A 57,671-nucleotide genomic window follows, 5' to 3' on the forward strand; every position below is an offset into this window, starting at 1 on the left:
CCGTTGCAAAACGATATTTAGCAGAAATCAAAAATGATAAAATAGTGCTTCCATTTTGGGATTTATCTAATAATCACGTTTTCCATTTATTTGTTATTCGAACAGAAAATAGAGCGCATTTTCAAGAATATTTAGCTCAAAATAATATTCAAACGGTTATACATTATCCAATTCCTCCGCACAAACAAAAAGCTTTTTTGGATTGGAATAATTTATCATTTCCTATTACAGAGAAAATTCATCGGGAAGTTTTGAGTTTGCCGATGAGTCCGGTTTTAACGGAATCTGAAGTTGATTTTATTATCGAAACTATTAATCATTTTTAATGTCTGATAGTAAAGTTTCATATCGGCAAATTTTAAAATCCACTTCTATTTTTGGGAGTGTACAGTTTTTAACCATTTTATTTTCTGTTATCAGAACAAAACTAATTGCGGTTTTTGTTGGTGCAGAAGGAATGGGAATTATTGCAATGCTGAATTCGATATTGAATCTCATTGGCACGGCCACAGGTTTGGGAGTTGAAACAAGTGCCATAAAAAGTATTTCAGAAAATTATAAAGATGACGATGTTAGATCGGTTTCAAAGATTGCGACGATCATAAAACAAATAATGCTGTTTACAGGTGCTTTAGGCGCTGTTGTGACTATTCTTTTTTCAAAATGGATTAGTATTTTTAGTTTCGGAAATGATAGTCAAACTACTTCTCTTGTTTTTTTAGCTGTAACATTGGTTTTTAAACAATTAACATCAAGTCAGTTGGTTGTTCTTCAAGGATTGCGAAAATTGAATTTACTAGCAAAAGCCAATCTATACGGAAATCTCTTCGGATTACTATTCTCTATTCCGCTTTATTACTATTTAAAAATTGATGCCATTGTTCCGACTATTATTTTAAGTTTTTTTGGAGCGCTCATTTTTTCATTTTATTATGCATCAAAAGTAAAATTGCAAAAAGTAAATATTTGCAAACAGGAACTTTTAAGTGAAGGAAAAAGCATCGTAAAGCTTGGGGTAATGCTAACCGTAAGCTCATTATTGACTTTTCTTTCCGCGTATTTTACCCAAATTTATATCAGCAATGCAGGAAATACCGAGCAAGTCGGACTCTATAGTGCAGGTTTTACGCTGTTGAATTCGTACGTCGGATTAATCTTTACGGTTATGAGCACAGATTATTATCCGAGATTAGCGGCAATAAACGCAGACAATGCTAGAGTAAGAATCAGTGTTTTGCAGCAATCTTATATTTCAATATTAATCATCACGCCAATAATAGTCTTATTTCTAACGTTCATACCAATTATAATTAAAGTGCTCTATACTTCTAAATTTTTAGAAGTAATTCCGATGGTTTGTTTTGGAATTATTGGAATGCTTTTTAAAGCGGCCTCATTCTCGATGGGCTATATTTTAATTGCTAAAGGAGATTCTAAAATCTTTACAAAAACAGCTATAATATTTAATATTTTAGCCATTTTGCTGAATATTACTGGGTATTATTTTTATGGTTTAGAAGGGCTTGGAATTAGCTTTTTGATTTATTCTATCATTCATTTTTTTGCAATGAAAGTAATTACCAAAAAACGATATAATTTTTATTTTGATAGAAAAGTCTACATAACTTTTTCGACATCTTTTTTATTATGTATGGTGAGTTTTTTCTTTAGATATATTGAATTAGAGATAGTAAGATCTATATTGATGGGATTGCTTTGCGTGCTGTCAATTGCTTATTTTTTGTATGAAATTAATCGAGAAATAAACTTGAAAGAAATTGTAATTTCGACGTTCAGAAACAACAAAAATTAATTATGAAAGCCAGATTGAGATTTTTGTATAATCAATTGAAATTCTATTATTCAGTAAACTGGATTAAAACTTTATATTTTAATTTCAAGAAATTCCCATTTCAGACTGCAAAAAAGCTTCCTGTTTTCTTTTATGGGCCAGTTAAATTTGGCTCTTTATCAGGTCAAATCTTGATTAATGCACCTATTCGTAAAGCTATGATCGGCTTTGGACAACCTTATGAAATGAATACCGTTCATAAAGGAATTGCAGAAATTAATTTATCGGGAACATTGGCTTTTAATGGCCACGTGCAATTCGGAAAAGATTATTTTGTTTATATAAAAGAAGGTGCATTTTGTGAATTCGGGCATATGGCATCTTTAGCATCCAATGGAAAAGTAATTTGTGTAGAAAAAATAAGCCTTGGAAATTATGCCAGATTAGGTTCTGAGTGCCAGATAATAGATACCAATTTTCATACAATGATTGATACTGAAAATGGTAAGAGTTTTAAAATGACTGCGCCGATCCAAATAGGAAATTACAACTTTATAAGCAATAGGGTTTCGATCATGAAAGGAACTGTAACGCCAGATTATTGTACAATTGCTTCCAATAGTTTGTGTACTAAAAATTATTCTTCTTTAGGAGAAAATGTTCTGATTGGCGGAATACCAGCCAAATTGCTTAAGAACAATATTTCGAGAGATTGGAAAGGAGAAATGGAAAATATGGACAAATGGTTAATAATTTAATTGCTTAATTTTCATTCCATTTCTGAATATACTTTTCTGCAATTTTTATATAATGATGATGTTCTTCAATAAAAGCTCGTGCACGTTTTCCGATTGCCGTAATTTCATTTGGATTTTCAATTAAAAAAGACAGTTCATTTACCAGATAATCAACGTTTGGAATGGCGTTTATGCAGCCTTTTTCAGTGAGATTATAATAATCTGTAAATTCTGTTTCGGCACCTGTAAAAACTACTTTTCCTTTAGCCATTGCTTCCAGAGCGTTGTAACCTTGATCGTAGGCATAAACCATATCCAGCAAAATATGACAGCTGTTGTACAAATTGATGTATTCAGCATAAGGAACGCTGCGAACCGTTATTATTTCAATTTTTGAAGCATATTTTTTCTCAATTATTTCTAAAGCTTTTTCAAAATAATCATTTCCTTTTTTAAAATAATTATCATTGTTGATGCCATGAAAAATGATGATTTTATCGGTAATATCTATCGGCTGAAAAGGAAGTTTTTCAATATTAATCGGATTTGGAATCAAGCCTAAATATTTTTCATTTCCTTGCAGCGGAAGGTGATAATCCAAATCGGAAGCAATTATCCCTCTACTATTTTTATAAATAAATTGATGTAATTTGAAAAACGATTTTTCTTGAAATTTCAAAACATTTCCTAATGACTTTTTGTCAATTTTATGATTTAGATATAACGGAAAAACCGATTTAAAAGAGCGATTTTCAAGACAATATTTCACATTTAAATAATCGTAGCCACAACTCAATAAATAAAGCTTCTGATTGTTCTTTAAAAGATGCGAAATAATCTTTTTTTCGAAGTAAGGCTGACATTCAAAACTGTTTTCGTTGATCAATTGTACAACATCAAAACCAGAACATTGTTTTTTGAATTTTGAAAACTGGCGATACGTTAAAAATGAACTAACGTCAAATCCTGATAATTTATAGATGGCGACTTTTATTTTTTTAAGTAAACCCGAATCCCATTTTTTTTGGATAGGAAAATCAACAGGAAAATTTTTAAAGCCATCTTTTCGACCAACAATAAAAACTTCATGTCCTAAAGACTGTAAACCATCTTTTAAAGAATTGTGCAAATGGCTGTATTCGCCTACCAATAATACTTTCATTAATGTGTATATTTGACAAATATATTTACTTTTTTGGTTAAAACATGAGTAAAAAGAAAGTTGCTATTGTTTCACGTTCATTGGGCGAGGGAGGGGCAGAACGTTTTGGAGGTTTGCTTACTTTTATGCTAGAAGATTCTGGTTTTGAAGTTCATTCAATTATTGTCAATGATTGTGTAGATTATTCGTATACAGGAACTTTATTCAACTTAGAAAAAGAAAATTCAGGTTCGTTTTCTTTTTTTAGAAAACTGAAAAAAGGAAAATTATTGAGAAATTATCTGGTTCAAAATAATATAGAAATTGTTATCGATGGAAGAGCAAGAAATGTCTTATTGCGAGAATTAATTACCAGATTCATTTACCGTGATTTAAAAGTTTATTATATCGTTCACAGTTATAATTTTCAGATTTATTTTCCGTCTTCAAAGTTTTGGTCAAGAATGCTTTACAAGAATATTGAAGCTTTAATCTGTGTTTCAAAGGCTATTGAAGAAAAAGCGAAAAAGCTTTATGAATTCAAAAATACGATTACAATTTATAATCCTTTTTCCATTGCCGAAGAAGAATTAAAAAAAGAAGTTTTGGAAACCAAAAAAGTGATTTTATTTTTTGGAAGATTTGATGAAAAAGCAAAAAATTTCACCTTAATGTTAGAAGCTTTTTCACAATCTAAAATATATGAGAAAGGATATCATTTGCATTTGATGGGAGCAGGAAACGATTTAGATTTTATTAAGAAGAAAATTGCAACTTTAAATTTGAATGAATTTGTCGAAATTCTTCCTTTTCAAGAAAACCCTTTTGATGAGGTTCGAGAAGCAAAATTTACCGTTTTGACCAGTAATTATGAGGGTTTTCCGTTATCTATTGTAGAATCATTAGCTTTGGGAACACCTGTTATTGCTGTAGATTGTAATTCTGGACCGCGAGAAGTTATTCAAAATGAGTTCAATGGTTTATTGGTCGAAAATCGTAATACAAAAGCCTTTGCAGAAGCAATGAATCGATTTGCAGATGACAGCGAATTGTATAATTTTTGCAAAAGGAATGCTGCTGAAAGCGTAAAACATTTGTCTTTAAAAAATATTTCAGAACAATGGAAGAATCTTTTAAATCATCAATAATGGCGAATATTTCAGATATTCAACTCATTGAAATTCCTAAAATTCAGGATCGAAGAGGAAACCTTTCGGTTGTAGAAGGAGATACAATTCCATTTGCTTCTAAAAGAGTATATTATTTGTATGATATTCCAAGCGGAAGCAAAAGAGGAGGACATGCTCATGTTGAACAACAGGAATTTTTAATTGCTCTAAGTGGTAGCTTTGATGTGGTTTTGAAAGATGGAAAAAACATAAAAACAGTTACTCTGAATAAACCCAATATGGGACTGCTTATTGTTTCGGGAATTTGGCGAGAACTTAAAAACTTCTCTTCGGGAAGTGTTTGTCTGGTTTTGTCTTCGGGTGAATTCAGTGAAGAAGATTATATTCGAGAATATAAAAAATTCAGGCTATTTAAAGACCGATGAACCAATTCCTGAATTTGCTAAAAAGGTTTTAAAGGAAATTAAAAAACGCAATACAAATGCAGGAAGACGCAGTAAAAATCTTTTTTTCGGACTTAAATTTTCCAAATCTATTGCGTTGTAATAATTATAGAAAAGCGCGTTCTCGCCAGCTAATTTGCTTTTTATAGCAAGTGAAAACCGATTTAAATCTAAAATTTTTTTTAAATCTGAATTTGTCTTTTCTGCTGTTTCAAACTTCGAAAAATCTAATTTTTCTTTAATTAGTTTATTGTTTTTCGAAAGGCTTCTAGGATCGTAAACATAACGAGCCAATATTTTCCAAGAAAACACAACTGGATAAACAAGTCCGATTCTGATCCATAAATCGGTATCTTCATTACTTTTAAGTTTGGTGTCAAAATTTCCAATTTCTTCAAAAATCGACTTATGAAAAACGGCGCAAGATGTACAAATCGCAGATTCTTTTATACTCGATTTAAAATAATTTACAATTTCAAAATCCTCATTGGTTTTTGGAATAGAATATTCTGAGGGAATTGTCTTTCTTGAAGTCTCAAATTCAATCGCAGCCGAAAATACTTTTTGATTTGGAACTTTCGAAATATTCGTAAACATGGTTTCTAAAAACGTAGGATACCAATAATCGTCTGCATCAAGAAAAGTAATAAAATCGGCATTTGCTTTTTCTATTCCGTAATTTCTTGCTGCCGAAACCCCTTCATTTTTTTTATAGAAATAATGGATTCTAGAATCTTTAAACTGCAATAATTTCTCTTCGCTTTTATCTGTAGATCCGTCATTTATTACAATAATTTCAAAGTCCTTTAAAGTTTGATCCAAAACACTTTGCATCGTATTTTCGATAAAATTTTCTTTATTGTAAAGCGGAATTATGATAGAGAAAAAAGCCATTTATTTTGTTTTAAGAAAACAGTAATAACCCAAACGATACATATCAAAAAGAAGAAGAGAAGGTTTTTTACTTAGAAATTGTTTTATCATCAGCGGTTTTAAAATTTTGAATCCGAAAGCAGTGATTCCTTGCAAATGATACTTTTTTATAATCTGAAAATAGTGGGATAGCCTAGTATATTCTGAAGGAATCAAATTCGAATCGACTAAGTTTTTTAAGCTAAGAACGGCATCTTCAGATTTACGCAGAAAGGTTTTGCTGTCTTCCAGTCCCAAATGAAAAATAGGATTCTCAATGTGAACAACCTCAATTTGATTTTCTTTTAAATCAAATGAAAACAAGGTGTCTTCATGCCTTAAATTTGGTATATTTTCGTTAAATCTAACTTTAGAAAAAATACTTTTTTTAATCAGAAAGTTTAAAGTCAAAAAAGAAAGATGCGGATTTTTACTGCGTTCAGAAACTGGTAAAGCTTCTCTTTCTTTACCATAAATCCATCTTAAAAGCTCATTGTTTTTAGGTCTAGAACTTTCATACAAAATACCTCCATAAATTACTTTTTCATTATCGCTTATCTCTGTAATATAGGTAGAAAGGAAATTTGAACTAACAGGAATAGCATCCGCATCCAAAAACAGCAAATTTTCATAAACAGCTTTTTCAGCCAATAAATTTCTGACAGCGCTTCGCCCAATATTTTTTTCTAAAACAAGAAAAGAGCAATTTTGAAATTGATTAATCGTTTGATTTTCAGTTGTTAAAATATTTGAAGCATCATCAAAACAAACGATTTCAAAAATAATTCCACAAGAATTGCATTGCTTTAGGAGTTCGCTTACAAGCGGTAAAACATTGTAATTATAAACCGGAATTAAAATGGAAAGCATTACACGCTTCTTTGCACTACTTCGAAGATTCTTTCGTCTTCACATTTTAAAGTTTTAGAAGGGAATTTCATCAATAAGGCATAATCGTGAGTTGCCATAATGATAGTTTTACCTGCAGCATTGATTGCTTTTAAAACTTCTAAAACCTCAGAACTAGTTTGCGGATCAAGGTTTCCTGTTGGCTCATCGGCTAAGATAAATTCTGGGTCGTTTAGAAGTGCTCTTGCAATGGCAACACGCTGCTGTTCTCCCCCAGAAAGCTGGTGAGGCATTTTATTTACAAAGTCTTTCATGCCTACTTTATCCAAAACTTCATCAATTTTGTGATACATGGCATCTTTTTCGATCCATCCCGTTGCTCTTAAAACAAACAGCATATTGTCTTTGATTGAACGGTCTGGAAGCAGTTTAAAGTCTTGAAATACGATTCCGATTTTACGTCTTAAATACGGAATGTCTTTTTCTTTTAAATTTGCCAAATCAAATTCAACAATATGTCCTTCGCCTTCAACTAGCGGTAAATCAGCATATAAAGTTTTTAGAAAACTACTTTTTCCAGAACCAGTTTTCCCGATAATGTAAATAAACTCACCGTGATTAACATCTAGGTTAATGTGAGATATAATTTTTCTTCCTTCTTGATATATAGTGACTTCTTTAAGAGATAGTACGGTTTGTGACATAATAAAATTGGTTTGAATGGTAAAAGTAATAAGATAACGGTTGTATTCAAAATAAATTTCGCTGATTTCTGAATAAAATTGCTAAAAAAGACAATAATAAAAATAACCATTTAAGCAATATAACCGCATTTTTGCGGCATGTGTGAGAAGGTTCTTGCTTATAATAACTTACATGGCTAGAATGGTTTGAAATTATAAGTATTAGAAATTTTGAGAATCAATAAATTGAAGTTTTAGAAAGCGTAAAATAGTTGTAGTTTCATAATTTGTTCATAATAAAACGGCAAAACGTTTCGTTATAACCCTTATAAAATGATACATTTGAATACTAAATATTATTAAAATGCGTAAACTTTCCAGGTTCTTTTTATTCCAAATTTTCCTTGCTTCGTCTATAGCTTCAGCACAAAAATCGGCTATTTATACGTACGAATTAAAGGATTTTGACAAAGCACTGGCTTTATATAACGACAAACAATATGCTTCGGCACAATTGATTTTTGAAAAAGTAAAAAACAATACTACAAATGAAGAAGTGCAGTCTGACTGTGCTTTCTACATTGCAAATTCTGCCATTAGAACCAATAAAGCAAATGCCGATGCTTTGGTGGAGCAATTTGTGAATGATTATCCAACAAGTACTAAACAGAATCAAGCTTACATTGAAGCGGCGCAATTTTTCTTCGAACAAGGAAATTATCCAAAAGCTTTGCAATGGTTTGATAAAGTTGACGAAAGCTATATGAGTAAATCTGAGGCTGATAAGTTAAACTTCATGAAAGGCTACAGCTATTTTAATGCTAAAAAGAAAAAAGAAGCAACCAATTATTTTAACAAAGTGGTAAATTCTAAAGAATATGGTTCTCAAGCCAAATATTACTTAGGATTTATGGCTTATGAAGGCGACGATTATAAAGAAGCTACAAAGTATTTTGATGAGGTTTCGGGCGAAGAAAAATACAAAGAAAAACTGTCGTATTATCAAGCTGATATGAATTTCAAATTAGGAAACTTTCAAAAAGCGATTGATTTAGGGCAAGTCGCGATGAGTAAATCAAACGAAATTGAAAAATCGGAACTGAATAAAATTATTGGAGAAAGTTATTTTAACTTGAAGCAATACGGAAAAGCGATTCCGTATTTAGAGCAATATGCTGGTAAAAAAGGAAAATGGAATAACACCGATTTTTATCAGTTAGGTTATGCATATTATGAGCAAAAAGAGTACGAAAAAGCGATTTCTCAGTTCAATAAAATTATTGAAGGAAAAGATTTTGTGGCTCAAAATGCTTATTATCATTTAGGTTTAAGTTATTTAAACACAGGTAAAAAGCAAGAAGCTTTAAACGCTTTTAAGAATGCTTCTGAAATGGATTTTAATGCTCAGATTCAAGAAGATGCGGCTTTAAATTATGCTAAATTGAGTTACGATATCGGAAATGCTTATCAAGCTGTTCCTGGTATTTTATTGGATTTCCTTAAAAAATATCCAAACAATTCAAGCCGTGCAGAAGTAGAAAAACTTTTGGTTGATTCTTATATTTCTTCTAAAAACTACAAAGAAGCTTTAGTTTTATTAGAAAAAAATAGAACGGCTGAAAACAAAGCAGCTTACCAAAAAGTGCTTTTTTACCGCGGATTGGAATTGTACAATGAAAACAATTATCAAGAAGCAGGTAAAATGTTCAAAAGCGCTATCAGCGAACAAAAAACTCCTGAATTTACAGCGCGTGCAACTTTCTGGAAAGCAGAAACAGAATATTTGAATGATGATATGCAAAATGCGCTGCTGACTTACAAACAGTTTGCAGGAATGGCTGCGGCAAAGTCTACAGACGAATATAAAAACATTAATTATAATATTGGTTACACGTATTTTAAACTGAAAGATTATGATCAGGCGGCAAATTCTTTTCAAGCTCAGATTGATAATTCGCCTTCAGATAAAAACCGTTTAAACGATTCTTATTTGCGTTTGGGAGATTGCCGTTTTGTAACTTCAAAATATAGCGCAGCAAACGAAGCTTATGCAAAAGCAATTGCAGCAAAAGGGGTAGATGCAGATTATGCCCAATTTCAAAAAGCGCTTTCTTACGGATTCATGTCAAATAATGCTAAGAAAGTAGACGAGTTGAACAATTTCCTTCAGATGTATAAAAAGTCATCTTACCGTGATGATGCTTTGTTTGAATTAGGAAATACTTACGTTGCAGAAAAGAAAAATGATCAAGCGATTAAAACGTACGATCAATTGATTTCTGAATTTAATAACGGATCGTTTACTTCAAAAGCGATTTTAAAACAAGGTTTGATTTACTATAATTCAGATCGTGACCAACAAGCTTTAACGAAATTTAAAAAAGTAGCGGCTGAATTCCCGAAAACTCCAGAAGCTTTAGAAGCAGTTGCAACAGCAAGATTGATTTATGTAGACTCTGGAAAAGTAGACGAATATGCAACTTGGGTTCGTACGTTAGATTTCGTTGCCGTTACAGATGCAGAATTGGATAACGATACTTACGATGCGGCTTTCAAACAATACAGCCAAAACAATTCTAAGCAAGCGATTACGGGTTTTGCAGGTTACGTTTCTAAATTCCCTAACGGATTGCACGCTGTTGAAGCTAATTTCTATCTAGCGCAACTTACTTACGCAGATGGATCTGAAACAAAATCTATAGCAAATTATCAGTTTGTAATCGATCAGCCTAGAAATGAGTTTACAGAGCAAGCTTTAAACAGATTGGCTCAGATTTATTTGAAAACAAAAGATTGCGATAAAGCGATTCCTGTTCTAACAAGATTAGAAAGTGAAGCCGATTATCCGCAGAATAAAACTTTCGCGCAAGCCAACTTGATGAAATGTTATTACGACAAAAAAGATTATGACCGTTCTGTAGTGGCTGCTGAAAAAGTATTAGAAAATCCAAAATCAGACGCAGGTGTAAAAGCAGATGCACAGATTATTGTGGCACGCGCGGCTATGCAGACAGGAAATGAAGATAAAGCAAAAACAGCTTACGCAAAACTTTCAGCTACTTCAAAAGGAGAATTGGCGGCAGAAGCTTTGTATTATGATGCCTATTTTAAAACAAAAGAAGGAAAATTTGAGGCTTCGAATACTGCTGTTCAAAAACTAGCAAAAAGCTATTCTGCTTATAAATATTACGGAGCAAAAGGTTTAGTTTTAATGGCGAAAAACTTCTACGGATTGAAAGATAGCTATCAAGCAACTTATATTTTGGATAACGTAATTAACAATTTTACAGATTATCCAGATGTGGTTGAAGAAGCGAAAAAAGAATTAAGCGCTATCAAATCGGAAGAGTCAAAAACAAATTCGTCAATTAACCGATAAAGACAAAGTAGATGAAAGAAGCAAGAAGCAAGATTTCTTAGAAAGTCTTTTCTCTTGCTTCTTGCCTCTAAAAGAAAAAAGAAAGAAATGAGTTTACCTTTTTACATAGTTGATGTTTTTGCTGATAAAAAATATGCTGGAAATCAGCTGGCGGTTTTTTTAGATGCTGGAAATTTGAGTTCACAAGAAATGCAGCAAATAGCGCACGAGATTAATTTCTCAGAAAGCACATTTGTGACCAAACTAGATAAAGAAAATAATAAAGCGGAGATCAGAATTTTTACTCCGTCTCAAGAAATGCAGTTTGCGGGCCATCCGATTATTGGAACTTCTTGGGTTTTAATGAATAAAGTTTTTGATCATTCGCCAAGCGAAATAAAATTAGAAGTCCCGATTGGGCCAATCGCCATCAGTAAAACCGAAGATTTGATTTGGTTAAAAGCGGCTCAGCCAAAGTTTTGGGATACTTTTTCTAAAATAGATTTTACGTTTTTCAGCAATCTGCAAGTAAGCGATTTCGAAAATCAGTTTCCGATTCAGGAAGTGACAACAGGAAGCGCTTTTGTTATGGTGGGATTAAGTAGTAAAAGAGCTTTAGGAAATTTGGTTTTAGATAAAGATAAAACAGATGAATGGCTAAAGAATCATTGTAAAACAACTCACAGAGGTCTTTATTTTTATTATTTGGAAGGATCAAAATTGTTTAGCCGAATGTTGTGCATCGAACATAATCAATTGGTAGAAGATGCGGCGACAGGAAGCGCGAGCACTTGTTTGCAAGCCTTTTTATTAAAATATCATTTGCCTGAATTTGAACTAACGAATTATCAGGGAGATTATATTAATCGTCCATCTGAGATTTATTTCAAAGGAAAATTAACTGGAGAGCATTACGATATTAATATTGGAGGAAAAGCTCAGTTTGTAGCTAAAGGCGAGTGGGGAGCTTGATCGATTTTAGATTTTAGAATGTAGATTTTAGATTTAAGAAGGAACAAAGAAGAAAGAAGCGAGAGCCAAGAATAAAGAAGAAAGAGTTAGAATTTAAAAGAATAAAGAGTCAAAAAAAAAAGAGAAATAAAGAAGAAGAATAAGAGAGTCTTTTCTCTTGCTTCTTTCCTCTATTCTCTTAAAAAGAAAGAAATATGAAATTAAACTGCCGACATAAAATCATCATTTTGTTAGTATTATTTGCTGCTCAGTTTTCGTTTGCACAGAAGAAAAATGAAACTATCGGAACCGAGACAGTAAATGTTGTAAAACCGTATTCGCCAACTATTTCAGATGCTTTTAAAGTGAAAGAAACACCTTCGCTTGACGATAGCGGAAATCAGCCGAAAGAAGTAATTAAATTCAGTATTTTGTCTGTTCCTGTGGCATCGACTTTTACTCCTTCTAAAGGAAAAGCAGAAGGTGTGGAGAAAGCGAAAAAAGAAAGATTATTTAATAATTATGCGACTGTAGGTGTTGGTAATTACGGTACTTTAAATGGTGAATTATTTGTAAACCAAGATTTAGGAAATAACGATTATGTGGCAGGAATGTTTCGTCACCATTCTTCTCAAGGTGGAATTAAAGATGTAGAATTAAATGATGAATTCTACGATACTGCAATAAATGTTGGCTATGGTCAAAACAATAGAGATGCTACTTGGGGAGTAGATTTAGGATATCAAAATCAGATTTATAATTGGTACGGGCTTCCTTCGACTTTTGGTTCTACGATTCCAGATCAGCGTTATGATTTAGTGAATAGCATCAATCCAGATCATTCTTATAATACTATTTCGCTTGGCGGAAATGCAGAATTTAATGAAAGTATTTTTAGTAAACTTTCAGCAAGATTTACGCATTTTTCAGATAGTTATTCTTCATCAGAAAATAGATTTTATGTAAAGCCGACTTTTACCGTTGATGTAATGGATCAGGCAATTAAAACAAATGTTATTGTAGATCACGTAAGCGGTTCTTTCAAGAATAATTATTTGCAGGACAATACGGAAGCTTTAAAATATAGCTTCACAAATGTTGGAATCGAGCCAAGTTTTGTAATCAACGAAAATGATTGGACACTAGAATTAGGAGCTGGAATTTATTACAGTGGAGATTCTGAAAACAGCGGAAACAAATTTTATTTTTATCCAAAAGTAAATGCTTCTTATAAATTAGTCGGTGATTTAATGATTTTCTATACGGGAGTAAATGGAGCTTTAAATCAAAATTCTTATGCAGATTTTGTAACTGATAATCCGTTTTTATCTCCAACTTTAAACATGCGTCCGTCAAGCACGCAATACAATGTTTTTGCTGGTTTAAAAGGAAAATTGGCTAGTAATGTAAATTATAATTTGACCGCTTCTTATTTGAATGAAAAAGATAAGGCTTTGTTCAAAGCAAATGATTATACAGAAATTGTTACAAATGAAGATTATGCTTTCGGAAATTCATTTGGAGTGGTTTATGAAGATATTAGAACTTTCCGTTTCTACGGAGAATTAAAAGCGGATATCTCTCAAAATGTAACTTTCGGAATCAACGGAACTTTTAATAGTTATAATACGGATAATGATGTTCAAGCATGGAATTTGCCTTCAATGAAATTAAGTTCAACTTTAGACGTTAATATTACGAAGCAGTGGTATGCAGGTTTGAATGTATTTTATGTTGGCGAAAGAAAAGACATGCAGACCAATACTTCTTTAGGATTAAATCCTGAGACAATAACTTTAAAAAGTTATTTTGATGCCAATGCTCATTTAGGTTATAAATTCAGCGAACGTTTGACATTTTTCTTGAAATTGAATAATATTGGAAATCAAGCTTACGAAAAATGGTTGAATTATCCTGTACAAGGATTCCAAGTTTTAGGAGGCGCAAATTATAAATTTGATTTTTAAGGCTTAATGCCGAAAAGATACCAGGGCACTAAAACATTTTAAATGAATGTGCCTTTTTTTTCAGCCATGAACTCATGAATTTTTTGGAGTAGATTCGTGAATTCGTGGCTGTTTTTTTAAATAAAGAAAAAACCTTTGCATCTTTGCACCTTAGAACCTCAGTACCTCAAAAGAAATGACTTTTAAAGAAAAAATATACTCTCACTATACTCAAATGGTTCAAGACAGAATGGATGTTTTTAAAGACATGATTTCTGGATTGACCGAAGATTCAAAAAACGACGCCAAAGGTTCTGCTGGCGACAAACACGAAACTGCTTTGTCGATGATGCATATTGAGCAAGAAAAATTGACAAATAAACTCAAAGAAGCAATTGAGCAAAAAGGAATTTTGGATAAAATTGATCCGCTTAAAACGACTGAAAATATAGTTTTAGGAAGCTTAGTAAAAGCCAACGGAATTTATTTATATGTAAGTGTTGCGCTTCCAAAAATTGCTATAGACGGAATCAATATTATTGCACTTTCTCCGCAATCTCCTTTAGGAAACCATTTAATGGGAAATAAAGCTGGATTTCAATTTGAAATTAATAAAACGCATTATACTATAGAAAGTGTAGAGTAGTTTCTTCTACGCCATTAACTTTGTAAAAGTTTCAAAGTTTGACAAGTTAACACACAAAAAGCTATTCGCAATCTTGTAATCCTTGACGAAGTATATAGCTAACGATTATACAAAACACAATTCCAGAACAGCTTTTCCTCTGCTCTTTACGGATCTTTCATTTGTAATGGAAAAACTCAAAATTTAATTCAAAAAAGTAAATTAAAGTTTGAATTTTAAAGCGTTTTTGTGCTCAAAATTAAAAATTTCAAGTTTCAGACTTTTTTTGATATGAAATTTTTACAATTAGTATGTAAATTGTTTATTTTGGTTTATAATTGTAATTGATTTTGTGTAATGTGTTTTTCAATTGTAACTAATACTGCATCTTTGCCCTATCAAAATAAAATTTAAAACTTAAAATATAGAATTATGTGTGGAATTGTATGTGCCTTTGATCTTAAACAAAAAGCCGAAGCGTTAAGACCTCAAGTATTAGAAATGTCAAAAATCATTCGTCACCGTGGACCAGACTGGAGCGGAATTTTCAGCAATGATAAAGCGATTCTTTCTCATGAGCGTTTGGCAATTGTAGATCCAGCGTCAGGAAAACAACCTTTATTTACAGAAGATAAAAAATTGGTTTTGGCTGCAAATGGGGAAATTTACAATCACAGAGAGCTTCGTAAACAATTTGCTGGTAAATATAATTTTCAAACTGAAAGTGACTGTGAAGTTATTTTAGCTTTATATAAAGAAAAAGGAGTAAACTTCGTTGATGAATTAAACGGAATCTTCGGATTTGCAATCTACGATGTTGATAAAGATGAATATTTTGTTGCTCGTGACCATATGGGAATCATTCCATTGTATATTGGATGGGATCAACACGGAACTTTTTATGTTGCTTCTGAGTTAAAGGCTCTTGAAGGATATTGCACAAAAATTGAATTGTTTCCTCCAGGACACTATTTATCAAGCAAAGACGGAGAATTTGTGCAATGGTATAAAAGAGACTGGACTGATTATGATGCTGTTAAGGATAATGAAACAAGTATCCCAGAAATCAAAAAAGCGCTTGAAGCCGCGGTTCACAGACAATTAATGAGTGATGTTCCTTATGGAGTTTTACTTTCTGGAGGTTTAGATTCGTCTATTACTTCGGCTGTAGCCAAAAAATTTGCGCAAAAACGTATCGAATCTGATGATACTACAGATGCTTGGTATCCACAATTGCACTCGTTTTCAGTTGGTTTAGAAGGTTCGCCTGATTTAGCTGCTGCGCAAGTTGTTGCAAAACATATCGGAACAATTCACCACGAAATTAAATTTACAATCCAAGAAGGTTTAGATGCAGTTCGTGATGTGATTTACAACCTTGAGACTTATGATGTAACAACGGTAAGAGCTTCAACTCCAATGTGGTTAATGGCTAGAGTTATTAAATCAATGGGAATCAAAATGGTTCTTTCAGGTGAAGGTGCAGATGAGTTATTCGGAGGATATTTGTACTTCCACAAAGCGCCAAACGCAAGAGAATTCCACGAAGAAAACGTTCGTAAATTAAGTAAGCTTCACATGTATGACTGTTTACGTGCAAACAAAAGTTTGGCTGCGTGGGGAATCGAGGGTCGAGTACCATTCTTAGATAAAGAATTTATGGATGTTGCAATGCGCATCAACCCGCAAGATAAAATGATCAACAAAGAACATCCGATGGAAAAATGGGTTGTTCGTAAAGCTTTCGAAGACATGCTTCCGGAAAGCGTTGCATGGAGACAAAAAGAGCAATTTTCTGATGGAGTAGGATACAGCTGGATTGATACTTTGAAAGAAGTTGTGGCAAAAGAAGTTTCGGATGAGCAATTGGCAAATGCGAGATTTAAATTCCCATTGCAAACTCCAACTTCAAAAGAAGAATATTACTATCGTTCTATCTTTACAGAACATTTTCCAAGCGATGCAGCGGCGTTATGTGTGCCTCAAGAAGCAAGTGTGGCTTGTAGTACAAAAATCGCTTTGGAGTGGGATGAAGCCTTCAAAAACATGAACGATCCATCTGGTAGAGCAGTAGCAAGTGTTCACGATGATGCTTATGTTAAGGCATAATTAAGAGTTTAATTTTTAGAATTAGTATATATTTTTTAGGAAAAACGTTCTCAATCGAGAGCGTTTTTCTTGTCTAGACTTCTTTAATTCTCTAAATTTCTGATTCACTGTAGATAAGCAATGACGTTAATTGGTTTTCTTTTAATATATTTGACTTCTGCAGTATTAACGTTAAACACTAAATATTTTAACGGATTTAATAATGGAAAGCGAAAATTAATATTTAGTTTTGCTTTCAGTCAAAATTTTAATGATTTTTTAATGTTCGCTTCACCGCTGAGCAATACTGAAAAATAAAATAAAAAATAGAATATTATGTCTGGATTGTTAGCCGTAATTGGTAAAGGAAAAGACCCAAAGCTTGTAAAAGAACTTTCTGAAAGAATGTCACATCGTGGCCCTGATGAAAGTGATGTTCACATTATGGAAAATGGCAGTATACTTTGTCATGAAAGTTTGTCTATTATTGATCTTAATTCGGGTAGGCAGCCAATTCAAGGAACAGATAATGCGTGGATGGTGCATGACGGCGAAATCTACAATTATGAAGAGCTTAAAAATACAGTTTTAAAAAATCATGCTTTCAGAACCGAATCAGATTCAGAAGTGATTGTGCATCTTTACGAAGAATTTGGTTATGATTTTTGTAATAAACTAGACGGAGATTTTGCCTTTGTGGTTGTTGACGGCGATAAATATATTGCAGGCCGCGATCCGATTGGAGTAAAACCTTTATATTATGGTTTGGATGAAAGAGGGCGAATCTATTTTTCTTCAGAGATGAAATCTATTGCCGACCAATGCAAATCGTTTTCTACTTTTCCTCCTGGACATTATTATACTGCAAAAACAGGTTTTGTAAAATATTATCATCCAGAATACGAAGATCATAAAAATGCAACTCACGGATTAGATTTGCAATTAATTCGTGAAAGTCTAATTCAGGCTACACGCAAACGTTTATTGGCAGAAGTGCCTTTGGGAGTTGTGATGTCAGGAGGTTTGGATACTTCTTTGATTTCGGCTATCACTTCAAGATTATTAAAAGAAAAAGGAGAGAAACTGCATTCATTTTCTATCGGATTGGATGCTGATGCTCCAGATAATGTCGCGGCTAGAAAAGCTGCGGAATTTTTAGGAACAGAACATCACGAAATACACTTTTCTGTTGAAGAAGGAGTGAAAGTTTTAGAAAAAGTAATTTATCATATTGAAACGTACGATATTATTTCTGTACGTTCTGGCGTTCCAATGTATTTGCTTTCTAAAGCAATTGCAGATCAAGGCATAAAAGTAATTTTGTCGGGTGAAGGGGCAGATGAGGTTTTTGGAGGACATTTATATTTTAGAAATGCGCCTTCAGAAGAAGAATTTCAAGACGAAACAATAGAAAGGGTCCAGAAGCTATTTACGGCCGATTTGCTTCGCGCAGATAAAACGACAATGGCAAATGGTTTAGAAGTTCGAATTCCGTTTTTGGATACAGAATTTTTAGACGTTGCAATTCGAATTAAAACAGAAGAAAAACAGCCAAAAACCTATGAAGGCGTTGAAAAATATATTTTAAGAAAAGCGTTCGATACTCCGGAAGATCCTTATTTGCCTTCGGAAATTTTATGGAGACAGAAAGAACAATTTTCTGATGGAGTTGGGTACAATTGGGTGGACGAATTAATTGAATATTGTGCTTCGCAAGTGACAGACGAACAGTTGACAGGAGCAAGTGCAGAATTTCCGTATAATTCGCCAACGACAAAAGAAGCGTACCTATACAGATCGATTTTTCATAAATTCTATCCACAGGTCAGCGCGGCCCAAACTGTTCGTAAATGGATTCCGAAATGGCAAGAAAACCAAGATCCAAGCGGAAGAGCAAATGCGGCCCATTTAAATGGGAGTTTTCAAGCTGTAAAAACTACTGTTATTGCTTAAAAAAAATCCAATTATAGACAAATTCCAAATTCCAATTTGTTGGATCCCATATAGAAAACCGAAATGCATAAAATGTCATTTCGGTTTTTTTGATTTAATATATGTTCGAGTTTTGGAATTTAGAATTTTATAAAGAGTACATTTTTTACGTTATTTCCATTTTTTAGAATTTTGAATTAAAGAAAATTAGAAATTAAATTCATTTTTGGGTTTATTTTTTAGTTTTTCAGACAATTGTGTTGATAACTTAAGTGCTTTAAGTCGTATTTTACTGGGTATATAGCCCGCGTTTTTATATATTTGCGTGTTAGACATTAATTACATTTTTTTAGGATAAATTATATGAGCGAAGAAATCAAGAAGAACAATTATTCAGCAGATAGTATTCAGGCATTAGAAGGGATGGAGCACGTAAGAATGCGTCCGTCGATGTATATTGGTGATGTAGGAGTTCGAGGACTGCACCATTTAGTTTACGAGGTTGTTGATAACTCTATTGATGAGGCGATGGGAGGACATTGTGATACTATTGGTGTCTCAATAAACGAAGACGGTTCTGTGACAGTGGAGGATAATGGTCGTGGTATTCCAGTTGATTTACATAAAAAAGAGGGTGTTTCTGCACTTGAAGTTGTAATGACTAAAATTGGAGCCGGAGGTAAATTCGATAAAGACTCTTATAAAGTTTCTGGGGGACTTCACGGTGTTGGGGTTTCTGTAGTAAATGCACTTTCGGTTCATATGAAATCGACTGTTTTTAGAGAAGGAAAAATCTACGAGCAAGAATACGAAAGAGGAAAATCATTATATCCTGTTAAACAAATTGGAGAAACAGATAAAAGAGGTACTCGCCAAACTTTCTATCCTGATGATACAATCTTTACTCAGACTACTGAATTTTCATACGATACGCTTTCAGCACGTATGCGTGAACTTTCTTTCTTAAATAAAGGAATTACAATCACATTTACAGATAAGAGAGAGGTTGATGATAAAGGCGAATTCAGAAGTGAAGTTTTTCATTCTACTGAAGGATTAAAAGAATATATCCGTTACTTGGACGGAAACCGTGAGCCAATTGTTTCTCATGTAATCAGCATGGATCACGATAAAGGTGAAATTCCAGTTGAGGTTGCCTTGATTTACAATACAAGTTATACGGAGAATATTTTTTCTTACGTAAATAATATTAATACTCACGAAGGGGGAACGCACTTACAAGGTTTTAGAAGTGGTTTGACAAGAACGCTTAAAAAATATGCAGATGCTTCTGGTTTATTAGATAAATTAAAATTCGAAATTGCTGGAGATGACTTCCGTGAAGGATTAACAGCGATTATTTCGGTAAAAGTATCTGAGCCTCAATTCGAAGGACAGACAAAAACTAAACTTGGAAATAGAGAAGTAGTTTCTCCAGTTTCTCAAGCAGTTGGAGAAATGTTAGAGAATTATTTGGAAGAAAATCCAAATGATGCGAAATTGATTATCCAAAAAGTAATCCTAGCGGCTCAAGCACGTCACGCAGCGAAAAAAGCGCGTGAAATGGTACAGCGTAAAACCGTTATGGGCGGAGGTGGATTGCCAGGAAAATTATCTGACTGTTCTGAGCAAGATCCAGCAAGATGTGAGGTTTACCTTGTCGAGGGAGACTCGGCTGGTGGAACAGCAAAACAAGGACGTGATCGTAACTTTCAAGCGATTCTTCCATTACGTGGTAAGATCTTGAACGTTGAAAAAGCGATGCATCATAAAGTATTCGAAAACGAAGAGATTAGAAATATCTTTACTGCTCTTGGAGTAACAGTTGGAACTGCGGAAGATAGTAAAGCATTAAATCTTGAAAAATTAAGATATCATAAGGTAATCATCATGTGTGATGCCGATGTCGATGGTAGTCACATTTCTACCTTAATATTAACGTTCTTTTTCCGTTTCATGAAAGAGCTAATTGAAGAAGGTCACGTGTATATTGCAGCGCCGCCTTTATATATGGTCAAAAAAGGAAACAAAAAAGAATATGCTTGGAATGATGTTCAGCGTGATCAAGCTAACGAAAGAATGGGTGGAAGCGCTAATATTCAACGTTATAAAGGTCTTGGAGAGATGAACGCGGAGCAATTATGGGAAACTACAATGGATCCAAGTTTTAGAACTTTACGTCAAGTAAACATTGACAGTCTTGCAGAAGCAGATCAGGTTTTCTCTATGTTGATGGGTGATGAAGTACCGCCTCGTAGAGAGTTTATTGAGAAAAATGCAGTTTATGCAAATATTGACGCATAAAATGAAAAATTAATAATTTCAATTCGTTTAATTGTTTAAATTTACTAGACAATTAAACGAATTGTCTTTTTAAGGAATAGACAAATAAATTAATAACCGATAAAGTAAAAAATATGAAAGTTACCATTGTAGGAGCAGGAAATGTTGGAGCTACATGTGCAGATGTTATTTCTTATAGAGGAATTGCAAGCGAAGTAGTATTGTTGGATATTAAAGAAGGTTTTGCCGAAGGTAAGGCATTGGATATTATGCAATGTGCTACAAACACAGGTTTTAATACCAAAGTTTCTGGAGTTACCAACGATTATTCTAAAACTGCTGGAAGTGATGTAGTTGTGATTACATCAGGAATTCCGAGAAAACCAGGAATGACAAGAGAAGAATTAATCGGCATCAATGCGGGAATTGTTAAAACAGTTGCTGAAAATGTATTGAAATATTCTCCAGATACAATTATTGTGGTAGTTTCCAATCCAATGGATACTATGACGTATTTAGCTTTAAAAGCTACAGGTCTTCCAAAAAATAGAATTATAGGTATGGGTGGTGCTTTAGATAGTTCTCGTTTTAGAACATATCTTTCATTAGCATTAGATAAACCTGCAAATGATATTTCAGCAATGGTAATAGGGGGGCATGGAGATACAACTATGATTCCGTTAACTCGTTTGGCGTCTTATAACGGAATTCCAGTAAATCAATTCCTTTCAGAAGAAGTATTGCAGAAAGTTGCAGCAGATACGATGGTAGGAGGAGCGACGCTTACGGGGCTTCTTGGAACTTCAGCTTGGTATGCTCCAGGAGCTTCTGTAGCATATTTAGTAGACAGTATTTTGAATGATCAGAAGAAAATGATTGCTTGTTCTGTATTTGTGGAGGGCGAATATGGGCAGAACGATATCTGTATAGGTGTACCATGTATAATTGGAAAAAATGGAGTAGAAGAAATAGTTGATATTGACTTAAACGATCAGGAAAAAGTTTTATTTGCGAAAAGTGCAGATGCAGTTCGTAGTATGAATGATGCCCTAAAAGCTATTTTAGTATAATAAAAACGGCAAAAAATAAAAAAAGCTGCACTTTTGCAGCTTTTTTTTTAAGATTAATTAATAAATAAATTGGTTAATATTTTCGTTAATTATATATTTGCTCGGTTTAAAAAAAAATTGGTAATTCGTGATCTCGTATTTTTGTTTTAAAAAATCATGTCAGGGCTTATTTATGGGACTTTAAAACAAAATCAAAAATAAAACATAATTAATTTTTAGTAATAATGCAGAATAAAGGACTTATTAAATTTTTCGCAATTCTATTTGCATTGGTAAGTATTTACCAACTATCATTCACTTTTGTGGCAAATAGCGTCAAAAGTGAAGCTAAAGCTTTCGCAGGTGATAATCCTGATAAAGAGCTGAAATATTTAGATTCTATTGGTAAAGAAAAAGTATTAAATCTTGGTTTTACTAATTTCACTTACAATGAAGTGAAAAACAAACAGCTTAATAAAGGTCTTGACTTAGAAGGAGGAATCAACGTTATTCTTCAAATTTCTATCAAAGACGTATTAAAAGGTTTGGCTAATAATTCTAAAAATCCAGTTTTTAATAAATCATTAGCTGATGCTTCTGCAAACTTAGAAGGAAACAAAACGTATTTAAATAAGTTTTTTGAAGCTTTTGATGCAAATTCAAAAGGTTCTGTAAGATTAGCATCTCCAGATATTTTTGCTAACAGAAGTCTTCAAGGAGAAGGTGGTGTAGATTTTCAAATGTCTGACGCGCAAGTTCAAAAAGTTATCAAAAGAAAAGTTGATGAGTCTGTAGAAAGTGCTTTTAAAGTATTAAGAGAGCGTATCGACAAATTTGGTGTTACACAGCCAAACATCCAAAAATTAGGAGAAACAGGAAGAATCTTAGTTGAGCTTCCAGGTGCTAAGGATGTTGATAGAATTAAAAAATTATTAGGTGGAAAAGCTCAATTAGAGTTTTGGGAAACTTTCAAAATTGAAGAAATTGGTAATTTCTTAGTATCGGCAAACGAAGCTTTAAAGAAAACTGAAGTTAAAACAGAAGTTAAAACTGTTGCTAAAGATTCATTAAATGCATTATTAACTGATGCTAAAGATTCTTCAGAAGTTAAAAAAGGAAACAATCCTTTATTTGATAAAATGATCGTTCAAGGTGGTGGACCAGTTTTAGGATACTTTGCACCTAAAGATACTGCTGCTATCAATGATTATTTAAAAAGACCAGAAATTAGAGTTTTATTGGGTGCAGATCAACACTATGCGAAATTTGTGTGGAGTAAGCCAACTACTTTAAAAGATCCAAAAGCAAAAGATTTAAAAAGTGCAAAAGATATTGAGGCTGTTGAATTATACGCTTTAAAAGGAAACAGAGACAATAACCCAGCAATGAGCGGTGGTGTTGTAACTGATGCTAAAGATACATTTGATCAAATGGGTAAACCTGCTGTTTCTATGCAAATGAACAGCCAAGGAGCTAAAGTTTGGGAAGAGTTAACAGGAAGAGCTTTTTCTCAAAAAAGCTACATTGCTATTGTATTAGATGATATCGTATATTCTGCTCCAGGTGTAACAAGCGGTCCTATTGCTGGAGGAAGATCTGAGATTACGGGTTCATTTGACGTAGCTGAAACTAAAGATTTAGCTAACGTATTAAATGCAGGTAAATTACCAGCTTCTGCAGATATTATCCAATCAACTGTTGTTGGTCCATCTTTAGGGCAAGCAGCTATTGATGCAGGTACAATCTCTTCTGTATTAGGTTTCTTATTAGTTTGTGTTTGGATGGTATTCTATTATGGTAAAGCTGGTTGGTATGCTAACCTTGCTTTATTATTAAACTTACTATTCTTGTTTGGAATTATGGCAAGTTTTGGTTTTGTATTAACATTACCAGGTATTGCAGGTATCGTACTTACATTGGGTACAGCAGTAGATGCTAACATTATTATCTACGAAAGAGCAAAAGAGGAATTACGTGAAGGTAAGTCACTTTCTGAGGCAGTTCAAGCTTCTTACGGATGGCATGGTGCAATGCGTTCAATCATTGACGCTAACGTTACTCACGTTTTAACTGGAGCTATCTTATTCATTTTTGGAACAGGTCCTATTAAAGGTTTCGCATTAACATTATTAATTGGTATCGTAACGTCATTGTTTACATCAATCTTTATTGCGAGAATCTTTATTGACAGAAATATTTTAGGAAAAGCTGATTTAACTTTCTCTACAAATATTACTAAAAACTGGTTTACAAACTTCCATTTTGATTTCATTAAAGTTAAGAAATTCACTTATATCTTCTCTTCTATTGTAACAGTAGTAAGTTTAGTTTCTATCTTCTTTGTTAATGGTTTAGATGAAGGTGTTGATTTTGTTGGAGGAAGAACTTTCCAAGTTAAATTCGAAAAGCCAGTTGATGCAACTGCAGTTTCAGATGAATTATCTGCTGCTTTCGGTACTCCGGTTGAAGCTAAAATTTTAGGTGATGATGATCAATTGAAAATCACAACTAAATATAAAATTAAAGAAGATGGTGTAGCTATTGATGAGGAAGTTAACCAAAAGTTATATGCTTCATTACAGAAATATTTCCCAAATACAACTTACGATAAATTTATTAACTCGTATAATGGTAAAACGGTTGGGGTATTGCAAGCTTCTAAAGTAGGTGCTTCTATTTCTGAAGATATTAAAACTAACTCTTACTGGGCGGTTCTTGGTGCGATGGCAGTTATTTTCTTATACTTAATGATATCTTTCCGTAAATGGCAATATTCATTAGGTGCGATTGCGGCTGTTGCTCACGACGTTGTATTCGTATTAGGAATCTACTCATTATGTTACAAATTCATGCCATTCCACATGGAAATGGATCAGCACTTTATCGCTGCGATCTTAACTGTAATTGGTTACTCTATGAACGATACGGTAATTGTATTTGACAGGGTAAGAGAGTTTATCATTGGAAACCGTAAAGGAAGTTTCGAAGATATTGTAAACGCTTCTATTAATACTACATTATCAAGAACATTGAATACTTCATTAATGATGATCATCGTGTTATTAACGATGTTTATTTTCGGTGGAGAATCTATCAGAGGATTTATCTTCGCAATGTTAATTGGTATTATCGTAGGTACTTACTCTTCATTATTTATTGCAACTCCAGTATTGGTAGATACAATCTCTAAAGATGAGAAACACACAATCGAAGACAAACATAATAAAGGATAATTACTACTGTTTTAATTATATAAAAAGATCCAGCGAAAGCTGGATCTTTTTTTTGTGCTATATTTAAATGGAATTTTAAAACGATTTATGACAAGAAAATTACTTTTATGCCTGCTATTTCTTTTAGCTATAAAAACAATCGCGCAGGAGCGTAATTCGCGTTTTTCTTTAGGTTTTAACTATGGTTTTGGAAGTGAATTTAATAATAGAAACTATACGTTTACAAATCATTTTTATAAAGTTCAATTATATTATAAAATAAAAGAAACAAAGCATTTCCAGTATCAGATTTTAGTTCAGCCTGAGATTAATTTTGCAGAACATCAATTATTGAATTTTTATTTTGTTAAACCTGATGCGCCAAATTACCAGCAAAAAAGAGATGAGTATACGCGATTAAAAGAGGTTCGTGAATATGTGCTTAATTGTGGTTTTTTAATTCGGAAACCTGTTGCTAAAGTTTGTTCGTTTTATGTTTTGGGAAGTATTGGTCCGATGATTACAGATACAGAAACCGAGCGAATGTCTAAAGGTTTTGCTTTTGCTGATGTTTTAGCGGTTGGCTTTACTGTAAATTACAATAAGCTTCAGTTTGATATTCGTCCAAGCATAAGACATGTTTCGAATGCAGGTTTAGGAAGTAGTAATGCGGGATATAATACAAAGAATATTGAATTTGGGATTTCGCATCGCTTATAAAAAGAAAACGCCCAATATGCGAAATGTTGGGCGTTTTTTATTTGTGTTGGATAATTTTTATGATTCAGCTAAAGGATTTCTCTGAGCTCTTATGATAAAGAAAAGTCCAATAATGATAAATGGTATGCTTAGCCATTGTCCTGTTGAAAATAAACCTAATTCGCTTTCAAAACCACCTTGGCTTTCTTTTACAAATTCTACAACGAAACGAACAAAGAATAGAAGCACTAAAAATAATCCGAATAAAAGACCAGATTTAAGTCTTGCGTTTGTTCTCCAATATAAAAAGAATAAAATTGCAAAAACAAAAATATAGCAGAATGCTTCGTACAATTGTGTAGGATGTCTCGAAGGAACTTCTGCTAATAATGTTGCAAATTTTGGATCTGTTGCAATTGCAGTATAAGCTTCTTTTGGGTCTGCAATTCCAGTTTTCTGTACTGCTTCAGCTTTACTGAAAGTATCGTGAAGAAAACGGATTCCGAAAGCAGATGAAGTTTCGTGACCAATAATTTCAGAATTGAAGAAATTTCCTAGACGAACGAAAATCGCACCGCTAGCGACAGGAATTACAACACGATCTAAAATCCATAATAACGAACGTTTTAGTATCTTTTTACTGTAATAGTACATTGCAATAATAATCGCAATAGCTGCTCCGTGACTTGCTAATCCTTGGAAACCTGTAAATTGAAACTCAGGTTCGAATTTAAATGGAAGGAAAATTTCTAAGATATGATTTCTGAAATATTCCCAATCGTAAAAGAAAACATGACCCAAACGCGCTCCAATCAAAGTTGCCAAAACAGTCCAAACGAATAAAGAATCTAGTTTTTCAATTGATTCATTTTCTCTTTCGAAAATCTTTTTCATTAGGAACCATCCTAATCCAAAAGCAATTACAAACATTAAGCTGTAAAAGCGAATCATAAAAAATCCTAAGTTGATTCCCTCAGAAGGATTCCAAACTAAATTTAAGGCGTGTGTCATGTATAAAATTTTTATATCTGTAAAAATAAATATTTAATGTAAAGTACCGCTTTCTAAAAGGTTAATGTTTATGGTTACATTTCTTTTCAGGCACAGGATCGTAACCGGTTCTTCCCCAAGGATGACAACTTAAAATACGTTTAATGCCTAAATATCCGCCATAAAACAATCCGTGAATTTGCAGTGCCTGAATCATGTAAGTCGAACAAGTCGGCTCAAATCTGCAGGAAGCAGGTGTAAATGGCGAAATGGCAGTTTGATAAAAACGAACCAATAGCACAAACGGATATATTAGAATTTTCTTCATTTAAAAATCGGTAATTTGCATTCAGTAAAAGGTACTATTTTTTTAGTAAAAACTGAATCCAAAAACGTTTTACTGAATGCTAAATGTAGTTCCTTCTTTTCCGTCTTTAAGCTGGATTCCTAATGCAATTAATTGATCGCGAATCTGGTCAGAAAGTGCAAAGTTTTTATCTGCTCTGGCTTGATTTCTCATTCCGATAAGCATGTTTACTACACCATCAAGTTTGTCACTATCGGCATCAGCAGCTTTATCGTCATTCAGACCTAAGACATCATATACGAAAGCATTTACTGCTGTTTTAAAATCAGCTAAATCATCAGCAGAAATCGTTCCTTTGCCATCTTTTAATAAGTTGATATAACGAACAGCTTCAAACAAATGTGCAATTAAAATTGGCGTATTGAAATCATCGTTCATGGCATCATAGCAAAGTTGTTTCCATGCTGCAAAATCTATCGAGCTAGAACTTCCTGCAATAATATTTGGTAAAGCATCAAGTGCTTCCATCAATCTTTTGTATCCTTTTTCGGCAGCAACAATGGCATCATCAGAGAAATCTAAAATACTTCTGTAATGTGCTTGAAGCATGAAAAAACGAGTTACTGAAGCAGAAAATGGTTTGCTTAAGATGTTGTTGTCTCCGCTAAGAATTTCGCCTGGAAGAATATTATTTCCAGTCGATTTTGCCATTTTCTTTCCGTTTAAGGTAAGCATATTGGCATGCATCCAGTAATTTACAGGAGACTGACCTGTGCAAGCTTCATTTTGAGCGATTTCGCACTCGTGGTGTGGGAACTTTAAATCCATTCCGCCTCCGTGAATGTCAAAATGATTGCCTAAATATTTGGTACTCATTGCAGTACATTCAAGATGCCATCCTGGGAAACCATCGCTCCAAGGTGAAGGCCATCTCATGATATGTTGTGGTTCAGCCTTTTTCCAAAGTGCAAAATCCTGCGGATTTCTTTTGTCAGACTGTCCGTCAAGATCACGAGTATTGGCTAACATATCATCGATATTTCTACCGCTTAGGATGCCGTAATTATTGGTTTCGTTATATTTTACAACATCAAAATATACAGAACCATTAGCAACATAAGCAATGCCTTTATCAATGATTTTTTTAATAATTTCAATTTGCTCAATAATATGTCCTGTCGCTGTTGGCTCAATGCTTGGAGGTAAAAAATTGAAAGCTTTTAAAATATTATGAAAATCTACAGTATATCGCTGTACGACTTCCATAGGTTCCAATTGCTCCAAACGTGCTTTTTTAGCAATTTTATCTTCACCTTCATCTACATCATCTACGATGTGCCCAACGTCGGTAATATTTCTAACATAACGAACTTTATAATCCAAATGCAGAAAATATCTGAAGATTACGTCAAAAGACATAAAAGTTCTCACATTGCCTAAGTGAACATTGCTATATACCGTAGGTCCACAAACATACATTCCAACGTTTCCTTCATGGATTGGTTTGAAATCTTCTTTTTCGCCTGAAAGCGAATTGTATATTTTTAAAGGCTGACTTGTATATAGAGGCATAGTTTTGCTTGTTGTAATTTGTTTAAATTTTGATTTTAAAAAACATTAATCTATTTAATGATTAATCAAATTTTAAAATTGAGTATCTAATTTGATATAGTCAAGAAATTCTCTCTTCGTTTGTGGATCTTTGAATTTTCCTCCGAATTCAGAAGTTACAGTGCTGCTTTCGATATCTTTAATTCCACGAGAATTTACGCAAAGGTGTTTTGCGTCGATAACACAAGCAACATCTTCAGTTCCTAAAGCTTTTTGTAATTCTTGAACAATCTGCATAGTTAGACGCTCTTGTACTTGAGGTCTTTTTGCATAATACTCAACGATGCGATTCATTTTTGATAAACCGATAACGCGTCCGCTTGAGATATAAGCTACGTGAGCACGTCCGATAATTGGCAGTAAGTGGTGTTCGCAAGTAGAATAAACTGTAATGTTTTTTTCTACAAGCATTTCGCCATATTTGTAATTATTGTCAAAAGTAGAAGCTTTTGGCTGTTTTGCAGGGTTAAGACCTCCAAAAATTTCTTTTACAAACATTTTTGCAACTCGGTTTGGAGTTCCTTTGATGCTGTCATCTGTCAAATCCATTCCAAGAGTTTGCAGAATGCTTTCAACATCTTTTTTAATTTTTTCTATTTTTTCTTCATCAGTTATATCAAAAGCATCATCTCTTAGAGGATTTTTTGCATTACTGCTAAAGTGATTATCACCTATTTCGTCTAAAAATTCTTCGTTGTTTATCATTAAAAACTACTATTAGTAAATGTATTCCTTTTTTTAAGAGGGTAAAGATAATTAATAAATAGGAAACCTTTTCTATCGTTTTTAGGATTTAATTACACCTTTTTTGATATAATTTAAATTTTAAAGATTTATACTGTTATTAAAAACAAAAAAGACAACAACGAAAAACGTTATTGTCTTTTTAAAGCTATTATAATGAATTGATTATCTGTTGTTGTAAACGAATAAAGCTTCCTTTAAAATGTTTACGGCTGTAGTCAAATCTTTTTTATTTAAAACATAAGCAATACGAACTTGATTTAGTCCCATTCCAGGTGTCGAATAAAAACCTTTTGCTGGAGCAATCATTACCGTTTCACCGTTTAAATCGTAACTTTCAAGAAGCCATTGTGCAAAATCGTCTGAATCTTCTATAGGAAGTTCTGCAATACAATAAAATGCTCCTTTTGGTTTTGTTACAATAACACCATCAATCTTGTTTAATTCGGCAATTAAAGTATTGCGACGTTCTTTGTATTCTCCAATTACTTCGTCAAAATAACTTTGTGGCGTATCAATTGCAGCCTCACAAGCAATCTGCTCAATAGTTGGCGGACTCAAACGTGCTTGAGCAAATTTCATTACAGTTGCCAAAACATCTTTGTTTTTTGTCACCAAACAGCCAATTCGTGCTCCGCACATGCTGTAACGTTTAGAAACAGAATCTACCATGATTACATTTTGCTCTACACCTTCTAAATTCATTACAGAAAAATGCACATCGTCACCATCGTATAAAAACTCACGATATACTTCATCTGCGATTAAATACAAATCGTGTTTTTTAATTAAACTGGCAAGCTGTTTAATTTCTGCTTCAGAATATAAATATCCAGTCGGATTTCCAGGATTGCAAATCAGAATGGCTTTTGTTTTTGGTGTTATTAATTTTTCAACTTCATCAATGCTTGGCAAAGCAAATCCTGTTTCGATAGTAGAAACAAGAGGCACTACAGTTGCACTTGTAGAAGAAGCAAACGCGTGATAATTAGCATAAAAAGGTTCTGGGATAATAATTTCATCTCCCGGATCTGTAATTGTGGCCAGTGCAAAAAGTAAGGCTTCAGAACCACCAGTTGTAACAATGATGTCTTCTGTGTTAACGTTTACATTTTGGCGCTGGTAAAATTTTGCTAATTTTTTTCTATAGCTTTCATATCCGGCAGACGGACTGTATTCTATAAGTGTCAAATCAATATTTTTTACCGCCTCGATGGCCACTTCCGGTGTCTTGATATCCGGTTGGCCAATGTTTAAGTGATACACCTTGTGTCCTTTTTTCTTTGCTAAATCAGCAAAAGGAGCCAGCTTGCGTATCGGAGATTCGGGCATGTTTTTTCCCTTGAGTGAAATTGTCGGCATGAGTATAAATTATTGAAGTGCAAATTTGCATTTTTTTTTCGTATTTAACGTAAATAATGAGGGTACTTCCAAAAATGTAACAATAATAAATATATTTACTAATTTTATAATAAAATATTGTCAATGAAAAAATATATAGTATTGTTTTTTGGGTTATTCTTACCTTTTTTGCTTTTTGGGCAAGGCGATTTCATATTGGAAAACAATGCAACAAAGGCTACAATTCCTTTTAAATTGATAAATAACCTTATTTTTATTCCAATAAAAGTCAATGGAGTGGAGCTAAATTTTCTGCTGGATTCTGGTGTTGAAGAAACAATTCTCTTTAGTATGGAAGAAAAGCAGGAAGTCAGCTTTAATAATGTTGTAAAAATCAAACTCCGCGGTTTAGGAAGCGAAGAAGAAATAGAAGGCCTAAAATCGACAAAAAATATTCTAGAGACTCATGGTCTGAAATCTAGCGACCATATGGTTTTTATTATCTTAGATCAAACCTTTAATTTGTCTTCACATATCGGAATTCCTGTCAACGGAATTATCGGCCATAAATTCTTTAGAAATAATCTTGTTGAAGTTAATTATCAGAAAAAGAAAATAATAGTTCATGCAAAGAACGATAAGTTTCAAGGAAAACTAAACAAACAGTTTAGAATGGTTCCGATAACTGTAGAAAAGGCTAAACCTTATATAATGACTACGGCTACAGTTAATGATCAAGAAATTCCAGCGAAACTTTTGATTGATATAGGAAATAGTGATGCTTTTTGGGTTTTTGAAAATGATAAAATAAAGATTCCAAATAAAAATTTCCCTGATTTTTTAGGAAAAGGATTTAGCGGTGATATTGAAGGGCATCGTGCCAAAATTGATAAATTTTCGATTGACGAATTTGATTTTAAAAAACCAATCGTCTCTTTTCCTGATTCTGCTTCGATTCGTAACGTTAAAATGGTTCCAGGACGTATTGGGTCTGTTGGGGGAGAAGTCTTGAAAAGATTTACTCTAGTTTTAGATTATGGAGAAAAAAAAATCTACTTAAAAAGAAATAGCAAATTTGGAGAACCGTTTACCTATAATAAAAGCGGAATCACAGTTCAGCATAACGGACTTCAGTGGGTGCAGGAAACCGTGCATTTAGAAACGGTGAGAGTGGCCTCTACCATGGATGAATTGCAGGAAAAAGATAAATATGACAATAATTTCAAATACAAATTTGCTCTTAAACCTGTTTACGAAATAGTTAATGTGCGTAAGAATTCTGCAGCCGAAAAATGCGGATTGCAAAAAGGAGATATTATTGTCAGCATTAATAAGAATCAACCTTATAAATATAGTCTTCAGCAAATAAATAGCCTTTTAAAGTCGGAAGATGATGTATGGATTAATATGGAAGTAGAACGAAATAGTTTGGTGCTGAAATTTAGATTTAAACTAGAAGACGAATTGTAAAAAATATTCACTTATAGTTTTATTGAAAAGCCTTGATTCATAATGCTGTATAGTAAAAATGTCTTTGTTTTGTGAAAATAAGTTTATTAAAAATTAGTTTTTTAGTTAAATATTTTCTTATGTTTAGTAAAAATTTAATTTATGGCAAAAAACTACATTAGTTACCTACATATTGTATTATTTTTTATTTTTTTTACGCCACTTTCTTCAAAAATATATGCCCAATGTGCTGGAAACGACAATATAAACGAATTAATTTGTGATGTTTCTAATCCGATTTATCAATCTGTAAATTTATTTTCTCTATTGGGAGGTTCTCCAGTTCCTGGTGGAACATGGACAGATGATAATAATCTACAAGGCCTAAATCCTTCAACGGGTATTTTAAATGCTCAATTCATCCTTAGTGGAGGAGAATATCACTATACCTATACAGCTCCAGCAACTTCGGGCTGTATAGATAACAAATCTGTAGTCACTATTACGATAGGTGCATACGTTGGAGTGGGGTCTCAGGCAACAGTTTGTAACGAAAACCAAAAGTTTAATCTTTTTACAGCATTTGACAGTAAAGTAATGGGACCGCATATAAACGGAAAATTTACTACTAGTACAGGGCTACCCGTAGATCCTATAATAGATATTGGGAATTATACAGTCAAAACTACACTTGATTTTATTTATACTGTGCCACCTGTACTTGCGTGTTCTCCTAACTCACAATCGACCAATGTACAAGTCACCATTTATATAGCTCCGAAAATTGGTCAGCCACAAGATTTGGAGTTATGCGGAACCACGGATTTGGCTGGCTATACTGATTTAGATTTATTTGATCAGTTAAGTGGAGGCGACAAAGGAGGGACTTGGACAGGTATAGGACTAACTTCTCCTACAGATCATAATATTAATCTTCAGCAATTATTTGACACAAATGGACCTGGCATATACTCTTATACCTATACTGTTTTAGCAGTTCCTGGTAATAGTATATGTGCTAATAAAGAAGTTACGGTACATATAAGTCTAGAAAAAAGACTTGATTTTTCAGGGTCTAAAATTGAAGTTAGTAAAGATATCTGCGAGTCTGAAATTGCAACGGCGACTTATTCGGCAAAAATTACTCAAGGGCCAGATAATATTCCTAATGGAACTTATGATGTTAATTTTAGTGTTGTAGGGCCAGGAGTATCAGCATCTGAGAATGTAAGGGCAAATTTTATAAATGGACAATTTAACTTTGGAATACGTTCCTCTTATTTTAGGCAAGTAGGGCAGTATACCATTACAGTTACGAGCATAGCGCCTACGACGGGAAAAGGAAAATGTGTCAATATTTTTAGTCCGTTTTCAAACGTTTTAAACATTTATCCGTTGCCACTTTTAACTAATGCAACATTGACTTCGCTTCCGATTTGTCAAAATGATGCGGGATTAATCCAGCTTACAACACCTCAATTGGTTGACGGGACTTATAGTATTTTATACAACATCAATGGAGACAATCTTGTTCTGGGAGAAACTGCCGTAATGCAAGCTGTTGGCGGAAAAGCATCTTTTACGATTCCAGGAAACTTGAATAGAAGAAGCGGCCTATCGGTAATTACCATTTATAGTATAACGAATATAACAAATCCTTCACCTCAATGTACCAATAGAGCAAATGTTGCAGGAAATCTGTATATAAATCCGTTGCCAAACGCTGCAACCGTAACTGCCGCAGTTAAAGATTTTTGTTTGAATGCACCAGTCACTGTAGCGGTTTCAGGTTTAGGGAATTTAACAAATGCCAGTATTTCTTATGCATTATCAGATAGTAATATTTCTGCTGTGCAAACCATAACTAAAGCAGTAACAAATGGAAAATTAGATTTTATTATTCCTGCCGAATTGCTTTTAAATACAGGTTCGACAAAAATCACATTATTAAATTTAACCAATACAGTCACAAATTGTGCTGTAAGTCTGATTAATGTTACAGATGATTTTATAATAAATCCGATTCCGCCTGCGCCAATTGTGATAGATCAGAAATTTTGTAAAGTTGATGAAGCGGTAATTGCCAATTTAGAACCAAAAGGAACTCAATACAAATGGTATAACTCGGCAACAGCAACAACGGCTCTAGCGTTTGATTATGTTTTAAAAACAGAAGATTATTATGTTAGAGAAACCTCTGCTGAAGGCTGTACTTCAGAACCGGCAAAAGTTTCGGTTTTAATATACGATACGCCAGCACCGGAAATGAATGAAGCTGCAGATTTTTGCGGATTGGCAAATCCGAAAATAAGCGATTTGTCTAATAAAACAAACGTTCCTTCAACGGTAGCTTGGTACGATGCAGTCGACGGAAATCTACTGCCCTCAACCACATTATTAGTGCATAATGCAATTTATTATGGATATGATTTAAATGAGACAACAAGATGTATGTCTGAAAGTTACAAAGAAGTAAAAGTTTCACTCCAGGATTGTGAGGTTGCTCAGTACGAGTTCTTTATTCCAGACGGATTTTCTCCAAACGGAGACGGTGTAAACGATTCATTTGTGATAAAAGACATTGAATTTTTATATCCAAATTATGTGCTTGAAATTTATAACAGATACGGAAATGGAATGTATAAAGGAGATAATAGTAAACCAGCTTGGGATGGCAAAAATTATGAGAAAAGCGGTATCGCTGGAGGTGTTGCGCCCAACGGAGTTTATTTTTATGTGCTTCATTTTAATAAAGACAACAGACCTCCAAAACAAGGTCGTCTTTATTTAAATCGATAAATCTCTTTTACATTTTTAATATAATTTTCAAATGAAAAAAATAATAGTCCTTATAAATTTCCTTTTCTGTTTATCCGTTTCTGCCCAGCAAGATCCAGAATTTACACATTATATGTATAATATGAGCGTTGTCAATCCTGCTTATGCAACGGGAGTTCCTGCAATGATGAATTTTGGTGGATTGTACAGAACTCAGTGGGTTGGCGCTTACGGTGCTCCAAAAACATTTACATTTTTTGGACATACAGCGATTAATGATAAAATAGAAGCTGGAATCTCATTCATTTCTGATGACATTGGTGACGGCGCAAAAAAAGAAAATAACGTTTATGCCGATTTTGCTTATGTTTTAAAATTAGGCGGAAAAAATAAATTATCTCTTGGTTTAAAAGCTGGATTTTCGTCTATGCAAACCAATTTTAACGGATTTAGATTTACAGATCCTGAAACAGATTTTGCTTTTTCAGAAAACATAAATGCAACCAAACCTAATATTGGAGTTGGAGCTTACTATTTTAGAGATAATTTATATGTTGGATTGTCTGCGCCGAATTTGCTGAAGTCAAAATACATTGAAGAAAAATCAGGAGTGAATGCTTTTGGTTCTGAAGAAATACATACTTTTTTGACAGCAGGTTATGTTTTTCAGGTTAGCGATAATTTGAAACTGAAACCCGCTTTTATGTCAAAATTTGTGAAAGGCGCGCCCATAACTTTAGATGTAAGTGCGAATGTTTTGTACAATGAAAAATTCGAATTTGGAGCCGCATACAGAATTGACGATTCAGTAAGTGCGCTTTTCAATATCAATGTAACTCCGACATTGAGAGTAGGCTACGCTTACGATTATACGCTTACAAACTTCGGACAGTTTAATTCTGGAACACATGAAATTATGCTTTTGTTTGATTTGGACTTATTAGGAAAAGGATTTGATAAATCTCCAAGATTCTTCTAAAATGAAAAATATGAAAAAATTACTCGTTATTATATTCGTATTTTCAATACAGTTTATAAATGCACAAGATCTCGAATTGGCCAGAGCAAAACGTTTTTTTGATAAAACGTATTATAGTGAAGCTATTGTTTTATACCAAAAATTAGCAGACGAAAGACCTTCTCAAGAAGTCATTAAAAATCTAGCCGATTCTTATTTCTATACTAATGATTTGGTAAAAGCACAGCGTTATTACCGTCTTTTGGTTTCAAATTACAGTAATAGTTTAGACCGAGAATATTATTTTAGATACGCTCAGACTTTAAAAGCAACCAATAGCAATGACGATGCAAATGCCAATTTAAAAGAATATTATTCTAAATCTGCCAATTCAGAAGATATTGTCAATTTCGAAAAGGAATTAAAAACCTTAGAAAATGTTACCGCAATTGGTAAACGTTTCGAAATTAAAAATCTAGCGATAAATACGCCAAATTCAGAGTTTGGAGCTGTAAAATATAAAGAAGATTTAGTTTTTGCAGGAGTAAAATTGAAGCCAGGTTTGTTTGATAAAAAATACAAATGGGATAATGAAACATATCTAAATTTAGTTTCGATTCCACTTAAGAATATTAATTCGGCAGATTCTATCGTTCATTATTTTGCTAAAGAATTAAAAACTGGAATGCACGAATCGAATGCTGTTTTTACAAAAGACGGCAAAACGATGTATTTTACGAGAAATAATTCTAAAAACGGAAAGAAGAAAAAAGACGACAATAAAATCTCCAATCTTCAAATTTTTAAAGCAGAATTGGTAGAAGGAAAGTGGACGAATATTACATCGCTTCCATTCAATAGTCCGAATTATTCTATTGAGCATCCTGCTTTGAGCGCCGATGAAAAAGTATTGTATTTTGCTTCAGATATGCCAGGATCTTTGGGTTCTTTCGATATTTATTCAGTAAACATAAATAAAGGAGCGTTTGATACTCCGAAAAATTTAGGATCAGAAATTAATACTGATAAAAGAGAACAGTTTCCTTTTGCTCCCGCAGATAACAAACTGTATTTTTCATCAAATGGCCATTTGGGTTACGGATCTTTAGATGTTTTTGTTTCTGAAATAAATGGGAATGAATATTCAAAACCTGTAAATGTCGGACTTCCGCTAAATTCTAATTTAGATGATTTTGCTTTTAATATTGATTCAAATACCAAAGAAGGATTTTTTGCTTCGAATAGAGAAGGAGGAAAAGGAAACGACGATATTTATCAATTCAAAGAAATAAAAGATTTAATTGTAGAAGATTGCAAACAGTTTATTGCGGGAACAATTACAGATATTGATACGCAATTGGCTTTAGAAAATGCAACAGTATTATTGCAGGATTCAGAAAACAATACCTTAAATACGATTACAACTTCTGCTGACGGGAAATTCAGTTTTACAGTTGCTTGCGAGACTTCGTATAAAATTTCTGCTTCCAAAGAAAATTATTCCAATGCTTCAAAAATGCTGACTTTAGATAAAACAAGAGATAAAGTTAACGACGGTTCTTTAGCATTAAAATCTTTGGAAGTTATCAAACAAGAAGAAAAACAAATTGCTGAAAATAAAAGGAAACAGGAAATTATTATTGAAGAAGAGAACAAGAAAAAAGAAGTTTTAGCAGCAATCGAATTAAAAGATAAGGAGAAAAAAGCGAAAGAAGCAGCAATCGTTGCAGCTGGAATTAAAAGAAATGAAAGAGAAAAAGAAATTTTAGCGAAGGAAAAAGATATTGTAAGAGATAAGGACCGTTTGATCATCAAAACAGATCCGATTTACTTTGATTACAATATGTGGTACATCCGAAAAGAATCAAAAGTGGTTTTAGGAAGAGTTGTAGAACTGATGAAGAAATATCCGGATATGAAAATCGAGATTGGTTCGCATACCGATTCTAGAGGGAATGATAAATTTAATGAAAATCTATCCCAAAAAAGAGCTGATTCTACTCGAGAGTTTATAATTCAGTCGGGTATAGATTCTAAACGACTTACGTCAAAAGGTTACGGAGAATATGTGCCAATTATAAAATGTAAAACTGATGAATCGTGCTCTGAAGAAGAACACGAATTAAACAGAAGATCTGAATTTGTAATCAAAAATTTATAAAATTATTGTAAGGAGAAAGTCTTTTTTCTTTAAATTTATAATATCAACGAAATAAAAATAATTATGAGAAATCTAACCTTGTCATGTTTGCTTATATCCTTAATCGGATTGCAAAGCTGTAAAAATGAAGAAAAACAAAAAGCCGCTGAAGCTACAAAATCAGAAGGGGAAGCAGTAGTAAGCACTGAATGCTACAAAGCAATTTATGAAAAGGATACAGTAGATTTAAAATTAAATACTTTAAAAAACGGAAAACTAGCTGGAGATATGGTTATGAAGGTCGCGCCTTCAACTGTTAGAACAGGAGAAGTGACGGGCGAGTTTCATGGTGATACTTTGTTTGTAGATTATACTTTTAAAGACAATGTGAATGGAGATAAAACATTTAAAAACCCGATGGCACTTTTAAAACGCAATAATCAGCTTGTTTTAGGAAACGGAGTAATGCAGACTACAATGGGAGTTACGTATTTGGTAAAAGATCAGCCAATTGATTTTGAAAGCGTAAAGTATAAATTTGATTCTGTTGAATGCGCTGAGAAATAAAAAGAAGCAAGATTTGAGAAGCAAGATTTCTGACTTATCTATAAAAAAAGCCGTTTCTAATTAAAGAAACGGCTTTTTTTATTTTAAGTTTTTATTTTTTTACAAAACTTCACCTTTAATTTTTAAGGCTACTCTTCCGTCAGGATAATTTACCGCATTTGTTTCAACAGTAATTGTTTTACGAATAGGTCCTGCGGCCATATTATATTTTACATCTATTTTTCCTTTTTTGCCTGGCATGATTGCTGCCGCAGGTTTGGTTACAACGATCGAACTTAGAGTAGATTCTGCACCTGTAATTAATAAAGGGGCATCACCAGTGTTTGTAAATTCAAAAGAACGAAGTCCGGTGTCACTCTTAGAAATTTTTCCATAATCAATTGTATTGTCTGGGGCTGCAAATTCAATTTTCGGGCCGTTTTGTGCATAACTTACTGCGCTAAACAATAAGACTGCAATAAAAGAGGCTGCATTTTTCATATGAAATCGGTTTTAAATTGTAAGTAAATATACATTCTTTTAATTAACACACAAATTATTATTTCTCTTTTTATAGTCTACTTAATTATTTACTTTTGCTGTCAGTTATAATTACAAAAATTGAACCATTTTTTTGTTTAACTGTTTAATCGTTTATTTGTTTAATCGTATGATTGATTTGTAAATGATAGTATTAAGACAGGAACAATTAGATGGTCAATTAGCATTTCAATAATCGAGAACGATTAAACAATTAAACAAATAAACGATTAAACAACCTAAGTAAATGACAATTCCAGCACAATTTGACGCTAAGACGATTGAGAGTAAATGGTATGATTACTGGATGAAAAATAACTATTTTCATTCAGAACCAGATCATAGAACACCGTACACTATTGTAATCCCGCCGCCAAACGTCACTGGAGTCCTTCACATGGGACATATGTTGAATAATACGATTCAAGATGTTTTAATTCGTAGAGCGCGTCTTAAAGGATTTAATGCTTGTTGGGTTCCGGGAACAGATCACGCTTCTATTGCAACTGAAGCAAAAGTTGTAGCGAAATTAAAAGCGGAAGGAATCAATAAAAATGATTTAACTCGTGAAGAATTCCTAAAACATGCTTGGGAATGGACAGATAAATACGGCGGAACAATCTTAGAGCAACTTAAGAAATTAGGAGCTTCTTGCGATTGGGAACGCACTAAATTTACAATGGATCCAGATATGTCTGCTTCTGTAATTAAATCGTTTGTTGATTTATACAACAAAGGATTAATTTACAGAGGATACCGAATGGTAAACTGGGATCCGGAAGCAAAAACGACTTTATCTGACGAAGAAGTTATTTACGAAGAACAACAAGGGAAATTATTTTTCTTAAAATATAAAATCGAAGGTTCAGAAGATTTCTTAACTATCGCTACAACACGTCCTGAAACTATTTTTGGAGATACTGCAATCTGTATCAATCCAAATGATGAGCGTTTTACACATTTAAAAGGTAAAAAAGCAATTGTTCCAATTTGCGGTAGAGTAATTCCAATTATTGAAGACGAATATGTTGATGTAGAATTCGGGACAGGATGTTTGAAAGTAACGCCTGCGCACGACATGAACGATAAAACGTTAGGAGAGAAGCACAATCTTGAAATCGTTGATATTTTTAATGAAGATGCGACTTTAAACAGTTTCGGATTACACTATCAAGGAAAAGATCGTTTTGTTGTTCGTACTGAAATTGCAAAGGAATTAGAAGAAATTGGAGCTTTGGCGAAGACCGAAATCCACCTAAATAAAGTTGGAACTTCTGAAAGAACAAAAGCGGTAATCGAACCAAGATTATCAGACCAATGGTTCTTGAAAATGGAAGATTTAGTAAAACCAGCAATTAAATCGGTTTTAGAAACTGGAGATATTAAATTACATCCAAAACGTTTCGAAAACACTTATGCACACTGGTTAAACAATATTCGCGATTGGAATATTTCTCGTCAATTATGGTGGGGACAACAAATTCCTGCGTATTATTATGGTGACGGAAAAGAAGATTTTGTGGTAGCTGAAAACATCGAAGACGCTTTAAAATTAGCAAAAGAAAGAACCAACAACCAACAACTAACAACCGACAACCTTAAACAGGATGTTGACGCCTTAGATACATGGTTTTCTTCTTGGTTATGGCCAATGTCTGTTTTCGGAGGAATCATGGATCCAGAAAGTGCTGATTTCAAATATTATTATCCGACAAATGATTTAGTAACAGGTCCGGACATTTTGTTTTTCTGGGTGGCGAGAATGATCATTGCAGGTTATGAATACGCAGGCGAAAAACCATTTACAAATGTATATTTAACAGGTTTGGTTCGTGATAAACAACGTCGTAAAATGTCTAAATCATTAGGAAATTCTCCTGATCCTTTAGACTTGATCGAAAAATTCAGCGCAGACGGTGTTCGTGTAGGATTGCTTTTAAGTGCTTCTGCAGGAAACGATATCATGTTTGATGAAGAATTATGCAGTCAAGGAAAAGCGTTTTCAAACAAAATTTGGAATGCATTTAAACTGATTAAAGGTTGGGAAGTTTCAGAAACTATTCCTCAGCCAGAATCATCAAAAGTAGCAATCGAATGGTACGAAGCGAAATTGCAGCAAACTTTAGTTGACATCGAAGATAATTTTGAGAAATACAGAATTTCAGATTCTCTTATGGCAATTTATAAATTGGTTTGGGATGATTTCTGTTCTTGGTTCTTAGAAATGATCAAACCGGCTTACCAACAGCCAATTGACAGCACAACTTTCGCGAAAGCGATCGAAATGTTAGAAAGTAACTTGAAATTATTACATCCTTTCATGCCTTTCTTAACGGAGGAAATCTGGCAGTTAATCGCAGAAAGAACTCCGGAAGAAGCGTTAATTGTTTCAACTTGGCCAGAATTAAAATCTTTTGACGCAAAATTAATTGCTGATTTTGAAAACTCAATTGAAGTAATTTCAGGAATTAGAACGATTCGTAAAGACAAAAATATTCCGTTTAAAGATGCAATCGAATTAAAAGGAATCAACAGCGAAAATCTTTCTACTTATTTTGATTCAATTATAACGAAATTAGGAAACGTTTCTGCTTTCGAATATGTTTCTGAAAAAGTAGACGGCGCATTGTCTTTCCGTGTAAAATCAAATGAATATTTCATTCCGATTACAGGAAATATCGACGTTGAAGCTGAAATCGCAAAACTGACAGAAGAATTGAATTACACAAAAGGATTCTTGAAATCTGTTGAAGCAAAACTTTCAAACGAGAAATTCGTAAACGGAGCTCCAGAAAAAGTTTTAAATATTGAAAAACAAAAACAAGCCGATGCTTTAGCAAAAATTGCTACAATCGAGCAAAGTTTGGCTGGTTTGAAATAAGAAATCAGACTTAGTTTTATACTAAACCCGACAGGTTTTTGAAACCTGTCGGGTTTGTTGTTTTTTTCCGCCACGAATTCACGAATTATTTATTTTTAAGAGAGATTATAAAAATAAAATTTGTGAATTTATGGCTATTTTTTTACTAAATAAAGCTGTTTTTATTCGAAAAAATATATTAAAATTTTATGATTTTGTATTTAAAAATGATGTAGATTTAATACGATTTTACTTTAAAATAAAAATCATTTGAGAATGAAAAAAATAGTGTTATTTGTGTTTGTTTCTTTTCTCTTTTTGGGATGTTCCAATAAAGTAGAAAAGGTCGAAAAATCTTTTTATTACTGGAAAAACGACTCTTGGGGTTTATCTGAAAAAGAAAAAATAACAATGAAGAATTTGAATGTAAGAAAATTATATATCAAGTTTTTTGAAGTTGATCATAATGAAACTTTTGGTGATTTTCCCATAGCCAAAACTTCAGTTACTATTTATGACCAAGATTCTCTAAATATTGTTCCGACAGTGTATATAAAAAATGAAATTTTTAAAAATACGAATGCCAAAAGAATGGACAGTCTGGCAGACAATATTAATTTCTTGATTACAAAGTATGTTAAAAACAAATACAGCAGAGCCAATCCTGTTTCAGAATTTCAAATGGATTGCGACTGGACATTAAATACTAAAGACAATTATTTTTACTTTTTAAAGAAATTAAAAGCGATTTCTAAAAAACAAATCAGTTGCACGTTGCGATTGTATCCTTATAAATATCCTGAAAAGATGGGGATACCGCCAGTAGATAAAGCAACATTGATGTGTTATAATTTAATAAATCCGCTTGAAAATCATTCCAAGAATTCAATTCTGGGTGTGAAAGAATTAGAATTATATTTAAATACGAGAAGGAAATATCCTGTTCATTTAGATATTGCGCTCCCAATTTATTCATGGATGCAGGTGTACCAGAACAACAAGTTTTCTAAAGTTATTTACAGTGGTCATGAAAAAATATTAGGTACGTTGAAAGAAATAAAACCCATGTGGTACGAAGCGAAAGCAGATTTGGTTCACGACGATTTTTATCTAAGAGTAGGAGATAAGATTAAATATGAAAAAATGACTCCGGCAAAGATTAATGAAGCAATAGAGGTCATTAAAAAAAATGTCGTTTTTGATGCCAATACAACAGTCACATTATTTCATTTAGACGAAGAACAATTAAGCAATTATAAAGATGAAGAACTTTCTGGTTTTTATACTAATTTTAGTAAGTAACGCCATTTTTGCCTGCGGTTTTTATCCGTATGGAGAGGAGCTTCGTTTTTCTTTTTTTAATCCGTTGAATTTTAAATATTCGTCTTATTCAGAGTTTAATTATTCGTCAAATTTGTTTAGTCCAAATGAAGATGTAATTGATAAAAACGCAATTGATGGAAATGAGGAACTGTGGCTACAATATTGTAAAAACAAAGTTTCTGTTGAAGCGATAAGAGAAGTTTTGTTTAATCTCGGTACTGAAAATATTACAGATAAAAGTACCAATGAAATGCTTCGCTATCTTTATAAAACCAGAGATTTGGAAGCAATAAATTATCTGAAGTTTGCTAAAACCTGTGAATTTTTCAATTCATTTTATGATGATCCCTGGGAACGAAATGAAATCGCAACATCACCAAAAAGAGCAAAACTTATTAATGAGGCAATTTTGCTTTCGCGTAAAGTTTCTAAAGAAGATCTTAAGTTGCGTTATACTTTTTTAGCTATACGATTGTCTTATTATAATGGTGATAAAGCAAAAATTGTCGCTTTGTATGATACTGTTTTTGGCAATCAAAAAAAGAGTTCGATTCTAAAATACTGGAGTTTGTATTTTAGGGCTTTTGCGGAAAAAAACAATGCATTGTCTAATTTTTACGCTGCGCAAGTTTTCGTAAATGCCCCAGACAAACGTTTTATGATTTCTGGGGTATTCAAAAGTAAAGTACCGTTAGATTCTGTTTTACTTTATGCAAAAACCAATCAGGAAAAAGCAAATGTTTATTTTTTGGCAGGAATAAAAAAAAGTGACCGCGCTCTGGATTGTTTAAAACAAATTTATAAATACAATCCAAAGTTTGACGGGTTATCATTTTTGCTGTTGCGAGAAATTAATAAGATCGAAGATTGGGTTTTTACGCCTTATTATTCACTTTTTAATCCGACCGTATCATCATATGAGGAACATGAAAATGATTCTACAAAAGATATTTTGCAAAGAGTTGAAAAAGACCGAGTTTATGCTAAAAAAGTATTGGAATTTCTTAGTAGCGTTAATTTAAATAAAATACACGATCCGATTTTCTGGAAAACAAGTAAAGCTTATTTGTCATTTGTAACAAAGGATAATCAAAATTGTTTGAACCAAATTTCGAAATTAGAGAAAAGTGTTTCAAAAAAAGATTCACTTTATAATCAGATGAAGATTATAAAAGCATTGGCTTTAACTGCAAATCAGGCTTCTGGAAAAGCAATTATAGAAGATGAAGTAAAATCAATTTTATTAAAAAATAAAGACAAGAAAAAATTCATATTTGCTGTAGGCAGGGAATTAGAGTACAAAGGAAACCTTACAGATGCAGCTTTTTTATATTCAAAACTATTAAATACAGCTGATGGTTATAATTATAATGATCAGGCATATTGGCAAAGTTCTAAAGAAAGAAAAGGATATTATTCCGATTTTTATTCTGATTATTTTGATTATGTGAACATGTTTTATACGCCAAAACAAGTAGAAAATATTGTTTCAGAAACTCTTAAAAATGAAAAAAAATCAAGCGAGTTTTCAAATTGGAAGTATAGTTATATTAAGAATCAAGTGTCTTTGCTTTATGATTTAATTGGAACAAAATACATTCGTCAAAATAAATTAGAACTAGCGTTGATTTATTTCGGGAAAAGTGATGATGAGAAGCAAGATAAAATTAATAAGACAGATTGTTTATGGGAAAAGCAAGATTGCAGTTATGTTTTTAAAGACCCTTTTCTTGTTTTAAAATATACTACAGCATTTGTTCCTCAAGATGATTTGCTTAAATTGAATAAATATGTAATTACTAAAAAGCTAATTTCTTTATTAAAGAAAGCGGCAAATCCAGCAGAAAATAATAAAGATTACTATAATTTTTTGATTGCTAATTGTTATTATAATATGACGCAGTATGGTAGTTTACAAGATATGCGACGTTATGGATGGACCAGTTCTATAATTGATTATCCAGTGGAAGACAATGATGAGTTTTACGAATGCAACTTAGCAAAGAAATATTATCTTTTAGCTTTAAAAAATGCCAAAACAGATAAATTCAAAGCATTGTGTTTGAGAATGATAGGAAAGTGTGAAAAGAACAGATTACTACATCAATATCCCGATGATTATAATAATAGAATTAAAAACTACGATGACTTTATTTTAAGTAAAAATAAATATTATCAGGATTTGAAATCTAATTATGCTGATGATTATGAAAATCTAATGTCCGATTGCGATTCTTTTGAAGAGTATTTTAAGTCTAGAAGATAAGGATGTTTTTCGCCAAGAATTCACGAATTATTTATTTTTCATAAAGAGATAAAAATAAATAATTCGTGAATTCTTGGCTATTTTTTTTTCTTTAAAATCAAAAACAAAGGATAAGAAATCAAGGTAATTCCAACAATAATTGCAAAACTTTTCGGGTCACTGTAAATAAATCCTCCAAGTAATGCGATTGAAAATATAATAGCAAATATAGTCGTCCAAGGATACCAAAACGAATGGTAAGGTCTTGGTAAATCTGGTTCTTTTGTTCTTAATTTTAAAAGAGAATAATAGGCAAGTCCCCAAACGATTATGGAGATAAAAGCGGCGAAAGAAAACAATACTTCAAACGAACCAATACAAATTAAAAATAAACTGAAAAGTGACGAAACTAATAGCGCTACAATTGGAGTTCCGCCTTTATTTACGGTTGTTCCTTTTTCGATAAAGAAACCGTCGCGGCTTAATCCGTAAAGGATTCTTGGCGGAATCATCATAAAAGCATTCAAAATACTGATTAAAGAAAAAATAGAGATTACGGTAACGATTTTAGCACCGCTTTCTCCAAAAAGAACTTTGGCAACATCGGCGGCAGCCAGATTAGATTTCGCTAAAGTTTCGATTGGCAGAACATGAAAAAATGCAGCATTAACCAAAATATAAATGGCTACTACAAGCAAAACACCGCTATATAAAGATTTCGGAATGTTTTTGCTTGGATTTTCATTTTCTTCTGCGAAAAAGCAAACGGCATTCCAACCATTATAAGTTCCGATAATTAATTGTAAGGATTTAAAAAAACCAAAAATAAGCCCAATTTGAAAGATAGAATTATCTGTTTGGATTGGCGGAATCTCAACTCCAGAATACATGAAACAAGCCACAACCAAAGCCACAAAACAAATCACTTTTAGTAAACTCGTAATATGCTGAATCAAACTTCCGTTTTTAACTCCGCTTAAGTGAAGCAAAACAAATCCAACCAATAAAGAAATCGATAAAACTGTTGAGTAATTGGCCAATTGCGGAAATAAAATAATCGTGTATTCGCTAATTACAATGCAATAAAATGCAGGCGGAATTGCGTTGACAATATAATCGTACCAGCCAGAAAGAAATCCAGCATAATCGCCCAAAGCTCTTTTAATGTAATTATAAGATCCTCCGGCTTTTGGCAACATTGTCGCTAATTCAGAATACGAATTTGCGCCTAATAAAACATACAATCCTCCAAAAAGCCACGATGCCAAAATAAGCCAGTAATTGTTTAGCATTTCTGCAATAGTTCCTGGTGTTCTTAAAATTCCGACACCGATTGTTCCTCCAATTAAAACGGCGATATTAAAACTAAGGCCTAAACTTTTTTGCAATTGGTTTTTTGTGGAATCTGACATTCTTGAATTTATTTTTAAGGATTATTTTCAAACAAAAATAGTGTTAATTGAATTAGGATTGGACTAAAAATAAAAATCCCAAGACTTTCAAGTGAAACTGAAAATCTTGGGATAAAATCAAAACTCTAATTCAATATTTAAAATTTGTAACGCAAGCTTGTCATAACCTGACGAGGCGCGATTGGGTTCACACTATAATTCTCGTGAACAGTATAATTTAATGTGTTTGTGATGTTTGATAATTTGCAAAGAATCGAGAATTTTCTCCAAGTATATCCAACAGATGCATCAATTGTAACATAACCTTCTAATGGAATTTCTCTGTGGTAAATACCATCAGGATATTTAACAAGATCTGTGCTGTATTGGTCGTTCCAACCGCCCATACGATCACCGATATAATTTCCAACCGCTCCAACAGACAATCCTTTTATGAAGCCTTCTTGAACAGTATAATAGAAACTTAAGTTTGCTGTATTTGCTGGAGTTCTAACTAGACGATCACCTTCAATAAAACTTCCGTTTAAACCAGATGTTTTAGTATAACGCATATCGTTGTAGCTGTAACCTGTAATAATGCTAAGTCCGTCAATTGGTCTTGCCGTAACGTCAACTTCAACACCTTTACTTTTAGTTTCACCACTTAAAACTTTTACATTTGTGTCAGTGTTTAAACTTCCATCAGCTTTAAATTCTGCTGTTTGAGCCAAGTTGCTGTTTGTAATTTGATAAACAGTAAAATTTGTGCTTAATAATCCTTTTAAGAAATCAGTTTTAATACCAGCTTCATATTGATCAATAATAGAGGGTTCAATTGGTTTTAAATCTGCTGTAGTTCCTGTGTTTGGAGTAAACGAAGTAGAGTAGCTACCAAAGATAGAAACCTCTTTTCTAGGTTGGTAAATTAATCCAAATTTTGGAGAAAATGCGTTATCCAATTTTTTAGTTCCTACTGTAGGCACTGCATTTTCAGGCTTAACAGTTTGTATTCCGCCAGCATAAGTTTCTTTGTAAGTTGTAACTTCAGCTTCTTGCCATGACCAACGTACACCTGCTAATACTTTAAATTGCTCTGTAATTGAGATTAAATCTTGAAAATATGCACCAAAACGATTCGTTTCTGTTTTTGCAATCTGAGTTGCTCTAGCATCAGGAATATCATTTCTTTGAGTTGACGGATCAAAGTTGAAAAGATTGATCGTATCGTAGTTAGCAGGATTAAATGCAAAAGTATAAGCTGTTGCAAATGAGTTTTCCCAGTCTGCACCTGTAAATATTTGATGTTTTATAGATCCTGTATTAAAGTTTCCTTGAAGACTTAATTGATCACCTAAAATTTGTTCTAAATTTTCATTTTGAACCAAAGGTCTTGTCCAGTCTCCATTCTCTTTTACAGTAGATAACTGTGCTGTAGATTTTGAAGCTCTGTTATAAGTTTGATATGAGCTATTGAAATTAAGCTTCCAGTTTTTATTGAAATCGTGATTTAATAAAACAGATGCACTGGCAGATTTTGTGTTTCCATTAGACCACAGCGCTCCGAAAAAGGCATTTCTAGGCAAGTCAAGAATTTGTGTTCCAACAATTCCAGTTCCAAAATCAGGTGTCCAATCTGCACTTAAATAATCTCCTTGCAATGTAATTTGAGTTTTAGGATTAATTACAAAAAGCAACGATGGATTTACATATACACGTTTGTTTTTTACAACATCTCTAAAGCTTTCAGAGTTTTCGTAAGAACCGTTAATTCTAAAAGCGATTGATTTAGTAAGACCTCCATACAAATCAAATGCTGGTTTGTAATAAGAGTAGCTTCCTATTTGCATTGAAACTTCTCCACCGCTTTTAAATTGAGGTGTTTTGGTAACTAAATTAAGAATTCCTCCAGGCGCTACGTTTCCGAATAATAGGGCAGAACCACCTTTAAGAAATTCCACTTTATCTAGACCAGAAACATCAGGAATTGACCCTGCGTTGTAACGGAATCCGTTTTTAAACATATTGTTTGCAGACATGTCATAACCTCTAGAAAAGAAAGATTCCTGAGCACCACCACGAGCAGAACCAACGTAAACACCGTTAGCGTTTTTAAGAACCTCGCTTAATCTGATAGCTTGTTGTTGTTCTATAACTTCAGAACCAATAACTTGTATGCTTTGTGGATTATCCATTGGTTTTAATCCAGAGCGAACAGCTGTTACCGGTTTTGGTTCTTTAGTTTTAGTAACAACTACTTCATTTAAAATTTCTCCCTTTTTATTCTTAACAGTATCGTTTACTGAAGAAGTAGACTCGGTGCTTGAATAGTCTTGCGCATAAGAGGCAAAACTCAATAATCCTAACGTAAATAGTAAATTATATTTCATGTTCTTTATTTAGATTCAATAAAAATAGATCGCCGCAAATATACAATTGACTAAATGTGTTAACGAAATTTTAAGATCGTTTTCTTACTTAAACCTTACTTATTGTTTTCTTAAGATTGTCTTAAGAATTTTCTAATATTATTTTAATTTAGTATTAATAGGAACAAAAAAACCTTGCCGTTAAGCAAGGTTTTTAAATTGAAATTAAATCTAAGAATGAAGTTTTCTAAATTTATTTTACTGCAATTTGGTAAGTAGCCATTTTCCAGATTTCATCGTATTTTTTTCCATTGTGTTCACCAGCAGATTTCTCTGTATAAGCGAATTCAACCATATAATTTCCTGACCAGATAGGAGTAAAAGAGATTTCTCCTTTATCATTTGTCCATAATTCTTTTTCCCATCCGTTTGGAGCGATTACCTTAATTTTTTGAGATTTTGCAATAGCACCTTCATACAAAGCAGAAACATTAATTACTGTATTCTTTTTAGCTACATCTGCATTTTCAGAGAAAACGCTAATTTTATTATTGTTCGCTGCAGCTACATTTCCAGCCGATTTGTTTCCAACAACAACTGTTGCGCTTGAGTTATAATCTAATTTCATCGTTCCGTAAACATCTCCAACTGTGTGGTGCATTACAATTGTGTAAACTCCATCTTCGTCTGGTGTAAAGAACGCTTGGTATTTATTATCTAAAGCTTTCGCCGTAAGTTTTGTTTCTTTTTTTGAAGGAGAAATTACTACTAGCGAAAAATCTTTTAAATCAGAAAACCATTTATCAGCTTTTGTAATGTCGTTATCAGAGAATTCTCCAAAGTAAACAGAAATTTCCTGAGCTTTTCCTTTTGTTCCTGTAGCTTTTGTATCAATCCAAAGTGCGTGAGCAAAAAGTTGAGGTGCAGCGAAAAGCATTAGAAACAAAAAGCTTAATGTTTTTAAAATATTTGATTTCATAAGATCAAGTTTAAATGATTAGATATTTTTTACAAACATAAGTCTTATTTAGAATAATTAAAAATAAAAACTATAAAAAAGCGCAATAAATAGGGGAAAAACATTTAGGAAACCGTTTTTTTCTTCTTATTATTTCGTCCCCACCAAATTAAGAAACCCGTTATGGGCAAACTTGCAGCAACCAGACTGGTAAAAAAAGCAAGAACCTTTCCTGGAAAGCCAAGAATGCTGCCAACGTGCAAATCGTAATTTATGAATCTGAATTTCTCACCGTTGTTTTTATCATTGTAAGTTGTAATTCGGAGTGATTTGGCTGTCGATCGGTCAAATTCCATTGATACATCATCAAAACGGTTTTTGTATCGCACAAAGGTTTGAAAAGTGGCCAAAGAATCTTCTGCTTTTGGAACAAACAAATAATAACTTTTGGCGTTAGGATTTGCTTTTTTCGTCGCAGCGAATATTTTATCTGTGGCTGTAATTTTAGAATATTGAGTAGTGTCAGAAACTAGTTTTTCTTTTTTGAATGTTTTTCCTCCATTAAATAACCATTGAACGCCTTTATCGTAAGATTCAAAAGCCCATACCAATCCGGTAAGTGCAATAATCAAAGCGAAAATCATCGTGTAATATCCCAAAATATTATGTAGATCATAGTTTTTTCGTTTCCACTTTGTGGTGTTTTTCCATTGAAACCAAAAGCGCTGTTTTGCTGCACTTTTATTTTTTGGCCACCATAGAATTAAACCTGTAATTAATGAAATAATAAAGATTATGGTTGCCGTTCCTGTAATAGGATCTCCAATTTCGCTTCTAAAACAAAGCGTCTGATGCAGCATTCGCACAAAAACAAAAAATTCAGAATTATATTCTTCCAGTTTTTGCACATTTCCGGTATATGGATTTACGTAAGCGTATGTATTTTGATAACGGTTCCAATACCAAATTGCATCTTGATCTAATTCTTCAAAAAACCAGACAATAACCGTACGTTTATCATCATTTATAATTCTCGCGCCAGAAAGCTTTTGGTTAGGATGAACTTTTGCATTTGCTTCTTCGGCAATGTGTATGAGTTGGCTAATGGGCAGTTTTTTGCTTTCGACTTTATCTACATAATAATATTCATAAATTAAAGGTCGCAATTCTTCTTCAAAAACATACAGACAGCCCGTAATTCCGAGGATAATAACAATTAGACCAGAAGATAATCCTAGCCATAAATGGGCCTTCTTTATAAAATTTTTAAATGTCATGTTTCTATATACGCTTTTATCAAAAAAGCACCTCATAACTTTTGCTGAGGTGCTTTTTTATATTTAAATTTTTAATTTGGTTTTAAAACTTTATGGTTAAACTAGCCAAAATATTGGTTGGAGCTTGAGAAGTTCCCCAGAAATCCCAGTATCTTTCGTTCGTTATATTATTAAATTTCAAACCAACTCTCCAAGATGTCTGATCATAATATACAGATCCATTAAGAGTAGTGTAAGAAGGCATATAAAAAGTATTATCGGCAGTAAAGAAATTTTTGTCAACATAATTTGCACCCAAACCTACACCAAGACCTTTTAGCTTGTTTTGGAAAGTGTACGAAGTCCAGAAGTTCACTACGTTTTCAGGAGAAGCCGTAGCTTTATTTCCTTCTATAGTCGCATCAGAAGCTTTTACAATTCGGTTATCATTATAACCATATCCAGCAATAATGTTTAATCCGTTAATTGGAGTTGCCATTACTTCAAAATCAAAACCTTTACTCACTTGTTTTCCATCTTGTTCTGTAAAACCAGTTGCATTTACTCTTGTAGCATTATCGATTGTAATATTGTAATAACTTGCAGAAGCCGTTACTTTTTTATTGAATGCCTCAGCTTTAATTCCACCTTCATATTGTACAGCATAAATAGGATCTAAAACGAATTGCGTTGCATCTGGCTGTGTTACCGGCTGCATATTTTGGAAACCATTCATGTAATTTCCGAATACAGAAACTTGGTCTTTCACTACTTCATAAACCAATCCAAGTTTTGGTGCTAAAGCAGTTTGGCTATATCCTTCAACAGTTCCGACTTTTTCACGATCAAAATTATCCAAACGTAAACTTAGCATAGCCGAAAGACGATCTGTAAAGTTAATTACGTCAGAAGCATAAACACTAAATGTTTTTTGATCTGCAACTGGAGATGTCGTAAGAACAAGACCAGCATCAACAGCTTTTCTTCTGATAGGAGAGAACGGAGTTGTAATATCAATATTATCAAGCGTAAAAGTACTTCCTCCAGAAAAAGCTCCGCTGAAAAGTCTGTAATTGATCCCTGCAAGGAATTTATGTTTGATGCTTCCAGTTGAAAATTTTCCATTCAAGTTTTCCTGAATGTTAGTGTAGTTGTTATAAATTGGTCCCCAAAGTCCAACTCTTCTAGCTACTTGGGTTGGAGAACTCCAAACAGCATAACTTTGGTAACTGCGTTCTACATCTTCGCCAACAAAAGAAAATATGGTTGTAGATTTCCAGTTTTCTGATATTTCATATTCTGCTTGCGCGAAAACTTTAGTTGCTTTTGTCTTCGCATCATTATCATCATGAAACATAGATTTTCTGTAATCTATTTTCAAATCATTCGGATTTGTAATTCCAGAAGTTGCAGCATATGTATTGTAAGTACGTCTTGTATTATTTACATTATAAAGTTCAGCATCAATGTTGAAAGTTAATTTTTCAGATGCTTTGTAAGTAAGACTTGGCGCAAAAAGTAAAGCATTATTGAAGCCATAATCTAGAAAACTTTTCTCTCTGTTAACCGCCATATTTATTCTGAATAAAACACTTTTGTCTTTGTTTAATGGAGTATTCACATCAGCAGTAAGTCGGTTTAAACCATAGCTTCCAGTAGTGTATGAAACTTCGGCAGCAGTAGTTTCATGAGGTTTTTTGGTCACTAAATTTACAACTCCTCCAAAAGAAGAAACCGTAGAACCAAATAAAGTTCCAGATGGACCTTTCAATACTTCAATTCGTTCTACGTTTCCAAGATCAACAGAAGAACGTCCAGAAACCGTTTCCATTCCGTTACGAGCATTTACTCCCGTAGAGAATCCTCTAAAAATTACTCCAACACCTCCAGATGGATAACTAATTGAAACGACACCAGGAGAGTTTTGAACCGCGCTTCTAATATCTACAACAACCTGCTCTTGCAATAATTCTTTGTGAATAACGCTGTAAACCTGTGGATTTTCAAGATTCTTAAGAGGCATTCTCGCAACGTAATCTGTTTTTTTAGATACAATGCTTTTTGGACTGTTTATGATAACTTCTTTTAATTCTTTATTCGAAACTTTCAGTTGTAAATTAACTGTTGTAGTCTCGGTTTCTGTAACTGTAACTTCAGTTTCTGCGGTTTCATAACCTGCTAAAGATACTTGAAGGGTATAAGAATTGGCTCTTACTTTATTAAAATCGAAAGTACCATCGTCATTAGAAATAGTACCATATTTAGAGTTTTTAAGAATAATATTTACTCCCGCAGCAGCATCGCCGTCCGAAGTAGTTATGGTTCCTTTAATTTTTCCATGATTTTGTTGTGCAAAAATTGATAAGAACGAAAATAAAAAACTGATTGAAAATAGAAAACGTGAAGTCTTAAGGCTGAGATAATTCATTGCTAATTTTATTTGGTTTATAAATTGTTTTTATTTAGAATTAATAAAAACAATGCAAATGTAAAAATTAAAATAACTTTAACAATTTTTATTTTTACCATTTGCAACTTAAATTGTTAAATGTTGATTCTGGAGCGATTAATCAAAATTCTTATTCCAAATTGTAGTGTGATAAACTTTAAAAAGGCTTAATTTTGCGGTCTGAAAAATGACTTCATGATTTTACCATTCTTTAAAAAGATTCAAAATACGCCTAGAGGATATCGTATTGCCAACACTGTTTTTTTCTTCCTTTCAGGTTTCGGTTATTCTTCTTGGGTTTCAAGAATTCCACATATACAAGCCCAATTACATTTGTCTGAAGCCGAATTTGGAGCCGTTTTATTTGCCTTTCCGATCGGTTTAATGTTGACAATGCCTTTTACAGGAAAGCTGTTAAATAAATACAGCAGCCGTTACATAATGCTTCTTGGAGCGGTAATGTTTAATGTGGCGCTGTCTTTGCCTGGTTTGGCAGCATTTGTTTGGCAGTTGGTCATAATACTTTTATTTTTTGGAGCTTCTCGTAATATTTTCAATTTATCGATAAATGCGCAGTCTCTTGAAGTGCAGAAATTGTATCCAAAATCTATTATTACGCGTTTTCATGCCGTTTGGAGTATCGCCGTTTTCTCGGGAGCTGGTTTAGGATATGTAATGGTAACGCAGAAAATTGCGCCATCACACCATTTATTGGGAGTAAGTATTTTTATGCTTGCGCTAACGGCTTGTTTTTATCCTATGAGTATTCATAATGAGCCTGTTCCGGTTAAGAAGAAGTTCTTTTCTATGCCAGAAAAAAATCTAGTGAAGTTTTCTCTGATTTGTTTCGTTTCTATGGCTTGCGAAAACACGATGTACGACTGGAGCGGAATTTATTTTGAAAACATCTTAAAAGCTTCTCCAAAATTAACGAGCGCAGCATTTGTATTTTTCGCTTCGGCAGTAACGTTAGGACGTATTTTTGGTGATTATGGTGTAATGAAATTTGGAACTAAAAAAATCCTGCTTTACAGCGGAATATTAATCACATTAGGTTTTGGCGTTTGTTTTGTTCTGCCGTATGCGTATCCAACTATTTTTGGTTACGTTTTAATCGGATTTGGGGTTTCTTGCGTAGTTCCGTTAGTATTTAGTATTGCTGGAAGATCATCAAAATTAAGCAGCGGTTCTGCCTTAACTTCTATATCTACAATTGGTTATTTAGGATTCCTGTTAGTTCCGCCAATGGTTGGTTTTATCTCTGAATATTTAAGTATGAAATGGGCGTTTCTCGTAATGGCACTTCTAGGAATTCTGATGATTTTTATGGTGAATAAGATCGGGGAGAATGAGTAGAGTTTTTTTAAGATTCTAAGATTCTAAGATTCTGAGGTTCTGAGTTTTTAATCTAGACATTAAAATTAGCTTAATCATTTTATCAGTTGTCTTTTTTCAGTTTAATTCCCTTCAGATTAAGTTTTTTGTTTTTGTCCTTATCTAAATCATATGACTCAAGAAAAAGATTATTTGTTTGTGGAAAATTATCTACTAATAAATAAACTTGGTTCAAATTCATAAGTTCTTTTGTGCTATCACGCTCAGTAATTTGATACAAGATGCCATTTAACTTTGAGTTTTTATGATTTTCAAATTCAAAATTTAATGTTGCAGAATTTTTTGATGTAATGTACTTTAAATATAAACTATCTTTATTTTGATTGCAATAGCCGAACTCTATTGTACGTCTGTTCTTCTTATTTAGTTTTAAATTTTCATATTTTGTGTGAAGAGTTATTTTCCCTTTATAAAAATTCGGTTTATCTGTTTTAGATATTTCTAAATCATAATAAGAACTTTCAAGAGTATCTATTTTGTTGTTTCTTATTAATTTATATTGATTTGAAATAGTATCATTTTTTTTGATGAGATATATTTCTATTTCTTCCGTACGATCTGGAAAATTAAGTCTCATGATGCTTCTTACATATTTTTTACTTTTATCTAATTTTTGAGAATTGGAATTTTTTGATAGATATTTTTTTTCTTCCTTTTGACAAGAAATAGTGAAGAAACAGATAATAAAGATTAGAAATAAATTTCTCATTATTACTTCTTCGTCATTACAAACTTCTCAGAACTAGATTTTCCGTTCAAATTCCCAGAAATTTCAGCAGTTAAAGTATTATTTGCACCTTTTGTATAAGTGATTTTTTGAGGATAATCGTGTTTTGCATTTTCAAAAACCAATTGTTTATCTGTTTCTGAAGTAGAAGGGAAGAAGACCGGTTTGTCCTCGTTTTGTCCTTTAACAGTTGCTTTGTAAGTCAATGTTTCGCCCAATTGCGCTAGAATAATAGTTTCGAAATGAAGCGTGTCTTTTCCTTTTATAAAATAAGACGAAGCACTGAAAGTACTATCGTTTAATTTTTGCCAATTCTCAGATAAAACGCCTTCTGGAGTTTTGTTTTCCCAGTTTCCAATTAACCAATCTGCTTTTTTGATTTTGTCTTTTTCAACGGTTTCTTTTTTCTGGCAAGAAACAAAAGCTATGATAAGAGCGATAAGAGTAATTTTCTGAAACATATTGATGAGATTTTGGGTTTGTTATAGTGCTACTAAAGTATGAAAAAAAAGTAGTTTGCCACGAATTCCACGAATTTTCACGAATTAATTATTACAATATTTTAAAGGAAAAAAGTTGCCACAGATTACAGGATTAAAAAAGAATTTATTCTTTCACGCAGATTTAAAATGATTTAAGCAGATTTTAATTTAGATTTTCAATTATATAAAATCTGCGCACATCTGCTTAAATCATTTTAAATCTGCGTGAAATATGAACTCATAACTCATAATTCATAACTCATAATTTTCCACATAAAATCGAGTAAACCAATTCTTTTGTTGGTTTTTGATCTTTTAGTTTTTCGCGTACTTCATCAAAAGTCACTTTAAAATCACATCCCGATTTATATTCGGCGCAGCCATAAGCGGTTTTGCCTTTTAAGATCGTTCCTTTTTTACATTTCGGACAAGCTAATGCATCTGGGTTTTCTTTTGGTTCTGCTTTTTTCTCGGTTTTCTTAGGTTCTAGTTTTAGCTTGTAATTTTCTTCAAAACGAATTAAACCTTCAACAGTTCCAGATTCGGTTTTAAAACCTTTTATGTTTACAGTTGAACCTTTTTGAATCAATCGTAAATATTGGCTTTCCGTGATTTTTTTATCATGAAAAACAAAAGGCAAAACAAAATCGCAACCCGATTTGTATTCGCTACATCCAAAAGCTGATTTTCCTTTAATCAGATTTCCTTTTTTACATTTTGGACAAGTTTCTGCCGAAATTCCGCTAACTTTCTTTTTCTCTTTTTCGGGTTTTACAGCTGGTTTCTGAATCGTTGCGACATGCGAAATATTAGCATGTTTGGTTTCGCTTCGGACTTCATAAACTAAAGCTTCAACCATGCGTTTCATGTTTCTAATGAATGCTGCAGCGGTAAAAGTTCCTTTTTCAATATCTTTTAATTGCTTTTCCCAAGTTCCTGTAAGTTCGGCAGATTTTACCAATTCGTTCTGAATCGTATCAATCAA

The 57,671-nt window shown here is 32.9% G+C and carries 42 protein-coding genes (2 of these 42 running past the window's edge); 24 read left to right on the top strand and 18 right to left on the bottom strand.

The genetic code is table 11. The features are described 5' to 3' along the window. The 3 genes in view from QLQ96_RS11340 to QLQ96_RS11350 are tightly spaced (at most 2 nt apart) and all read left to right on the top strand, a layout consistent with a single transcriptional unit that may run on beyond the window. Window positions 1-326, top strand: the end of a protein-coding gene (locus QLQ96_RS11340; RefSeq protein ID WP_482496759.1) for a DegT/DnrJ/EryC1/StrS family aminotransferase. It extends 784 nt beyond the left edge of the window; 326 of the gene's 1,110 nt are visible here — the last part of the coding sequence; its start codon lies beyond the left edge, outside the window; the stop codon is at window positions 324-326. After that, window positions 326-1,813 (top strand): oligosaccharide flippase family protein, encoded by a 1,488-nt coding sequence (locus QLQ96_RS11345; RefSeq protein WP_482496760.1) that lies wholly within the window; start codon window positions 326-328, stop codon window positions 1,811-1,813. Before QLQ96_RS11340 ends, QLQ96_RS11345 begins: the two co-directional genes overlap by 1 nt. A gap of 2 nt (window positions 1,814-1,815) precedes the next feature. After that, complete coding sequence (locus QLQ96_RS11350) at window positions 1,816-2,550, top strand: acyltransferase (protein WP_482496761.1); 735 nt, start codon at window positions 1,816-1,818, stop codon at window positions 2,548-2,550. Between the two features lie 4 nt (window positions 2,551-2,554). On the opposite strand, the gene QLQ96_RS11355 is transcribed toward QLQ96_RS11350, so the two are convergent. Next, window positions 2,555-3,691: a glycosyltransferase gene (locus tag QLQ96_RS11355; protein WP_482496762.1), complete on the bottom strand. Its 1,137-nt coding sequence runs from the start codon at window positions 3,689-3,691 to the stop codon at window positions 2,555-2,557. 44 nt (window positions 3,692-3,735) lie between these two features. On the opposite strand from QLQ96_RS11355, the gene QLQ96_RS11360 reads away from it, so the two are divergent. Both QLQ96_RS11360 and QLQ96_RS11365 read left to right on the top strand, forming a co-directional pair. After that, a complete protein-coding gene (locus QLQ96_RS11360; protein WP_482496763.1) occupies window positions 3,736-4,818 on the top strand; it encodes a glycosyltransferase in 1,083 nt (360 codons plus the stop codon). Beyond that, window positions 4,791-5,225 (top strand): sugar 3,4-ketoisomerase, encoded by a 435-nt coding sequence (locus tag QLQ96_RS11365; protein ID WP_482496764.1) that lies wholly within the window; start codon window positions 4,791-4,793, stop codon window positions 5,223-5,225. The genes QLQ96_RS11360 and QLQ96_RS11365 overlap by 28 nt, the downstream gene beginning before the upstream one ends. On the opposite strand, the gene QLQ96_RS11370 is transcribed toward QLQ96_RS11365, so the two are convergent. Genes QLQ96_RS11370 through QLQ96_RS11380 form a run of 3 tightly spaced genes read right to left on the bottom strand, consistent with a single transcriptional unit; the run spans window position 5,208 to window position 7,708 of the window. After that, window positions 5,208-6,137, bottom strand: coding sequence for a glycosyltransferase family 2 protein (locus QLQ96_RS11370; protein WP_482496765.1), 930 nt, complete (start codon window positions 6,135-6,137; stop codon window positions 5,208-5,210). The genes QLQ96_RS11365 and QLQ96_RS11370 overlap by 18 nt on opposite strands. After that, window positions 6,138-7,025 carry a glycosyltransferase family 2 protein gene (locus QLQ96_RS11375; RefSeq protein WP_482496766.1) on the bottom strand — a complete coding sequence of 296 codons (888 nt, stop codon included), beginning with the start codon at window positions 7,023-7,025 and terminating at the stop codon, window positions 6,138-6,140. Continuing rightward, window positions 7,025-7,708: a cell division ATP-binding protein FtsE gene (locus tag QLQ96_RS11380; RefSeq protein ID WP_482496767.1), complete on the bottom strand. Its 684-nt coding sequence runs from the start codon at window positions 7,706-7,708 to the stop codon at window positions 7,025-7,027. The genes QLQ96_RS11375 and QLQ96_RS11380 overlap by 1 nt, the downstream gene beginning before the upstream one ends. Window positions 7,709-8,051: 343 nt before the next feature. Between QLQ96_RS11380 and QLQ96_RS11385 the strand changes: the two genes are divergently transcribed. From QLQ96_RS11385 to QLQ96_RS11430, 10 genes are all read left to right on the top strand, one after another. Beyond that, window positions 8,052-11,066 carry a tetratricopeptide repeat protein gene (locus tag QLQ96_RS11385; protein WP_482496768.1) on the top strand — a complete coding sequence of 1,005 codons (3,015 nt, stop codon included), beginning with the start codon at window positions 8,052-8,054 and terminating at the stop codon, window positions 11,064-11,066. Window positions 11,067-11,153: 87 nt separating this feature from the next. Next, window positions 11,154-12,017 carry a PhzF family phenazine biosynthesis protein gene (locus QLQ96_RS11390; RefSeq protein ID WP_482496769.1) on the top strand — a complete coding sequence of 288 codons (864 nt, stop codon included), beginning with the start codon at window positions 11,154-11,156 and terminating at the stop codon, window positions 12,015-12,017. A 194-nt stretch (window positions 12,018-12,211) separates the two neighbouring features. Then, a complete protein-coding gene (locus QLQ96_RS11395; protein WP_482496770.1) occupies window positions 12,212-13,963 on the top strand; it encodes a TonB-dependent receptor in 1,752 nt (583 codons plus the stop codon). A 175-nt stretch (window positions 13,964-14,138) separates the two neighbouring features. Then, a complete protein-coding gene (locus QLQ96_RS11400; RefSeq protein ID WP_482496771.1) occupies window positions 14,139-14,588 on the top strand; it encodes a hypothetical protein in 450 nt (149 codons plus the stop codon). A 411-nt stretch (window positions 14,589-14,999) separates the two neighbouring features. Continuing rightward, window positions 15,000-16,676, top strand: a complete 1,677-nt coding sequence (asnB, locus tag QLQ96_RS11405) for an asparagine synthase B (RefSeq protein WP_482496772.1) — start codon at window positions 15,000-15,002, stop codon at window positions 16,674-16,676. A 315-nt stretch (window positions 16,677-16,991) separates the two neighbouring features. Next, window positions 16,992-18,608: an asparagine synthase B gene (asnB, locus tag QLQ96_RS11410; protein ID WP_482496773.1), complete on the top strand. Its 1,617-nt coding sequence runs from the start codon at window positions 16,992-16,994 to the stop codon at window positions 18,606-18,608. 342 nt (window positions 18,609-18,950) lie between these two features. Further along, on the top strand, window positions 18,951-20,891 hold the full coding sequence (gene gyrB, locus QLQ96_RS11415; protein WP_482496774.1) for a DNA topoisomerase (ATP-hydrolyzing) subunit B: 1,941 nt from the start codon (window positions 18,951-18,953) through the stop codon (window positions 20,889-20,891). Between the two features lie 113 nt (window positions 20,892-21,004). Continuing rightward, complete coding sequence (gene mdh, locus QLQ96_RS11420; RefSeq protein ID WP_482496775.1) at window positions 21,005-21,940, top strand: malate dehydrogenase; 936 nt, start codon at window positions 21,005-21,007, stop codon at window positions 21,938-21,940. Window positions 21,941-22,164: 224 nt separating this feature from the next. Next, entirely contained in the window at window positions 22,165-25,152 is a 2,988-nt protein-coding gene (gene secDF / locus QLQ96_RS11425) for a protein translocase subunit SecDF (protein ID WP_482496776.1), read from the top strand. Window positions 25,153-25,239: 87 nt separating this feature from the next. After that, window positions 25,240-25,851: an acyloxyacyl hydrolase gene (locus tag QLQ96_RS11430; RefSeq protein WP_482496777.1), complete on the top strand. Its 612-nt coding sequence runs from the start codon at window positions 25,240-25,242 to the stop codon at window positions 25,849-25,851. Window positions 25,852-25,908: 57 nt separating this feature from the next. Here QLQ96_RS11430 and lgt read toward each other — a convergent pair whose 3' ends face one another. The 5 genes from lgt to QLQ96_RS11455 form a co-directional block, all read right to left on the bottom strand. Next, the gene (gene lgt, locus QLQ96_RS11435; protein WP_482496778.1) at window positions 25,909-26,841 is read right to left on the bottom strand and encodes a prolipoprotein diacylglyceryl transferase; all 933 of its coding nucleotides are present in this window, start codon (window positions 26,839-26,841) and stop codon (window positions 25,909-25,911) included. Between the two features lie 61 nt (window positions 26,842-26,902). After that, window positions 26,903-27,148 carry a membrane protein insertion efficiency factor YidD gene (gene yidD / locus QLQ96_RS11440; protein WP_379699028.1) on the bottom strand — a complete coding sequence of 82 codons (246 nt, stop codon included), beginning with the start codon at window positions 27,146-27,148 and terminating at the stop codon, window positions 26,903-26,905. A 69-nt stretch (window positions 27,149-27,217) separates the two neighbouring features. Next, on the bottom strand, window positions 27,218-28,699 hold the full coding sequence (gene cysS / locus QLQ96_RS11445) for a cysteine--tRNA ligase (protein WP_482496779.1): 1,482 nt from the start codon (window positions 28,697-28,699) through the stop codon (window positions 27,218-27,220). 72 nt (window positions 28,700-28,771) lie between these two features. Then, entirely contained in the window at window positions 28,772-29,443 is a 672-nt protein-coding gene (folE, locus tag QLQ96_RS11450; RefSeq protein ID WP_223705175.1) for a GTP cyclohydrolase I FolE, read from the bottom strand. Window positions 29,444-29,647: 204 nt separating this feature from the next. Continuing rightward, the gene (locus tag QLQ96_RS11455; protein ID WP_482496780.1) at window positions 29,648-30,844 is read right to left on the bottom strand and encodes a pyridoxal phosphate-dependent aminotransferase; all 1,197 of its coding nucleotides are present in this window, start codon (window positions 30,842-30,844) and stop codon (window positions 29,648-29,650) included. Window positions 30,845-30,967: 123 nt separating this feature from the next. On the opposite strand from QLQ96_RS11455, the gene QLQ96_RS11460 reads away from it, so the two are divergent. From QLQ96_RS11460 to QLQ96_RS11480, 5 genes are all read left to right on the top strand, one after another. Continuing rightward, a complete protein-coding gene (locus QLQ96_RS11460; RefSeq protein WP_482496781.1) occupies window positions 30,968-32,293 on the top strand; it encodes a PDZ domain-containing protein in 1,326 nt (441 codons plus the stop codon). Window positions 32,294-32,434: 141 nt separating this feature from the next. After that, window positions 32,435-35,071 (top strand): T9SS type B sorting domain-containing protein, encoded by a 2,637-nt coding sequence (locus QLQ96_RS11465; RefSeq protein ID WP_482496782.1) that lies wholly within the window; start codon window positions 32,435-32,437, stop codon window positions 35,069-35,071. Window positions 35,072-35,102: 31 nt separating this feature from the next. Continuing rightward, entirely contained in the window at window positions 35,103-36,029 is a 927-nt protein-coding gene (locus QLQ96_RS11470) for a PorP/SprF family type IX secretion system membrane protein (protein WP_482496783.1), read from the top strand. Window positions 36,030-36,039: 10 nt separating this feature from the next. Further along, entirely contained in the window at window positions 36,040-38,169 is a 2,130-nt protein-coding gene (locus tag QLQ96_RS11475; RefSeq protein WP_482496784.1) for an OmpA family protein, read from the top strand. A 63-nt stretch (window positions 38,170-38,232) separates the two neighbouring features. Next, window positions 38,233-38,715 carry a hypothetical protein gene (locus tag QLQ96_RS11480; RefSeq protein WP_482496785.1) on the top strand — a complete coding sequence of 161 codons (483 nt, stop codon included), beginning with the start codon at window positions 38,233-38,235 and terminating at the stop codon, window positions 38,713-38,715. 99 nt (window positions 38,716-38,814) lie between these two features. Here the strand turns inward: QLQ96_RS11480 and QLQ96_RS11485 are convergent, their stop codons facing one another. After that, on the bottom strand, window positions 38,815-39,195 hold the full coding sequence (locus QLQ96_RS11485) for a DUF1573 domain-containing protein (protein ID WP_482496786.1): 381 nt from the start codon (window positions 39,193-39,195) through the stop codon (window positions 38,815-38,817). Window positions 39,196-39,481: 286 nt separating this feature from the next. Here QLQ96_RS11485 and QLQ96_RS11490 point away from each other — a divergent pair, with 286 nt between their 5' ends. The 3 genes from QLQ96_RS11490 to QLQ96_RS11500 all read left to right on the top strand — a co-directional run bounded on the left by QLQ96_RS11490 (window position 39,482) and on the right by QLQ96_RS11500 (window position 45,683). Beyond that, the gene (locus QLQ96_RS11490; RefSeq protein ID WP_482496787.1) at window positions 39,482-42,115 is read left to right on the top strand and encodes a valine--tRNA ligase; all 2,634 of its coding nucleotides are present in this window, start codon (window positions 39,482-39,484) and stop codon (window positions 42,113-42,115) included. A 255-nt stretch (window positions 42,116-42,370) separates the two neighbouring features. Next, complete coding sequence (locus QLQ96_RS11495; RefSeq protein WP_482496788.1) at window positions 42,371-43,396, top strand: hypothetical protein; 1,026 nt, start codon at window positions 42,371-42,373, stop codon at window positions 43,394-43,396. Then, on the top strand, window positions 43,356-45,683 hold the full coding sequence (locus tag QLQ96_RS11500) for a hypothetical protein (RefSeq protein WP_482496789.1): 2,328 nt from the start codon (window positions 43,356-43,358) through the stop codon (window positions 45,681-45,683). Before QLQ96_RS11495 ends, QLQ96_RS11500 begins: the two co-directional genes overlap by 41 nt. Window positions 45,684-45,760: 77 nt before the next feature. Here QLQ96_RS11500 and QLQ96_RS11505 read toward each other — a convergent pair whose 3' ends face one another. From QLQ96_RS11505 to QLQ96_RS11525, 5 genes are all read right to left on the bottom strand, one after another. After that, window positions 45,761-47,074 carry an APC family permease gene (locus QLQ96_RS11505; RefSeq protein ID WP_482496790.1) on the bottom strand — a complete coding sequence of 438 codons (1,314 nt, stop codon included), beginning with the start codon at window positions 47,072-47,074 and terminating at the stop codon, window positions 45,761-45,763. A 137-nt stretch (window positions 47,075-47,211) separates the two neighbouring features. Next, window positions 47,212-49,440, bottom strand: a complete 2,229-nt coding sequence (locus QLQ96_RS11510; RefSeq protein ID WP_482496791.1) for a TonB-dependent siderophore receptor — start codon at window positions 49,438-49,440, stop codon at window positions 47,212-47,214. Window positions 49,441-49,672: 232 nt separating this feature from the next. Next, window positions 49,673-50,398 (bottom strand): hypothetical protein, encoded by a 726-nt coding sequence (locus QLQ96_RS11515; RefSeq protein WP_482496792.1) that lies wholly within the window; start codon window positions 50,396-50,398, stop codon window positions 49,673-49,675. 104 nt (window positions 50,399-50,502) lie between these two features. Further along, the gene (locus QLQ96_RS11520; RefSeq protein WP_482496793.1) at window positions 50,503-51,654 is read right to left on the bottom strand and encodes a PepSY-associated TM helix domain-containing protein; all 1,152 of its coding nucleotides are present in this window, start codon (window positions 51,652-51,654) and stop codon (window positions 50,503-50,505) included. 82 nt (window positions 51,655-51,736) lie between these two features. Then, the gene (locus tag QLQ96_RS11525) at window positions 51,737-54,061 is read right to left on the bottom strand and encodes a TonB-dependent siderophore receptor (RefSeq protein WP_482496794.1); all 2,325 of its coding nucleotides are present in this window, start codon (window positions 54,059-54,061) and stop codon (window positions 51,737-51,739) included. Window positions 54,062-54,277: 216 nt separating this feature from the next. On the opposite strand from QLQ96_RS11525, the gene QLQ96_RS11530 reads away from it, so the two are divergent. After that, window positions 54,278-55,438 carry an MFS transporter gene (locus tag QLQ96_RS11530; protein ID WP_482496795.1) on the top strand — a complete coding sequence of 387 codons (1,161 nt, stop codon included), beginning with the start codon at window positions 54,278-54,280 and terminating at the stop codon, window positions 55,436-55,438. An 82-nt stretch (window positions 55,439-55,520) separates the two neighbouring features. Here the strand turns inward: QLQ96_RS11530 and QLQ96_RS11535 are convergent, their stop codons facing one another. The 3 genes from QLQ96_RS11535 to QLQ96_RS11545 all read right to left on the bottom strand — a co-directional run. Continuing rightward, the gene (locus QLQ96_RS11535; RefSeq protein ID WP_482496796.1) at window positions 55,521-56,186 is read right to left on the bottom strand and encodes a hypothetical protein; all 666 of its coding nucleotides are present in this window, start codon (window positions 56,184-56,186) and stop codon (window positions 55,521-55,523) included. A 2-nt stretch (window positions 56,187-56,188) separates the two neighbouring features. Beyond that, on the bottom strand, window positions 56,189-56,665 hold the full coding sequence (locus QLQ96_RS11540) for a DUF6265 family protein (protein WP_482496797.1): 477 nt from the start codon (window positions 56,663-56,665) through the stop codon (window positions 56,189-56,191). A gap of 280 nt (window positions 56,666-56,945) precedes the next feature. Further along, window positions 56,946-57,671, bottom strand: partial view of a type IA DNA topoisomerase gene (locus tag QLQ96_RS11545; protein ID WP_482496798.1) — the final stretch only. 1,584 nt of this gene lie beyond the right edge of the window; the window shows 726 of its 2,310 coding nt (coding positions 1,585-2,310); the start codon falls outside the window, past its right edge; its stop codon occupies window positions 56,946-56,948.

The sequence above is a fragment of the Flavobacterium sp. B167r genome (assembly GCF_056824315.1).

What these genes read in the sequence shown, in the direction of transcription:
- QLQ96_RS11345 (WP_482496760.1), top strand. Translation starts at nt 326, where the DNA reads ATGTCTGATAGTAAAGTTTCATATCGGCAAATTTTAAAATCCACTTCT.
- QLQ96_RS11350 (WP_482496761.1), top strand. Translation starts at nt 1,816, where the DNA reads ATGAAAGCCAGATTGAGATTTTTGTATAATCAATTGAAATTCTATTAT.
- QLQ96_RS11355 (WP_482496762.1), bottom strand. Translation starts at nt 3,691, where the DNA reads ATGAAAGTATTATTGGTAGGCGAATACAGCCATTTGCACAATTCTTTA.
- QLQ96_RS11360 (WP_482496763.1), top strand. Translation starts at nt 3,736, where the DNA reads ATGAGTAAAAAGAAAGTTGCTATTGTTTCACGTTCATTGGGCGAGGGA.
- QLQ96_RS11365 (WP_482496764.1), top strand. Translation starts at nt 4,791, where the DNA reads ATGGAAGAATCTTTTAAATCATCAATAATGGCGAATATTTCAGATATT.
- QLQ96_RS11370 (WP_482496765.1), bottom strand. Translation starts at nt 6,137, where the DNA reads ATGGCTTTTTTCTCTATCATAATTCCGCTTTACAATAAAGAAAATTTT.
- QLQ96_RS11375 (WP_482496766.1), bottom strand. Translation starts at nt 7,025, where the DNA reads ATGCTTTCCATTTTAATTCCGGTTTATAATTACAATGTTTTACCGCTT.
- QLQ96_RS11380 (WP_482496767.1), bottom strand. Translation starts at nt 7,708, where the DNA reads ATGTCACAAACCGTACTATCTCTTAAAGAAGTCACTATATATCAAGAA.
- QLQ96_RS11385 (WP_482496768.1), top strand. Translation starts at nt 8,052, where the DNA reads ATGCGTAAACTTTCCAGGTTCTTTTTATTCCAAATTTTCCTTGCTTCG.
- QLQ96_RS11390 (WP_482496769.1), top strand. Translation starts at nt 11,154, where the DNA reads ATGAGTTTACCTTTTTACATAGTTGATGTTTTTGCTGATAAAAAATAT.
- QLQ96_RS11395 (WP_482496770.1), top strand. Translation starts at nt 12,212, where the DNA reads ATGAAATTAAACTGCCGACATAAAATCATCATTTTGTTAGTATTATTT.
- QLQ96_RS11400 (WP_482496771.1), top strand. Translation starts at nt 14,139, where the DNA reads ATGACTTTTAAAGAAAAAATATACTCTCACTATACTCAAATGGTTCAA.
- asnB (WP_482496772.1), top strand. Translation starts at nt 15,000, where the DNA reads ATGTGTGGAATTGTATGTGCCTTTGATCTTAAACAAAAAGCCGAAGCG.
- asnB (WP_482496773.1), top strand. Translation starts at nt 16,992, where the DNA reads ATGTCTGGATTGTTAGCCGTAATTGGTAAAGGAAAAGACCCAAAGCTT.
- gyrB (WP_482496774.1), top strand. Translation starts at nt 18,951, where the DNA reads ATGAGCGAAGAAATCAAGAAGAACAATTATTCAGCAGATAGTATTCAG.
- mdh (WP_482496775.1), top strand. Translation starts at nt 21,005, where the DNA reads ATGAAAGTTACCATTGTAGGAGCAGGAAATGTTGGAGCTACATGTGCA.
- secDF (WP_482496776.1), top strand. Translation starts at nt 22,165, where the DNA reads ATGCAGAATAAAGGACTTATTAAATTTTTCGCAATTCTATTTGCATTG.
- QLQ96_RS11430 (WP_482496777.1), top strand. Translation starts at nt 25,240, where the DNA reads ATGACAAGAAAATTACTTTTATGCCTGCTATTTCTTTTAGCTATAAAA.
- lgt (WP_482496778.1), bottom strand. Translation starts at nt 26,841, where the DNA reads ATGACACACGCCTTAAATTTAGTTTGGAATCCTTCTGAGGGAATCAAC.
- yidD (WP_379699028.1), bottom strand. Translation starts at nt 27,148, where the DNA reads ATGAAGAAAATTCTAATATATCCGTTTGTGCTATTGGTTCGTTTTTAT.
- cysS (WP_482496779.1), bottom strand. Translation starts at nt 28,699, where the DNA reads ATGCCTCTATATACAAGTCAGCCTTTAAAAATATACAATTCGCTTTCA.
- folE (WP_223705175.1), bottom strand. Translation starts at nt 29,443, where the DNA reads ATGATAAACAACGAAGAATTTTTAGACGAAATAGGTGATAATCACTTT.
- QLQ96_RS11455 (WP_482496780.1), bottom strand. Translation starts at nt 30,844, where the DNA reads ATGCCGACAATTTCACTCAAGGGAAAAAACATGCCCGAATCTCCGATA.
- QLQ96_RS11460 (WP_482496781.1), top strand. Translation starts at nt 30,968, where the DNA reads ATGAAAAAATATATAGTATTGTTTTTTGGGTTATTCTTACCTTTTTTG.
- QLQ96_RS11465 (WP_482496782.1), top strand. Translation starts at nt 32,435, where the DNA reads ATGGCAAAAAACTACATTAGTTACCTACATATTGTATTATTTTTTATT.
- QLQ96_RS11470 (WP_482496783.1), top strand. Translation starts at nt 35,103, where the DNA reads ATGAAAAAAATAATAGTCCTTATAAATTTCCTTTTCTGTTTATCCGTT.
- QLQ96_RS11475 (WP_482496784.1), top strand. Translation starts at nt 36,040, where the DNA reads ATGAAAAAATTACTCGTTATTATATTCGTATTTTCAATACAGTTTATA.
- QLQ96_RS11480 (WP_482496785.1), top strand. Translation starts at nt 38,233, where the DNA reads ATGAGAAATCTAACCTTGTCATGTTTGCTTATATCCTTAATCGGATTG.
- QLQ96_RS11485 (WP_482496786.1), bottom strand. Translation starts at nt 39,195, where the DNA reads ATGAAAAATGCAGCCTCTTTTATTGCAGTCTTATTGTTTAGCGCAGTA.
- QLQ96_RS11490 (WP_482496787.1), top strand. Translation starts at nt 39,482, where the DNA reads ATGACAATTCCAGCACAATTTGACGCTAAGACGATTGAGAGTAAATGG.
- QLQ96_RS11495 (WP_482496788.1), top strand. Translation starts at nt 42,371, where the DNA reads ATGAAAAAAATAGTGTTATTTGTGTTTGTTTCTTTTCTCTTTTTGGGA.
- QLQ96_RS11500 (WP_482496789.1), top strand. Translation starts at nt 43,356, where the DNA reads ATGAAGAACTTTCTGGTTTTTATACTAATTTTAGTAAGTAACGCCATT.
- QLQ96_RS11505 (WP_482496790.1), bottom strand. Translation starts at nt 47,074, where the DNA reads ATGTCAGATTCCACAAAAAACCAATTGCAAAAAAGTTTAGGCCTTAGT.
- QLQ96_RS11510 (WP_482496791.1), bottom strand. Translation starts at nt 49,440, where the DNA reads ATGAAATATAATTTACTATTTACGTTAGGATTATTGAGTTTTGCCTCT.
- QLQ96_RS11515 (WP_482496792.1), bottom strand. Translation starts at nt 50,398, where the DNA reads ATGAAATCAAATATTTTAAAAACATTAAGCTTTTTGTTTCTAATGCTT.
- QLQ96_RS11520 (WP_482496793.1), bottom strand. Translation starts at nt 51,654, where the DNA reads ATGACATTTAAAAATTTTATAAAGAAGGCCCATTTATGGCTAGGATTA.
- QLQ96_RS11525 (WP_482496794.1), bottom strand. Translation starts at nt 54,061, where the DNA reads ATGAATTATCTCAGCCTTAAGACTTCACGTTTTCTATTTTCAATCAGT.
- QLQ96_RS11530 (WP_482496795.1), top strand. Translation starts at nt 54,278, where the DNA reads ATGATTTTACCATTCTTTAAAAAGATTCAAAATACGCCTAGAGGATAT.
- QLQ96_RS11535 (WP_482496796.1), bottom strand. Translation starts at nt 56,186, where the DNA reads ATGAGAAATTTATTTCTAATCTTTATTATCTGTTTCTTCACTATTTCT.
- QLQ96_RS11540 (WP_482496797.1), bottom strand. Translation starts at nt 56,665, where the DNA reads ATGTTTCAGAAAATTACTCTTATCGCTCTTATCATAGCTTTTGTTTCT.